At 63.9% G+C, this 57,671-nt stretch carries 49 protein-coding genes (2 of these 49 only partly in view); 20 read left to right on the forward strand and 29 right to left on the reverse strand.

Annotation, left to right across the window (positions count from 1 at the left end; genetic code table 11):
* The 3 genes in view from A6B35_RS28995 to cysG are tightly spaced (at most 36 nt apart) and all read right to left on the reverse strand, a layout consistent with a single transcriptional unit that may run on beyond the window.
* A protein-coding gene (locus A6B35_RS28995; RefSeq protein ID WP_006200413.1) for a nitrite/sulfite reductase crosses the window boundary here: on the reverse strand, nt 1-1,535 show its 5' portion. Its footprint begins 136 nt before the window's first position; the window shows 1,535 of its 1,671 coding nt (coding positions 1-1,535); its start codon is at nt 1,533-1,535; its stop codon lies beyond the left edge, outside the window.
* 36 nt (nt 1,536-1,571) lie between these two features.
* Nucleotides 1,572-1,874: a DUF2849 domain-containing protein gene (locus A6B35_RS29000; protein ID WP_006200414.1), complete on the reverse strand. Its 303-nt coding sequence runs from the start codon at nt 1,872-1,874 to the stop codon at nt 1,572-1,574.
* Nucleotides 1,871-3,319: a siroheme synthase CysG gene (gene cysG / locus A6B35_RS29005; protein WP_006200415.1), complete on the reverse strand. Its 1,449-nt coding sequence runs from the start codon at nt 3,317-3,319 to the stop codon at nt 1,871-1,873. The genes A6B35_RS29000 and cysG overlap by 4 nt, the downstream gene beginning before the upstream one ends.
* 408 nt (nt 3,320-3,727) lie before the next feature.
* Between cysG and A6B35_RS29010 the strand changes: the two genes are divergently transcribed.
* Nucleotides 3,728-4,177 carry a baeRF12 domain-containing protein gene (locus A6B35_RS29010; protein WP_006200416.1) on the forward strand — a complete coding sequence of 150 codons (450 nt, stop codon included), beginning with the start codon at nt 3,728-3,730 and terminating at the stop codon, nt 4,175-4,177.
* A 162-nt stretch (nt 4,178-4,339) separates the two neighbouring features.
* Nucleotides 4,340-6,118 (forward strand): cation:proton antiporter domain-containing protein, encoded by a 1,779-nt coding sequence (locus A6B35_RS29015; protein WP_006200417.1) that lies wholly within the window; start codon nt 4,340-4,342, stop codon nt 6,116-6,118.
* A 59-nt stretch (nt 6,119-6,177) separates the two neighbouring features.
* Here the strand turns inward: A6B35_RS29015 and A6B35_RS29020 are convergent, their stop codons facing one another.
* Nucleotides 6,178-6,984, reverse strand: coding sequence for an AraC family transcriptional regulator (locus A6B35_RS29020; protein WP_006200418.1), 807 nt, complete (start codon nt 6,982-6,984; stop codon nt 6,178-6,180).
* Between the two features lie 127 nt (nt 6,985-7,111).
* On the opposite strand from A6B35_RS29020, the gene A6B35_RS29025 reads away from it, so the two are divergent.
* The gene (locus A6B35_RS29025) at nt 7,112-8,032 is read left to right on the forward strand and encodes a zinc-binding dehydrogenase (RefSeq protein ID WP_006200419.1); all 921 of its coding nucleotides are present in this window, start codon (nt 7,112-7,114) and stop codon (nt 8,030-8,032) included.
* A 12-nt stretch (nt 8,033-8,044) separates the two neighbouring features.
* Here A6B35_RS29025 and A6B35_RS29030 read toward each other — a convergent pair whose 3' ends face one another.
* Together A6B35_RS29030 and A6B35_RS29035 are read right to left on the reverse strand one after the other, a co-directional pair.
* Entirely contained in the window at nt 8,045-8,797 is a 753-nt protein-coding gene (locus tag A6B35_RS29030) for an SDR family NAD(P)-dependent oxidoreductase (protein WP_006200420.1), read from the reverse strand.
* A 164-nt stretch (nt 8,798-8,961) separates the two neighbouring features.
* The gene (locus tag A6B35_RS29035) at nt 8,962-11,217 is read right to left on the reverse strand and encodes a transglycosylase domain-containing protein (protein WP_006200421.1); all 2,256 of its coding nucleotides are present in this window, start codon (nt 11,215-11,217) and stop codon (nt 8,962-8,964) included.
* 385 nt (nt 11,218-11,602) lie between these two features.
* Between A6B35_RS29035 and A6B35_RS29040 the strand changes: the two genes are divergently transcribed.
* Nucleotides 11,603-12,685 (forward strand): ADP-heptose--LPS heptosyltransferase, encoded by a 1,083-nt coding sequence (locus A6B35_RS29040; protein ID WP_006200422.1) that lies wholly within the window; start codon nt 11,603-11,605, stop codon nt 12,683-12,685.
* 211 nt (nt 12,686-12,896) lie between these two features.
* Here A6B35_RS29040 and A6B35_RS29045 read toward each other — a convergent pair whose 3' ends face one another.
* From A6B35_RS29045 to A6B35_RS29065, 6 genes are all read right to left on the reverse strand, one after another.
* Nucleotides 12,897-13,859, reverse strand: coding sequence for an NHL repeat-containing protein (locus A6B35_RS29045; protein ID WP_006200423.1), 963 nt, complete (start codon nt 13,857-13,859; stop codon nt 12,897-12,899).
* Nucleotides 13,860-14,039: 180 nt separating this feature from the next.
* A complete protein-coding gene (locus A6B35_RS34800; protein ID WP_006200424.1) occupies nt 14,040-14,186 on the reverse strand; it encodes a hypothetical protein in 147 nt (48 codons plus the stop codon).
* 24 nt (nt 14,187-14,210) lie between these two features.
* A complete protein-coding gene (locus A6B35_RS29050; RefSeq protein WP_006200425.1) occupies nt 14,211-14,465 on the reverse strand; it encodes a GlsB/YeaQ/YmgE family stress response membrane protein in 255 nt (84 codons plus the stop codon).
* Nucleotides 14,466-14,570: 105 nt separating this feature from the next.
* Nucleotides 14,571-14,774 (reverse strand): hypothetical protein, encoded by a 204-nt coding sequence (locus A6B35_RS29055; protein WP_006200426.1) that lies wholly within the window; start codon nt 14,772-14,774, stop codon nt 14,571-14,573.
* A gap of 72 nt (nt 14,775-14,846) precedes the next feature.
* Nucleotides 14,847-15,467, reverse strand: a complete 621-nt coding sequence (locus tag A6B35_RS29060) for a ribonuclease D (RefSeq protein ID WP_006200427.1) — start codon at nt 15,465-15,467, stop codon at nt 14,847-14,849.
* A 92-nt stretch (nt 15,468-15,559) separates the two neighbouring features.
* Nucleotides 15,560-16,945: a M20/M25/M40 family metallo-hydrolase gene (locus tag A6B35_RS29065; RefSeq protein ID WP_006200428.1), complete on the reverse strand. Its 1,386-nt coding sequence runs from the start codon at nt 16,943-16,945 to the stop codon at nt 15,560-15,562.
* Nucleotides 16,946-17,391: 446 nt separating this feature from the next.
* Here A6B35_RS29065 and polA point away from each other — a divergent pair, with 446 nt between their 5' ends.
* Nucleotides 17,392-20,349, forward strand: coding sequence for a DNA polymerase I (gene polA, locus A6B35_RS29070; protein ID WP_006200429.1), 2,958 nt, complete (start codon nt 17,392-17,394; stop codon nt 20,347-20,349).
* A 1-nt stretch (nt 20,350) separates the two neighbouring features.
* A complete protein-coding gene (locus A6B35_RS29075) occupies nt 20,351-20,980 on the forward strand; it encodes a LysE family translocator (protein ID WP_006200430.1) in 630 nt (209 codons plus the stop codon).
* On the opposite strand, the gene A6B35_RS29080 is transcribed toward A6B35_RS29075, so the two are convergent.
* The gene (locus A6B35_RS29080; RefSeq protein ID WP_006200431.1) at nt 20,977-21,381 is read right to left on the reverse strand and encodes a Fur family transcriptional regulator; all 405 of its coding nucleotides are present in this window, start codon (nt 21,379-21,381) and stop codon (nt 20,977-20,979) included. The genes A6B35_RS29075 and A6B35_RS29080 overlap by 4 nt on opposite strands.
* Before the next feature lie 274 nt (nt 21,382-21,655).
* Between A6B35_RS29080 and A6B35_RS29085 the strand changes: the two genes are divergently transcribed.
* From A6B35_RS29085 to amrB, 5 genes are all read left to right on the forward strand, one after another.
* Nucleotides 21,656-23,872, forward strand: coding sequence for a caspase family protein (locus A6B35_RS29085; RefSeq protein ID WP_006200433.1), 2,217 nt, complete (start codon nt 21,656-21,658; stop codon nt 23,870-23,872).
* Between the two features lie 115 nt (nt 23,873-23,987).
* On the forward strand, nt 23,988-24,359 hold the full coding sequence (locus A6B35_RS29090; RefSeq protein WP_040582137.1) for a hypothetical protein: 372 nt from the start codon (nt 23,988-23,990) through the stop codon (nt 24,357-24,359).
* Entirely contained in the window at nt 24,356-25,069 is a 714-nt protein-coding gene (locus A6B35_RS29095; RefSeq protein ID WP_006200435.1) for a DUF4760 domain-containing protein, read from the forward strand. Before A6B35_RS29090 ends, A6B35_RS29095 begins: the two co-directional genes overlap by 4 nt.
* 12 nt (nt 25,070-25,081) lie before the next feature.
* Complete coding sequence (locus tag A6B35_RS29100; RefSeq protein WP_006200436.1) at nt 25,082-28,108, forward strand: caspase family protein; 3,027 nt, start codon at nt 25,082-25,084, stop codon at nt 28,106-28,108.
* Entirely contained in the window at nt 28,105-29,790 is a 1,686-nt protein-coding gene (gene amrB, locus A6B35_RS29105) for an AmmeMemoRadiSam system protein B (RefSeq protein WP_006200437.1), read from the forward strand. Before A6B35_RS29100 ends, amrB begins: the two co-directional genes overlap by 4 nt.
* A 1-nt stretch (nt 29,791) precedes the next feature.
* On the opposite strand, the gene A6B35_RS29110 is transcribed toward amrB, so the two are convergent.
* Nucleotides 29,792-31,630, reverse strand: a complete 1,839-nt coding sequence (locus A6B35_RS29110) for an MORN repeat-containing protein (protein WP_006200438.1) — start codon at nt 31,628-31,630, stop codon at nt 29,792-29,794.
* A 166-nt stretch (nt 31,631-31,796) separates the two neighbouring features.
* Nucleotides 31,797-32,906 (reverse strand): trypsin-like serine peptidase, encoded by a 1,110-nt coding sequence (locus tag A6B35_RS29115; protein WP_006200439.1) that lies wholly within the window; start codon nt 32,904-32,906, stop codon nt 31,797-31,799.
* 389 nt (nt 32,907-33,295) lie between these two features.
* Between A6B35_RS29115 and A6B35_RS29120 the strand changes: the two genes are divergently transcribed.
* Nucleotides 33,296-34,381 carry a S1 family serine peptidase gene (locus A6B35_RS29120; RefSeq protein ID WP_006200440.1) on the forward strand — a complete coding sequence of 362 codons (1,086 nt, stop codon included), beginning with the start codon at nt 33,296-33,298 and terminating at the stop codon, nt 34,379-34,381.
* A 75-nt stretch (nt 34,382-34,456) separates the two neighbouring features.
* On the opposite strand, the gene mgrA is transcribed toward A6B35_RS29120, so the two are convergent.
* The 7 genes from mgrA to A6B35_RS29155 all read right to left on the reverse strand — a co-directional run bounded on the left by mgrA (nt 34,457) and on the right by A6B35_RS29155 (nt 41,959).
* A complete protein-coding gene (gene mgrA / locus A6B35_RS29125; RefSeq protein WP_040582139.1) occupies nt 34,457-35,503 on the reverse strand; it encodes an L-glyceraldehyde 3-phosphate reductase in 1,047 nt (348 codons plus the stop codon).
* A gap of 140 nt (nt 35,504-35,643) precedes the next feature.
* A complete protein-coding gene (locus A6B35_RS29130) occupies nt 35,644-36,786 on the reverse strand; it encodes a Gfo/Idh/MocA family protein (protein ID WP_006200442.1) in 1,143 nt (380 codons plus the stop codon).
* 11 nt (nt 36,787-36,797) lie between these two features.
* A complete protein-coding gene (locus tag A6B35_RS29135; RefSeq protein WP_006200443.1) occupies nt 36,798-37,544 on the reverse strand; it encodes a sugar phosphate isomerase/epimerase family protein in 747 nt (248 codons plus the stop codon).
* A 43-nt stretch (nt 37,545-37,587) separates the two neighbouring features.
* Nucleotides 37,588-38,682 (reverse strand): ABC transporter ATP-binding protein, encoded by a 1,095-nt coding sequence (locus tag A6B35_RS29140; RefSeq protein ID WP_040582130.1) that lies wholly within the window; start codon nt 38,680-38,682, stop codon nt 37,588-37,590.
* Between the two features lie 5 nt (nt 38,683-38,687).
* A complete protein-coding gene (locus tag A6B35_RS29145; protein ID WP_006200445.1) occupies nt 38,688-39,623 on the reverse strand; it encodes a carbohydrate ABC transporter permease in 936 nt (311 codons plus the stop codon).
* Complete coding sequence (locus A6B35_RS29150; RefSeq protein WP_006200446.1) at nt 39,620-40,510, reverse strand: carbohydrate ABC transporter permease; 891 nt, start codon at nt 40,508-40,510, stop codon at nt 39,620-39,622. Before A6B35_RS29150 ends, A6B35_RS29145 begins: the two co-directional genes overlap by 4 nt.
* A gap of 192 nt (nt 40,511-40,702) precedes the next feature.
* Complete coding sequence (locus A6B35_RS29155) at nt 40,703-41,959, reverse strand: ABC transporter substrate-binding protein (RefSeq protein ID WP_006200447.1); 1,257 nt, start codon at nt 41,957-41,959, stop codon at nt 40,703-40,705.
* 401 nt (nt 41,960-42,360) lie between these two features.
* Here A6B35_RS29155 and A6B35_RS29160 point away from each other — a divergent pair, with 401 nt between their 5' ends.
* Nucleotides 42,361-43,404, forward strand: coding sequence for a LacI family transcriptional regulator (locus A6B35_RS29160; RefSeq protein WP_006200448.1), 1,044 nt, complete (start codon nt 42,361-42,363; stop codon nt 43,402-43,404).
* A 128-nt stretch (nt 43,405-43,532) separates the two neighbouring features.
* Here the strand turns inward: A6B35_RS29160 and gndA are convergent, their stop codons facing one another.
* From gndA to A6B35_RS35780, 7 genes are all read right to left on the reverse strand, one after another.
* Nucleotides 43,533-44,960, reverse strand: coding sequence for an NADP-dependent phosphogluconate dehydrogenase (gndA, locus tag A6B35_RS29165; protein WP_006200449.1), 1,428 nt, complete (start codon nt 44,958-44,960; stop codon nt 43,533-43,535).
* A gap of 128 nt (nt 44,961-45,088) precedes the next feature.
* Nucleotides 45,089-46,729 carry a copper resistance CopC/CopD family protein gene (locus tag A6B35_RS29170; RefSeq protein WP_006200450.1) on the reverse strand — a complete coding sequence of 547 codons (1,641 nt, stop codon included), beginning with the start codon at nt 46,727-46,729 and terminating at the stop codon, nt 45,089-45,091.
* Between the two features lie 53 nt (nt 46,730-46,782).
* Nucleotides 46,783-47,298 (reverse strand): YcnI family copper-binding membrane protein, encoded by a 516-nt coding sequence (locus tag A6B35_RS29175; RefSeq protein ID WP_006200451.1) that lies wholly within the window; start codon nt 47,296-47,298, stop codon nt 46,783-46,785.
* 42 nt (nt 47,299-47,340) lie between these two features.
* Complete coding sequence (locus A6B35_RS29180) at nt 47,341-47,889, reverse strand: copper chaperone PCu(A)C (protein WP_006200452.1); 549 nt, start codon at nt 47,887-47,889, stop codon at nt 47,341-47,343.
* A gap of 98 nt (nt 47,890-47,987) precedes the next feature.
* A complete protein-coding gene (locus A6B35_RS29185; RefSeq protein WP_006200453.1) occupies nt 47,988-48,335 on the reverse strand; it encodes a DUF2946 family protein in 348 nt (115 codons plus the stop codon).
* Nucleotides 48,336-48,529: 194 nt separating this feature from the next.
* Nucleotides 48,530-49,447: a GntR family transcriptional regulator gene (locus A6B35_RS29190; protein WP_006200454.1), complete on the reverse strand. Its 918-nt coding sequence runs from the start codon at nt 49,445-49,447 to the stop codon at nt 48,530-48,532.
* A gap of 102 nt (nt 49,448-49,549) precedes the next feature.
* Complete coding sequence (locus A6B35_RS35780; protein WP_156788627.1) at nt 49,550-49,726, reverse strand: hypothetical protein; 177 nt, start codon at nt 49,724-49,726, stop codon at nt 49,550-49,552.
* On the opposite strand from A6B35_RS35780, the gene A6B35_RS29195 reads away from it, so the two are divergent.
* The 7 genes from A6B35_RS29195 to A6B35_RS29225 form a co-directional block, all read left to right on the forward strand.
* Nucleotides 49,707-51,212, forward strand: a complete 1,506-nt coding sequence (locus tag A6B35_RS29195) for a UxaA family hydrolase (protein WP_006200455.1) — start codon at nt 49,707-49,709, stop codon at nt 51,210-51,212. The genes A6B35_RS35780 and A6B35_RS29195 overlap by 20 nt on opposite strands.
* Before the next feature lie 60 nt (nt 51,213-51,272).
* A complete protein-coding gene (locus tag A6B35_RS29200) occupies nt 51,273-52,271 on the forward strand; it encodes an aldo/keto reductase (protein ID WP_006200456.1) in 999 nt (332 codons plus the stop codon).
* 331 nt (nt 52,272-52,602) lie between these two features.
* Nucleotides 52,603-53,598 carry an ABC transporter substrate-binding protein gene (locus tag A6B35_RS29205; protein ID WP_006200457.1) on the forward strand — a complete coding sequence of 332 codons (996 nt, stop codon included), beginning with the start codon at nt 52,603-52,605 and terminating at the stop codon, nt 53,596-53,598.
* Between the two features lie 124 nt (nt 53,599-53,722).
* On the forward strand, nt 53,723-55,276 hold the full coding sequence (locus A6B35_RS29210) for a sugar ABC transporter ATP-binding protein (RefSeq protein WP_006200458.1): 1,554 nt from the start codon (nt 53,723-53,725) through the stop codon (nt 55,274-55,276).
* Nucleotides 55,273-56,238 (forward strand): ABC transporter permease, encoded by a 966-nt coding sequence (locus tag A6B35_RS29215; RefSeq protein ID WP_006200459.1) that lies wholly within the window; start codon nt 55,273-55,275, stop codon nt 56,236-56,238. The genes A6B35_RS29210 and A6B35_RS29215 overlap by 4 nt, the downstream gene beginning before the upstream one ends.
* Nucleotides 56,239-56,304: 66 nt before the next feature.
* Nucleotides 56,305-57,321: a zinc-binding alcohol dehydrogenase family protein gene (locus A6B35_RS29220; RefSeq protein ID WP_006200460.1), complete on the forward strand. Its 1,017-nt coding sequence runs from the start codon at nt 56,305-56,307 to the stop codon at nt 57,319-57,321.
* Between the two features lie 4 nt (nt 57,322-57,325).
* Nucleotides 57,326-57,671 carry the start of an amidohydrolase family protein gene (locus A6B35_RS29225; RefSeq protein ID WP_006200461.1) on the forward strand. 482 nt of this gene lie beyond the right edge of the window, so only the first 346 of its 828 coding nucleotides appear in the window; it begins with the start codon at nt 57,326-57,328; its stop codon lies beyond the right edge, outside the window.

Consider the following 57,671-nt stretch of genomic DNA (forward strand, 5'->3'; position numbering starts at 1 on the left):
TCGGTGATCTCTTCCGACGAGAAGCCGCGGCCGATGATCTCGCCAACCGAGGTGTTCTCGTCGGCCGAGCCGCCGAGCGTGACCTGGTAGAGTTCGGCGCCCTTCTTCTCGACGCCGAGGATGCCGATGTGGCCGACATGGTGGTGGCCGCAGGCGTTGATGCAGCCGGAAATCTTCAGCTTCAGCTCGCCGATCTCGCGCTGCCGCTCGAGCGAGGCGAAGCGCTGCGATATCTCCTGCGCCACCGGAATGGAGCGCGCCGTGGCCAGCGCGCAATAGTCGAGGCCGGGGCACGAGATGATGTCGCTGATCAGGTTGGAGTTGGCCGTGGCCAGGCCGATGTCGACCAGCGCGTCATAGACAGCCTTGAGGTCGGCGCGCGCGACATGCGGCAGGATCAGGTTCTGCTCGTGGCTGACGCGCAATTCGTCGAAAGCGTATTTCTCGGCGATGTCGGCAACCGCTTCCATCTGGCTGTCGGAAGCGTCGCCCGGCACCTCGCCGATGCCCTTGAGCGAGATCGTCACCGCCGCATAGTCGGGATGGCGGTGGGTCACCACATTCTGGTCGAGCCATTCGGAGAAGCTTTTGGAATCGAGCCGTGCCAGCTTCACCGCCGCGTCGCCTTCCGGCCGCGCGGTCAGCCGGGGCGGAGCGAAATAGGCGTCGATGGCGCGGATGTCGGCTTCCGGCAGCTTCAGCTCGGCGTCCTTCAGTTCCTGCCATTCGGCCTCGATCTGGCGGGTGATCTCCTCGACCCCGGTCTCGTGGACGAGAATCTTGATGCGCGCCTTGTACTTGTTGTCGCGGCGGCCATAGAGGTTGTAAACGCGCAGGATCGCCGTGCAGTAGGACAGAAGATCGGCTTCCGGCAGGAAGTCGCGGATCTTCTTGGCGACCATCGGCGTGCGGCCCTGGCCGCCGCCGACATAGACGGCGAAGCCGAGTTCGCCGGCCGCGTTCTTCTTCAAATGCAAGCCGATGTCGTGCGTCTGGATAGCGGCGCGGTCGCGCTCCGCACCCGTCACCGCGATCTTGAACTTGCGCGGCAGGAACGAAAACTCCGGATGCACCGACGACCACTGACGCAGGATCTCCGCATAGGGGCGCGGATCGGCGACCTCGTCGGCGGCGGCACCGGCGAAATGATCGGCGGTGACGTTGCGTATGCAGTTGCCGCTGGTCTGGATGGCGTGCATCTCGACACTCGCGAGATCGGCCAGGATCGCCGGGATGTCCGACAGCGCCGGCCAGTTGAACTGGATGTTCTGCCGCGTCGTGAAATGGCCGTAGCCCTTGTCGTATTTGCGGGCGATATGGCCGAGCATGCGCAGCTGCTGGCTGTTCAGCGTGCCATAGGGCACCGCTATGCGCAGCATATAGGCGTGCAGCTGCAAATAGACACCGTTCATCAGCCTCAGCGGCCGGAACTGATCCTCGGTGATCTCGCCGGCAAGCCGCCGCTGCACCTGGTCGCTGAACTCGGCGACACGGGCCTGCACGAAATCTTGGTCGAACTCATCGTAACGGTACATGCTTCGTCTTTCAGGGCGCGTCCGCCCGCTTTCACATTATGCCCGGATCGTTTCCGGATGGGCCTGTTTGCCGAGGTCGCCACGGATGGTCGGGCCAGCGGCGCGGATCTTTTCGCGCAGCCGCACCGCTTCGACCACGCCGTCGACCACGGTGACGTCGATCAGATTGACGTCGACAACCTCATTGTTGGCGTAGGCCGCGGCACCGATCGCCTCCAGCCGGTCCTCGGCCGCCTTGTCATGGGCGAGGTCGGCATTGCCGATCGTCTCGGCCCAGCCGCCATCGGCGTACCAGACGGCGATGCCGTCGGTGAGCCTGTTTGCGGTCAGAACCTTCATTGCTCGACTCCTTCGGCGGCCGTGCTGGCAGCGCCCTCATGCCTGTGTGCCGCGAGCGGCTCGGAACGTTCAAAATTGGCGCCGGCGACCGCATCGCCGATGATGGTCATCACCGGGCCGGTCAGGTCGGCGCGCGCCTCCAGCGACGGCAAATCGGCCAGCGTGCCGTGGAAGCGCCGGCGATTGCCGAGACTGGCATTCTCGACCACGGCGACCGCCGTGTCCGGCGACAGGCCGGCTTCGATCAGGCGGCCGGCGACCTCGGCCGCGACCGAGCGGCCCATATAGACGGCGACCGTTGCGCCGGAGATGGCGAGCTTGGCCCAGTCCGGCAGCGAATTGCCCTTAAGATCGTGGCCGGTCGTGAACACCATCGACGAAGAGACGCCGCGCAGCGTCAGCGGCAGTTCGAAATCGGCGGCTGCGGCAAAGGCCGCGGTGACGCCGGGAACCACTTCATAGGCGATGCCGGCGTCGCGAAGTGCCGCCATCTCCTCGCCAGCCCGGCCGAACACCAAGGGGTCGCCCGACTTCAGCCGCACGACGCGCTTGCCGGCATGGCCGAGTTCGACCAGCAGCGCATTGATCTCGGTCTGGCTCTTCGAATGGCAGCCCTTGCGCTTGCCGACCGGCAGGCGCTCGGCGTCGCGGCGACCCATGGCGACAATCGCCTCCGGCACCAGCGCGTCATAGACGATGACGTCGGCTTCCATCAAAAACCGATGCGCCCGCAGCGTCAAAAGGTCTTCCGCGCCCGGCCCAGCGCCGACCAGCGCGATGTGGCCTGCGGCCGGCGCGTTGGAGACAAGCAGGTCGAGTGCTGCATCATGCGCCTGCGAGAGCTCTCCGGCCTCTACGGCGCGCGCCGGCGCGCCGGCAAAGAAATCGCTCCAGAAGCGGCGGCGGCCATTGCCCTTCGGCAGCCGCTCGGCAGCACCTCGGAACGAAGCGGCGAGCGTCGCCAGAGCACCGAGCGACGGCGACAGCATGCGGTCGATACGGCTGCGCAGGATCTGGGCCAGCACCGGGCCTGCCCCTTCGGTGCCGATGGCGATCGCCACCGGGGCGCGGTTGACCAGCGCAGGTGTAAAGAAATCGCAGAGCTCGGGCCGGTCGACCGCATTGACCGGAATGCCCAGCCGGCGTGCGTCCGCGGCGACGCGGCGGTCGAGCGCTTCCTCGCCGCTGGCGGCAAACACCAGGGTCGCGCCTTCCAGATGCGCGGCATCGTAGGCGGCATCGATGTGGACGGCGCCGGTAGCAGCGATGAAGTTCAGCAACTCGGCTTCGGCGGCATCGGTGATGATGCGCAGCACCGCGCTTGACTGGTCGAGCAGCCGGGCCTTGGCCAGTGCCTCCTCGCCGCCACCGACGATGGCCACGGCTTCGCCCTCGACCCGCATGAAAACGGGAAAGGCGTTGAGTTTGGCATTGGCCTCAGACATGACGACAAGGAATCCTGGAACAGTCTGCCAGTTTTACGCGGCGGCGCGAAAAACCAGAAGGAAAGCACTCGCGCATCCGGCGATGGCAGGCAATCGCTTTTTCGCAACTGCGAAGGGCAGGAGAAAATTATTCCACACCCAGGAGTCGGGTGGATTCAAGATGCTGTTGCAGGCCCCGATCTGCGGTCCTTTTAGTCGCTTGCGCTCGGCGCCGCAAAACAGTTTTTTCTAAATTCTACCAAATTAGTAGATTAATGCTGCAGGGCGTTGACTGCGGTCTTGGACCGGCGATGAGCCATCACTCGGAACGAATTTGGCGGAGCCGGCGTTTGCCATTCAAACCCCAGGCTGCAGGGCATCGGGCCATGCGGCCTCATCCGGGGTCGGTCAGGAAATGGAGGAGCCGATATGAGCGACATCAAGCTGAAGCATGGGCTGTGGGTTCTGGTCGCCGACGGTGAGAAGGCGCTGTTCCTGCGCAACCGGGGCGACACGCGATTCCCCGACCTGCAAGTGGTGCAGGAGATGGAGCAGGAGAATCCCGCCACCCGCGAACAAGGCAGCGACCGCCCGGGCCGCTACAATGACGGCCCCTCGGTCCATCGCAGTGCGGTTCAGGACACCGATTGGCATCGTATCGGCAAGGAGCGCTTCGCCGACGATATCGCCGAGCGGCTCTACGGGCTGGCGCATCGCGGCGCGTTCGAGGAGATTGTGCTGATCGCGCCGCCCCAAGTGCTGGGCGAGATGCGCCGGAAGCTGCACAAGGAAGTCGGCGGCAGGGTGCAGGCGGAAATTCCGAAGACGCTGACCAACCACACCATCTTCGAGATCGAGAGCCTGCTACAGGCCGCCTGACCCGCGCGCACTTCGGCCTCTATTCGCTCTTGTCCGCACTGCCGACCATTTCGCGGCAATGCGGGTTGCCTCGCGCCTATAACAGCCCCCATATTGCAAGAGGCGGCGGCTTCGGGCGGCGCCTATCCGACATCGTGATTTTCGAAAGGCGCTCCATAGACAATGCCGCATGACACGCCCCTTATCGCCACCATCGTCGCCGGTCTGGGGCTGGCTTTCGTCTTCGGCGCCCTCGCCAACCGTTTTCGCGTGCCGCCGCTGGTCGGCTACTTGATTGCCGGCGTGCTGGTCGGGCCGAACACGCCCGGCTTCGTCGCCGATGCCGGCCTCGCCAACGAGCTCGCCGAAATCGGCGTCATCCTCTTGATGTTCGGCGTCGGCCTGCATTTTTCGCTGAAGGACCTTTTGTCGGTCCGCGCCATCGCCATACCCGGCGCCGTCGTGCAGATCGGCTTTGCCACCGCGCTCGGCGCCGGCCTTGCCTGGCTGCTCGGCTGGTCGATGGGCGCCGGGCTGGTCTTCGGCCTGGCGCTTTCCGTCGCCTCCACCGTGGTGCTGCTGCGTGCTTTGCAGGAGCGGAGGCTGATCGAGACCGAGCGCGGCCGCATCGCTGTCGGCTGGCTGATCGTCGAGGACCTCGCCATGGTGCTCGCGCTGGTGTTGTTGCCGGCGCTGGCCGGCGTGCTCGGCGGCCAGCCGCAGGTGGACAACCACGCCAGCGGTCTGCTGGCGCTGCCCGCCAGCTACGGCATCTGGGGCGTCGTCGGCATCACCCTTGCCAAGGTCGCCGCCTTCGTCGTCGTCATGCTGGTGGTCGGTCGCCGGGTCATCCCCTGGATCCTGCACTATGTCGCTCATACCGGCTCACGCGAACTGTTCCGGCTGGCAGTGCTGGCCATAGCACTTGGCGTTGCCTTCGGGGCGGCAAAGCTGTTCGGCGTCTCGCTGGCGCTGGGCGCCTTCTTTGCCGGCATGATCATGAGCGAGTCGGAACTCAGCCACCGCGCGGCCGAGGAATCGCTGCCGCTGCGCGATGCTTTCTCGGTGCTGTTCTTCGTTTCGGTCGGCATGCTGTTCGACCCGTTCAGCCTGATGAGCAATGGTCTGCCGATCCTGGCCACGCTGGCCATCATCGTGCTTGGCAAATCGCTGGCGGCGTTCGTCATCGTCGTCGCCTTCGGCTATCCGATTGCCACCGCACTGATGATTTCGGCCAGCCTTGCGCAGATCGGCGAGTTCTCCTTCATCCTGGCCGAGCTCGGTGTCGGGCTGGGCCTGCTGCCCGAGCAGGGGCGCGACCTGATCCTGGCCGGCGCCATCCTGTCGATCGTGCTCAACCCGCTGATGTTCCTCGCCATCGACTGGATGAAGCCATGGCTGGAGGCGCGGGCCGCCAAGGCAGCGCCACCGGTCGAGGCAAAGCCGATCGGCCCGGCGACCGCACCCGGAGAAGTGGCGTCAGTCGCGCCGGAAAGGGAAGATGGGCCGCCGCCGAAGACAAAGCTCACCGGCCACGCCATCCTGATCGGCTACGGCCGCGTCGGCAGCCTCGTCGGCGCAGCGCTGAAAGATGCTGCCATGCCCTTCCTCGTCATCGAGGACGCCGACAAGACGCTGGCGAAGCTCAGGGCCGACGGAATCGAAACCGTCGCTGGCAATGCGGCCAACGCCGAAGTGTTTGCCGCCGCCAATCCGGAAGGCGCAAAGCGATTGATCCTCGCCATTCCCAATGCCTTCGAAGCGGGACAGGTCGTGCTGCGCGCCCGCGCCGCCAATCCCGGGATAAGCGTCATCGCCCGGGCCCATTCAGACGCCGAGGTCGAGCATCTCAAGGGGCTCGGCGCCGACACCGTCATCATGGGCGAGCGCGAGATCGCGCGTGGCATCGTGGAAGAGGTTCTGGGCCACAAGCCGGAAGCGGCTGACCCGTCCGCGGCCTGACCAAGCCAAGGCCGTCATGCGCTGTCAATGCAATCGTCTCGACTGCGTTCGCAATCGGATCAGGCGACGAATGCAGAGCCGCCGTTTTGCGCGACACTGCTGAGGTATCTTGCCGGCGGCATCCCAAGCGCCTTCTTGAACATGGTGATGAAGGCCGTGACGGAACCATAGCCGAGGTCGCCCGAAACCTGCTGCACGCTGGCACCGGAGGCCAGTTCTCGAATGGCGACGATCAAGTGCAATTGCTGGCGCCAGTGCCCGAAGCTCAGCCCTGTCTCCTTGACCACGAGGCGGGCGAGGCTGCTCTCGCTGAGCGCAACGCGGTTTGCCCATTCCGCCAGTGTGCTGCGATCGGCGGGATCATCCGCCAACGCCTCGGCGATCCGCCGCAGGCGCGGCTCAGCTGAGATCGGCAGGTGCAATTGCTGCACAGGCATAAGCGGCAGTTCGGCGAGCAGCATCCCCGCCAGGCGGTCGCCTCTTGGTTCGTCCGGCGCGCAATCCGACAGTTCGATGATGAGCTCGCGCAGCAGAGGCGAGATCGAGAGCGTGCAGCACCGGTCCGGCAGCTCGGCAGCTCCGGGCTCGATGTAGACGAAGAAAATCCGCGCATTGGCGGTCGCGATGTTACTGTGCTCCATCTTGCTGGGCACCCACACGCCACAATGCGGCGGCACCATCCAAAGGCCGCTCGGAACACGACAGGTGACGCCGCCTCCGAGCGCAAAGACGAGTTGCCCTTTGCGATGCCAGTGCTCGGGCACCTCGGCCTTGGTCTCGGTCACGTCTACGCGAACGGCGATCGCTGGCGTGAGCACGTCATCGACGTCGAAATCCAGCCAGGGCCAGCGGAGCGGCTGTCTCATACTTGACTGCTTTTAGCGATCATTTGGCTTTATATCTAAATTTTTCAACCCCAAAAGTCGATAGGCTCAGGCCGTTATCGTCGCAATCCCGATCGCGACCCCAACCGTCAATTCTCAAAGGTGGCCAATGCTTGCCCTTGCTATCTCTCCCGACAGCCCCAACAGGCTGAAGCTAGCCGAGATCGACGAGCCAAACCTTTGTCCGAATGAAGCATTGGTGGCGGTCCACGCAACCTCGTTGAACCGCGGCGAACTGCGCCTGCTCACCATACGTCCGGCCGGCTGGGTACCCGGCCAGGACATCGTTGGGGTTGTCGAACGGGCGGCGGCCGATGGCTCCGGGCCAGCCGTAGGCACAAGCGTTGCGGCTCTGGTCGACCAGGCCGGCTGGGCCGAACGTGTCGCCGTTCCAACCGACCGTCTCGCCGTCCTGCCGGATGACGTCAGTTTCGTTTCCGCGGCCACGCTTCCGGTCGCGGGCGCGACGGCGCTGAGGACTTTACGCCATGGCGGCGACCTCGCCGGTCAGCGGGTCCTCATCACTGGCGCAAGCGGTGCGGTCGGCCGTTTCCAGATCCAGATCGCCCGCGAGCAAGGCGCTTCGGTGACAGCGATCGCCACGTCTCGGCACCACGATGATCTTCGCCACCTGGGAGCCGACCAGGTTGTCGAAACAATCGAGCGGGCCGAGGGGCTGTTTTCGCTGATCACCGAGTCGGTCGGCGGGGAAAGCCTCGCACACGCGATCGAACGCGTCGCACCTGGCGGGATCATCGTCATGTTCGGTTCGAGCAGTGGCGAACTCACGCCGGTCGGCTTCCGCCAGTTCGTTCCGGGTCACGAGGGGGCGAGGCTGCAGACCTTCGCGTACTACACTTCCGGCTCGGGCATTGGCGCGGACATCGCCTCGCTGCTCGCTCTGGTGGCGGCTGGCCGGCTGGAACCCCGCGTGGCCTTGACCGTGCCGTGGACAGACATTGCCCAAGCCCTGGACGCACTGCGGCAGCGCAGCTTCAGCGGCAAGGCCGTTCTCACCATCGCCGGATGAGAGCCCGAAGCCTCAGACGTGCTGGCCACCGTTGATGTGGATTTCCGAGCCCGTCACGTAGGACGCCTGCTGCGAGCACAGGAAGAAGATGATGTCGGCGACCTCGGCCGTGGCGCCGAGCCTTCTCAGCGGAATGGTCTCGACGATCTTGTCGGTGCCCGGCGACAGGATCGCCGTGTCGATCTCGCCTGGCGCGATCGCGTTGACGCGGATGCCGTGCGGGCCGAAATCATGCGCCATCTCGCGCGTCAGCGAACCGAGCGCAGCCTTCGACGTCGCATAGGCTGTACCGGCGAAAGGATGAACGCGGGTGCCGGCGATCGAAGTGACGTTGACGATCGAACCTTTCGCCGATGCCAGCTCCTTGAACAGGCCTCTGGCCAGCATGATCGGCGCGAAGAAATTGACCTGGAACACGTCGCGCCAGACATGCATCGGCGTGTCGATCGAGTTCATACGGCTGTTGCCGTCGCTGAGCTTCGGCGAAATGCCGGCGTTGTTGACCAGCGCATTGAGGTGTCCGCCATGCGCCTCCAGCCGGTGACGGATTTCAGAGACGGCGATGCCGACATCCTCCTGGTCGGCGAGATCGACCTTGATGTGGTCCTCAGGCCCCGCCGGCCACGGACAGTCCTCGGCAAAAGCCTGGCGCGAGCAGGTGATGACGCGCCAGCCCTCGCGTGAAAAGCGCTTAACAGTGGCGTGACCGATGCCGCGGCTGGCGCCGGTCAGCACGATGGTCTTTCTGGTGTCGAGTTCAGCCATGTCGCGATCTCCAGCCGGACATTTAGCGGAACGCCGATGCCGTGGCGAGGGGCGAGTTGGCGCTTAGACCATGATCCCGAAAAGTGGAATCCGGTTTTCGGAAAAGATCATGGGCAAACAAAGGGGTAGATCCCCATCCCGATTCCATCGGGATGGATCGGGCTCTACCCCCCGGTGAGGATGTCGAGGATCGAGGTCTGCCGCTTCTTCGTCGGGCCGCCGACATTGCCGGGCGGCACGGGATGCCCGACCGAAGCGGTGGTCCCACCGTCGCCCGGCATATCGAAACCGTCGGCATCGACCGTTTGGGCGGGCCGTGCCGGGCGACCGGGCGTGGGCGCCTGGGCAGCAGGCTGGGACTGGCCGACCGAAGCCTGCGGCACCGGCGCCGGTCCGACATCGGCCGACGGTATGTCGTCCGGCACGATCGTGTCCGATGGCGTCGACTTCCAGGTTCCGGGCAATGGCCGCACCGGCACGCCTTCATGCGCCGCGACCATGAATTCGTGCCAGGCCTGCGCCGGCAGCGCGCCGCCGGTGACCTTCTTCATTGCGCTGCCGTCATCATTGCCGAACCACACGCCGGTGGTCAGGTTGGCGGTGTAGCCGACGAACCAGGCGTCGCGCGAATTCTGGCTGGTACCGGTCTTGCCGGCCGACGGCCAGGCGAAGGCTGCCTTCTTGGCGGTGCCGATCTCGACCGTGCCGGTCATCATCGAGTTCATCATGCCGACGATTTCTGGTTTGACGACGCGCGGCGCACCGCCGCCACTGGCGTCATAGAGCACCTTGCCCTCGGTCGTGGTGATGCGGCGGATAAAATGGATGTCCGGCTTGTAGCCGCCATTGGCGAAGGGAACATAGGCCGAGGTCAGCTCGAGCGGCGTCACTTCGGAAGTGCCAAGCGCGATCGAAGTGTTGGCTTGCAGCTCGGACTGGATGCCCATGCGGTGCGCCGCCTCGACCACCGCGTCGGGCCCGACCTCCATGGTCAGCTGTGCCGCGACCGAGTTCAGCGACTTCGCCAGTGCCATCGCCAGCGTCACCTTGCCGAAATACTTGCCGCCGTAATTGTCCGGCGTCCATTTGCCGATCTTGATCGGCGCATCGTTGCGCACGCTGTCCGGCGTGCGTCCGGCCTCAAGTGCAGCCATGTAGACGAACGGCTTGAAGGCAGAGCCGGGCTGCCGGCGTGCTTCGGAGGCGCGGTCGAACTGGCTGGTCGAATAGTCGTAGCCGCCGACCATGGCGCGCACGGCGCCGGAATCGTCGATCGACACCAGGGCGCCCTGGCTGACATTGAGCTTCTTGCCGCTCTCGTCGATCAGCCGCCGGATCGACTGTTCGGCGAGCTTCTGCAGCGTCAGGTCGACCGTGCTGTCGATGACGATGTCGCCGCGCACGTCGCCGATCAGGTCGGGCAATTCTTCCATGATGGTGTCGGCGACATAGTTTTCCGAGCCGGTCCAGTAGGACGGCGCACGCGTCGCCGGCGCACTCATCGCCGAGGTCAGCTCCTTGGCGCTGATCTTGCCTTCGTCGCGCATGGCGGCGAGCACCAGTTGCGCCCGGTCCTCGGCCGCCTTCGGGTCGCGCGCCGGCGACAGTCGCGACGGCGCTTTCAACAGGCCGGCCAGAAGCGCTGCCTCGGACAGAGTGACGTCGCGCGCACTCTTGCCGAAATAGCGCCGCGAAGCCGCCTCCACGCCATAGGCGCCGGAACCGAAATAGACCCGGTTGAGGTACATTTCGAGGATCTGGTCCTTGGTGTGCTTGTGCTCCAGCCACAACGCCAGCAGCACTTCCTGCACCTTGCGCTCGAGTGTGCGGTCCGGCGTCAGGAACAGGTTCTTGGCGAGCTGCTGGGTCAGCGTCGAGCCGCCTTGCGAGAAATGTCCGCCAAGCACGTTGGTGACCATGGCGCGCGACAGGCCGATCGGGTCGATGCCGAAATGCGAATAGAAACGGCGATCCTCGATGGCGATGACAGCCTCGGGAATATAGGGCGACATTTCGTGCAGGCCGACCGCCTCGCCGCCGCTCATGCCACGATTGGCGAGCAATTGTCCGTCGGCCGAGACGATCTTGATGTTGGGCGCGCGGTCGGGGATCGACCAGGTCGTGGCCGCCGGCATCTTCGCGCCATAATAGACGACGATACCGGCCGCCGCGATGCCGCCCCAGATGCAGAGCACGAAGCACCAGTAGACCAGGCGGCCAAGCACGCCGAACAGGCCGCGTCGGCTGCGGCCGCGTCCACGGCGCGATGATTTTGCCTTTGCGGTTTTGCGGCCAGCGGAGGTTCTGCGATTGCCCGGCACGACGCGGTCCTCCTCGCTCACCGAAAACCCGGCCGAGGCTTTTGCCTGTGACGGGCCCTCGAAGCTGGGTTCGATGCGACTGTCTCTGCGGTTCGCCATGCGCTGTGCTATTTGTCCCGTGCCTATGGCGCTCCGGTTGCAGAGTAGATGCGGCGATTTAAGGGCGCGTTAAAGCGGCGGATTCGCAGCCCGTTGAATTGCCTTGGAAATTTCGAAACGCGCTGCTGCCCGTTGTCGCCGCCGTTACCGATGCTTTCCCGCGCGAAACAGGTTCTTTCATGCCTAGATAAGCCTTTCGCCCTGGTTTGCGCGGCGCGGTCAAATCCTGATCGAGGTTATTCCTTGGGGTTTCCCTTGGCCGCGCAATGTGAACTCGCGCGGGAAAAAGTATTCGCTGCATAGCTGGCCTGTGGCTCGGTCACTGCTTGCCTTCGGCATCATCTTGCATTAGCGCGAAGATTTTCGGGGGCTTGGCGCTGCGAACATGAAGATTTCAGAAAAGCCAGTAGTCCTGGTGCTGACGCGCAATGAAAAGCTTGGGGACGCGATTTTGCGGGTTCCAGTCTACCGCGCGCTGAGGCTGGCTTTGCCCACTCATCGGATCGTCTGCGCATCTGATTTGGACACGGTGTGGCGCACAACATTGGCCCCCGTTCGACCCGAGCTTATCGATGAAATTCTGGTCGATCAGCGCCTGTCCAGCATTTCGCAGATACGTGCGCTGATGCGCCGACTTGGCACGGTGGACCTCGTGTTGGATCTTCGCTCAAGCAAGGAAACACCCCGGAGCTATGTTGCAGCGGCAGGACTGCCTGCGCGCTACATTGCCAATTCGGTAGGCTTCGCTCTGCGACGCAATATTGCCGGCTTTTTCGAGCCCCGCCCCCCTACCAACGCCCTGCGATGGCATCGAATGGTCGAACTGGCCACTGACCGCCTTTTGCCTTTCGACGCCAAATTGCCCGTGTTCGAAAAGGCACGCGACGAGGCTTTGCGTCTCATTCCATCGGGCGAGCGCTTCATAGGCCTGTCTCCCGGCCCGACCATGAACAAATTCTGGCATCGGCAGAAATGGACGGACCTCGCCAAACACATTGCCAGCGATGGCATCCTTCCTGTTTTCCTGCTCGGGCCTCAAGAAACCGAGCAGCGCAACTGGATTGAAAAGGACGGCGTGTCGAAGGTTGTCGATGTCGGTTCGGTCCAGGATTCGGCGTTGCTTCCTTGGCTGTTCCACGCCCTCGCCGATCGTGCGATCTGCATTGTTGCCGCGGAGAGCGGGCTTGGACATCTGGTGGCCACTCGGCAAGGTGCACTGCTTACATTGGCAGGCCCGTCGAAAGCCCGCCTCTGGCGCCCGCTCACCCCGCATCATTGGGTAGTGGAAGCGCGCGAGTTCGGGTCGAGGAAAACCGAGGATATACCTCTTGATGTCGTGGTTGCTCGCCTCCAGGAGATAGTCCGGTGGGCGTCGAACTCGGCGCCAGGCTCAACCCCTCATGACCAACCGAAAGTTGGCGTTGCTGGTATTCAGGCTGTCGGGGCGGTACCTGTCCCGATCATTTAACCCATCGAGCAATTCCAGGAAAACTGTGAAACGGTTTTCCGTCCGGAATTGCTTCAAGAACAAAGGGATAGCGCGGTGCGGCATTTCCGTGAAACGATGAGCCGCTCTAATGCATGTCGCCCAAAAGTGTGCAGCGGTTTTGGGATAACGACATGCATAAAAAACAAGAACCTAAAGCGCCTCGCATGAGGCCGTTCAGGCGCGACGCGCTTTAGGCGCGCGTCAACTCCGGCTCGAGCCGCCGCACGTTCTGCCCGACGATCGACGCCAGCGAATAAAACGCCAGCGTCTGCTCTTCGCAGGTCAACGCCACGACATTGTTCGAGCGGTCGATGTCGAGACCCTTCGGACCGCCTTCCTCGTCGCTGTTCCTGCCGCGCAGGAAGGTCTCGTCGTCGAGGACGACAAGCGAGCGCGACGGTGTGCGGCGTCCGCTCCAGCCGCCCTCTCTGTCATAGACGTGCAGCCTTGGACTGCCGGCGTCGGCGACAAGAACATGCCGGTCGTCAGCGGTGAAGCGCAGGCCGTGCGGGTAGTTGGCGTTCTCGAGAATCCCGGCCGGCTCGGTGTCGGGTCCGAGCGGTCCCGACAGGCTGTAGACTTTCACATCCCTGGTGCCATGGCTGCTGATGGCGACCCACTGGCCGTCATGGCTGAGCGCGATGCCGTCGGGAATATCGAGGCCCCGTTTCAGCAGCACCTGGTTCCTCAGCGCGCGATATCCCAGCCGCCGGTCGACGACATGACGGGTGACCTGGTGCGTATAGTTGTTGCAGACCAGCAGGCTGGTCCGGCTGGGTGACTCCCGCCTGACCGCGATCGAACCGGGCGTCCTCAACTTGCAGAACAGCCCGCTCTTGATCTGGCGGCGCGGCGAGATTTCAAGGCTTCTGCCGGCAGGCTCTCCCGAAGGCAGCGAAAATATGCCAACCCGCCCGTCGCGATTGGCGACAGCCAGGGTCCGATCGTCGATGAAATCGAGGCCGTGAACCTCGCCGATGCAGTCGGATGTCAGTTCCATGTAATCGTGGATCGTGACCTCGGGTCCAGCGGGGGCTGGCTCGACCTCGATCCGCAGGATCAGGCAGCGCTTTCGCCCAAAGCCGGCGACGGCCAAGAGCCGGTTGTCGGGCGAAAAGCGTACATCTTCCGTGCGCCCGATTGCCGAAAGCACGGCTCGGACAGCATCGCTGGCCCTGAAGTCGATCCGGGGTATCACCTGAGGCCTGACCTGAAGAGAGGAAGAATTGGAAGCTGCCCGCTGCCCCGCCTTGGCTTGAGACGCGGTCATAGAACCTTGTCCGCGCCTGTCCGGTCAAGCGGTGGGCCAACTGGAGGCGTCAATCCGGCGTGATCAATTCTGCTGGATCGAAATGCCCTTGTCGTCGATCTTCAGCTCCACGCCCTTCGGCTTGGCCTGCTCGCGATAGACATAGACGCCAAGGGCGATGACGACCACGACGAGCGCGCCGATGATCAAATAGAGCATGTTCTGTTTCATGGCGCGCCCTTTTGCTGTCGTGCGTCAGGCTCGTTTCAAGACCTTGACCACCAGCAACAGGATGATGGCGCCGATCGTGGCATTGATGATGGCGGCGAGAATGCCGCCGCCAATGGCAAAGCCAAGTCTTGGGAAAAGCCAGCCGGCGATGAAGGCGCCGATAATGCCGACGATGATGTTGCCAACCAGGCCGAAGCCGAAGCCTGAGACGACGAGGCCGGCGAGCCAGCCGGCGATGGCGCCAATGATGATGAAGATGATAAGGCTTTCGATACCCATTAATTCCTCCGAGCAAAGGGCGACGGCGGAGCGAAAGCCCCGAATCGGCCTCGATATCAACGACTTCAGGCTATGCGAAAGCAGCCGGCCCCGCCAGCGGCAGCGTCAGTCGTCGTCACTCTCCTCGAAGGTGGGCCGCCAGCTCGTCGGTTCGACCCGCTTTTGCGTATCACTGTCGATATAGGTCCACCAGGCACCGTCGCGATACTGCGCGATGGATTCGTTGATCACGCTGTTGGCGTCTTTCCAGTAGACGGTAACCCTGGAACCGTCCGTCGGCGCGGTCGATATAGGCTTGCGGTCTGCCATGTCTTCCCTCTTCGAGGTCATCCCTCTTTGAGCCGAAGGAACGCGGCCAGCGGCGCCCGGGTTCCGAAGCCATCAGCTATGGGCGAAGATGTCCTCTTCGGCCCAGCCCATCAGGTCGAGCTTGGCACGCGTCGGCAGGAAGCGGAAGCAGGCATCGGCCTCCCTCGTCCTGTTCTCGCGCGCCAGCCGGGCAGCCAGCACATCGCGCAGCCGGTGCAGATAGAGCACGTCGGAGGCGGCGTATTCGAGCTGTTCCGGCGACAGCGTCTCGGCTGCCCAGTCCGACGACTGCTGCGCCTTCGACAGGCCGATGCCGAGCAGCTCGTTGCAGATGTCCTTCAGCCCATGCCGGTCGGTATAGGTGCGGGTCAGCCGCGAGGCGATCTTGGTGCAGAACACCGGCTCCGGCATGACACCAAAGGCATTGTAGAGCACGGCGAGATCGAAGCGGCCGAAATGGAACAGCTTGGTGATGCCCCTGTTCCTGAGCAGGCTGACGAGGTTCGGCGCCTTCTTCTGGCCGGGCGCGATCTGGATGACGTCGGCCGAGCCGTCGCCGGGCGAAATCTGCACCACGCAGAGCCGGTCGCGATGCGGGTTCAGCCCGAGCGTCTCGGTGTCGATGGCCACCGCCCCGACATTGTAGTGCGAAAGGTCGGGCAGGTCATTTTTGTGGAAGCGTATGTCGCTCATGGTCTTCTCCGGATCGCGGCGTGCATCGTCCTCGCCGCGATCCGCAGAAAAATCAACAGAAAGTTGAATTCACGCCATGCGTGTTTCCCGCGTCAGCGCGTCAGCGCGTCGAGAATGCGGGCCCAGGAGCGCTGGCCTTTATGGAAGGAAGTGAGCTCGTATTTCTCGTTGGGCGAATGGATGCGGTCGTCGTCGAGGCCGAAGCCGACCAGCAGCGACTCGATGCCGAGATAGGTCTGGAAATCGCCGACCACCGGGATCGAGCCGCCGCTGCCCGTCGTCACCGCCTGTTTCGCCCATTCGTCGGACAGCGCGTCCTTGGCCTTGGCCAGGAACGGCGAGTCATAGGAGAGCTGGATCGCCGGCGAGCCGCCATGCGGATGGAATTCGACCGAGCAATCGGCCGGAATGCGTTCCTTGACGAAAGCCTGGAAAGCAGCGCGGATCTTCTTCGGGTCCTGCTTGTGCACCAGGCGGAACGACACCTTTGCCGAAGCTTCAGCGGCGATCACCGTCTTGAAGCCTTTTCCCGTATAGCCGCCAATGATGCCGTTGAACTCGGCCGTCGGCCGCGCCCAGGTCAGCTCGAGCACCGAACGGCCCTTTTCGCCTGACGGGATCGACAGGCCGACCGGGCTGAGGAAAGTCTCCGCCGTCTCGCCGAGCGTCTCCCAGGACTTCAATACCTGCGAGGGCGTCTGCTCGACGCCGTCGTAGAAGCCCGGAATGGTGATGTGGCCTTCCTTGTCGTGGATGTCGGCCAGGATATTCGCGAGGATGCGGATCGGATTGGCGGCAGCACCGCCATAGAGGCCCGAATGCAGGTCGCGGTCGGCAGCTTTGACGGTAACCTCTTCGCCCACCATGCCGCGCAGCGAAACGCAGATGGAAGGCGTCTCGCGATCCCACATGCCGGTGTCGCAGACCAGCGCGAAGTCGGTCTTGAGTTCGGCCTTGTTGGCGTCGAGGAACGGCTTCAGCGACGGCGAGCCGGATTCCTCCTCGCCCTCGAACAGGATGGTGATGCGGCAAGGCAGGCTGCCATGCACCTGCTTCCAGGCGCGGCAGGCCTCGACGAAGGTCATCAACTGGCCCTTGTCGTCGGCCGAGCCGCGGCCGGTGATCACCTTGTGGCCGGGCGCAATCTCCTTCACCGCCGGCGCGAACGGATCGTTCTCCCAAAGCTCGATCGGATCGACCGGCTGCACGTCGTAATGGCCGTAGAACAGCACATGCGGCGCCCCTGCCGGTCCTTCATGATGCGCCACCACCATCGGATGTCCAGGCGTGTCGCGCACGCTGGCGTCGAAGCCGATGAGCTTGAGCTCGGCCACCAGCCATTCCGCCGCCTTGCGGCAGTCGGCGGCGTAACTTGGGTCGGTGGAGATCGACTTGATGCTGAGCAGGCCGAACAGCCGCTCCAGGCTCCGGTCGAGATTGCTGTCGAGACGGTCAAGGACGGGAGAAATTCTGGACATTCTTGGGCCTTTCGATTTTGCGCCGACCCTAAAGCGACGAGCCGAAAACGAAAAGCCGGGAACGTTGGACCAGCGCCTTTGCCGTTGAAAATGCCAAGATGGACGACAAAAGCCGGAAGGCAAAAAAGAGCCGCCGTGGTGGAGGGGGAACCACGGCGGCCTTTTACTCGAAACGTTGCGGCAGCCCGGAGAGGGGGGATAGGCTGCCGCAGGTGTCCGGGATAGGCGGGGGACGGGCCTTGCTCCGGACTTCGGCGAAAACTGCCGATGACGTGTATTTGGGTCCTTGAACGTGGCGATTCAAGGGCACCAAAATTACACTTTTGTAACATACTTGTGAGCGCCCGGCCCATCAGTGCCGGGTTCTGTCAGGGTATTGCCGGAACCGTTGACAGAAGCCGCCTTTGGCATGGACCGCGCAGCCGCGCCGCGCTATCCCTGCCGGCATGAAAAAAGGCGATCATCTCTTCCTTATCGACGGCTCCGGCTACATTTTTCGCGCCTATCACGCGCTGCCGCCGCTGACCCGCAAATCGGACGGTCTGCCGGTCGGCGCCGTTTCCGGCTTCTGCAACATGCTGTGGAAGCTGATGCAGGACGCCCGCAACACCGATGTCGGTGTGGTGCCGACGCATTTCGCCGTCATCTTCGACTATTCGTCAAAAACCTTCCGCAATGAGCTCTACCCTGAATACAAGGCCAACCGCTCGGCCCCGCCCGAAGACCTGATCCCGCAATTCGGCCTCATCCGCCAGGCGACCAAGGCCTTCAACCTGCCTTGCATCGAGATGGAAGGTTTTGAGGCCGACGACCTCATCGCCACCTATTGCAAGCTTGCCTGTGAGGCCGGCGGCGACACCACGATCATCTCCTCCGACAAGGATCTGATGCAGCTGGTTGGCGACACGGTCGGCATGTACGACCCGATGAAGGACCGCCAGATCGGCATTCCCGAGGTGATCGAGAAATGGGGCGTGCCGCCGGAAAAGATGATCGATCTGCAGGCCTTGACCGGCGACTCTGTCGACAACGTGCCGGGCGTGCCCGGCATCGGACCGAAGACGGCCGCGCAATTGCTGGAACAGTTCGGCAACCTCGACGGGCTGCTCGAGCGCGCCGGCGAGATCAAGCAGGACAAAAGGCGGGAATCCATCATCGCCAACGCCGACAAGGCGCGCATTTCGCGCCAGCTGGTGACGCTGAAGAACGACGTGCCGGTGGCCGAAGGGCTCGACGATTTCGTGCTGCATGCGCCCGACGGGCCGAAGCTGATCGGCTTCCTCAAGACGATGGAATTCACCTCGCTGACCCGCCGCGTGGCTGAAGCGACCGGCACCGAGGCCGGCGATGTCCAGGCCGTCGCCGTCACCGTCGAGCGCGCCGATACCGCGCATGGTCCCGATGTCGGCGCCGGCGCACCGGCAACTGCCCCAAGCGCGGCCAGCACCGCGACGAACGAAGCCGGGGCTGCTGCAGCTAAGGCGGAAGCGGCCAAGGCAGGCGATACCCCTTCCCTGCTTGCCGCCCTTCGCCTCGAATCGGCTTCTGCCGCGAAGATCGACGCCGGGGCCTATGTCACGATCCGCGATATCGCGACACTGAAGGCCTGGCTGGCTGAGGCGAGAGAGACCGGCATCGTCGCCTTCGACACCGAGACGACCTCGTCCGACCCGATGCTCGCCGATCTCATCGGTTTTTCGATGGCAATTGCACCTGGCCGCGCCGCCTATGTGCCGCTCGCCCACAAGAGCGGAGCCGGCGACCTGCTCGGCGGCGGAATGCTGGATAACCAGGTCCCCATCCGCGAGGCGCTGGCGCTGCTGAAACCCCTGCTTGAGGACCGATCGGTCCTCAAGATCGTGCAGGACGTGAAATACGACATCGTCGTCATGAGCCGCCATGGCGTCGACGTCGCGCCCTTCGACGACACCATGCTGATTTCCTACGTGCTCGACGCCGGCACCGGCCACCACACTCTGTCGGCTCTTTCCGACAAATGGCTCGGCCACGCAACGACCCCGCTCAAGGATCTCGCAGGTTCCGGAAGAAGCTCGGTCGGCTTCGAGCAGGTCGACATAGACAGGGCGACGGCCTACGCCGCCGGCCACGCCGATGTCGCGTTTCGGCTGTGGCAGGTGCTGAAGCCTCGGCTCGCCGCCAAGGGGCTGGTTTCGGTGTATGAACGGCTGGAGCGGCCGCTGGTGCCGGTGCTGGCCAGGATGGAACAGCGCGGCATCTCGGTCGACCGCCAGATCCTGTCGCGGCTCTCCGGTGAGCTGGCGCAGGGTGCGGCACGACTGGAGGAGGAAATCTACGGCCTCGTCGGCGAGCGCATCAACATCGGTTCGCCGAAACAGCTGGGCGACATATTGTTCGGACGCATGGGGCTGCCCGGCGGCTCGAAGACCAAGACCGGCCAATGGTCGACCTCGGCGCAATTGCTGGAAGACCTCGCCGCCGAAGGCCACGAATTGCCGCGCAAGATCGTCGACTGGCGCCAGCTCACCAAGCTGAAGTCGACCTACACCGACGCGTTGCCCGGCTTCATCCATCCCGATACAAGGCGCGTGCACACCTCCTACGCGCTCGCCGCGACGACCACAGGCCGGCTGTCCTCCTCCGACCCCAATCTGCAGAACATACCGGTGCGCACCGCCGAGGGGCGCAAGATCAGGACCGCCTTCATCGCCGACAAGGGCCACAAGCTGGTCTCGGCCGACTACAGCCAGATCGAGCTGCGCGTGCTTGCCCATGTCGCCGAGATCCCGCAACTGACGCAGGCCTTCGCCGACGGCGCCGACATCCACGCCATCACCGCCTCGGAAATGTTCAATGTGCCGGTGGAAGGCATGCCTTCGGAAGTGCGCCGCCGCGCCAAGGCGATCAATTTCGGCATCATCTACGGCATTTCGGCCTTTGGTTTGGCCAACCAGCTGTCGATCCCGCGCGAGGAAGCCGGCGCCTACATCAAGAAGTATTTCGAGCGCTTCCCCGGCATCCGCGACTACATCGAGGCGACCAAGGCCTATGCCCGCGAACATGGTTTCGTCGAAACCATCTTCGGCCGCCGCATCCATTACCCGGAGATCCGATCGTCGAATCCTTCGATCCGCGCCTTCAACGAGCGCGCCTCGATCAATGCCAGGTTGCAGGGCACCGCCGCCGATATCATCCGCCGCGCCATGGTGCATATGGACGAGGCGGTGGAGAAGGCAGGGCTTTCCGCCCGCATGCTGCTGCAGGTGCATGACGAACTGATCTTCGAGACGGTGGAGGCGGAAGTCGAGGCGACGATCCCGGTCGTGCGCCGGGTGATGGAGAACGCGCCGATGCCGGCGGTCTCGATGTCGGTGCCGCTGCATGTCGATGCGCGGGCCGCCAACAACTGGGACGAGGCGCATTAAGGTGAGCGGCGTCCTGCCGCTTTCGACGGGCACGTTCCTTTCCTTTGCGCTCGCATGCCTGCTGATCGAATTGACGCCCGGACCGAACATGACCTATTTGGCGCTGGTTTCCGCCAGCGACGGTCGGCGCGCCGGCTTCGCTACGGTCGCGGGCATTGCCTTGGGCCTTGCCGTCATCGGCGGGATTGCCGCTTTCGGCGTCGCCGAACTGATCCAGGCGTCCCGGTTCCTCTATGAAGGGCTTCGCTGGGCTGGAGTGTTGTTCCTGCTCTACCTTGCCTGGGAAGGCTGGACCGCCGGGACAGACGTGGCTTCAGCTGGCGGCGGCGCGAATGGTCGATATTTCACCCGCGGTCTCGTCACCAACCTTCTCAATCCCAAGGCAGCGATCTTCTATGTCGCCGTGCTACCGACCTTCGTCGACGCCGGGCGGCCGATCCTCGCCCAGACTGTCCTGCTCACCACGGTCTATGTGGCTATCGCGACTGGAATACATGGAATGATTGTTGTGCTGGCGGGATCGCTGGAGCCGTTCCTCAACGCCCCCCGGCGGGAGCGTTTCAGCCGACGGCTGCTTTCCGCCCTGCTGGCGCTGGTAGCATTCTGGTTCGCTTGGTCGACTGCCCGCTAAGCCGCTTCGGCCAAGCACTTGGCACACGTCCCACGGAACTCGATTACCGCCTTCTTGGCGGCGAAGCCGGTCGAGCGCACCCATTCGTCGAGCCGATGGTCGACATCGTGGTCGGACATTTCGGTCACCTGGCCGCATGTGTCGCAGATAGCGAAAGCGGTCATCGAATGGCTGTGGTCGTGCGGCTCGGCGCAGGCGACGAAGGAGTTGAGGCTTTCCAGCCTGTGCACGAAACCGGACTTCACCAGCGTGTCGAGCGCCCGGTAGACCTGCAGCGGCGCGCGAAAACCGCGCTCGCGAAGCTGGTCGAGCAGCGTATAGGCGCTGAGCGGCCCGCTGGCGGCCTCGAGTTTTTCGAGCACGCACAGCTGGTTCTTCGTCAGCACATCCCTTGCCGCCATGGTCCTGCTTCCAATCATTCCTTGCCGCTCGCACGTCATTTCCGCATGCGGGCGGTCTCAATTCCACTGAGATAGCGACGAATCGGCCTTTTTGCCACTGTTTCCGTCATCTCCATCAAGGCCATGACTGCCGGATCGCCCGATTGCACGAGATGGTCCAGGCCGCTGCACTCGCAATCGCCGGTTGACTGCCCCGGCAGCATTCAAAATACTGACAAGATCCTCGACGAGGATTGCCGCGCTTGGAAATACGATCGGGCTTGGGGAAGCATTGATGATCAGCTTGACACGCAGGACGCTGCTTGTCGGCGCGTCCGCGCTGACACTTGCCGGTACGCTGTCGTTCCGCACCCTTGCCGCCGGACGCACCTACCATGCGCTGCTGGTCGCTTGCACCGACTATCCAAACCTGCCGAAGAAGCACTGGCTGATCGGGCCGAAGAACGATGCCGGCCTGGTGCGCGACTATCTGTTGAAGAACACGCTCGCTCCGGTGAAGTTCGCCCCGGAAAACATCACGCTGCTGGGCAAGGATGTCGACGGCGCCAACGGCCTGCCGACGCATGCGGCGATCAAGGCGGCACTTGCCGACCTTGCCGCCAGGGTGCAGCGCGACGATTTTGTCTACCTGCATCTGTCCGGCCATGGCGCGCAGCAGCCCGAGGCGAAGAAGGGCAACGAGACCGACGGCCTCGACGAGATCTTCCTTCCCGTCGACATAGACAAATGGGTCAACCGCGATGCCGGCGTGCCCAATGCGCTGATCGACAACGAGATCGGCACGGCACTCGACGCCATCCGCGACAAGGGCGCCTTCGTCTGGGTGGTCTTCGATTGCTGCCATTCCGGCACGGCTACCCGGGCCGCTGAGGTCGATGACGAGCTGGAACGCAAGGTCGAGTTCGCCGATCTGGTCGGCGGCAGCGAGGCCGACAGGACGGCAGCCGTGAAGCTCTATGACGACATCACGGCGACGGCCTCGCGCGGTCTCGACGAGAACGGCCAGCGCAAACCCGCCTTCAACCTGAAGCCGACCGGCGGCGAGCCGGTCACCAAGGGCAAGCTGGTCGCCTTCTATGCCGCGCAAACCGTCGAGACGACGCCGGAGATGCCGCTGCCCAAGGGCACCGCGGATGCACCGCGCTTTGGGCTGTTCACCTTCACCATCCTGTCCAAGCTGGCGGAGAACCCCAACGTCACCTACCGCCAGCTCGGCCAGGCCGTGCTGCAGCAATATTCGGCCGACAGCCGCACCCGGCCGACACCGCTGTTCGAAGGCGAGCTCGACGCCCGCGTCTTCGGCACCGACAAGACTGACGCCGTCATGCAATGGCCTCTGGTCGTCAAGGACGATCAGGCGACGATTGGCGCCGGGCTGCTGCAGCGCCTTACTCCCGGCAGCAAGCTCGCCATCTTGCCTTCGGCGCTGTCGCAGCTTTCCGACGCGCTCGGCTATGTCGAGGTGCAATCGGCCAAGAACCTGGAGAGCCGCATCAAGCCGGTCGAGTTCGACGGCAAGCCGGCGCTGAAGCTGGCCGACATCCCCGCCAACGCCTATGCGCGCCTCGCTGAACTCGCCGTCGACTACAGATTGGTGGTGGCGCGACCGGCAGCGATCGCGGGCCTCGACAAGGAGACCGCGCTGGTCAATGCGGTTCTGGACGAACTGGCGGCCCGGGACAAATCGGGCTTCCATGTAGAGCTGGTCGAGCCCGGCAAGAGCGCCGATCTGAGGCTCGCCGTGCTACGCGAGAACGCCATCGCCGGGGCTGCGGCCGATGCCAGCGACAAGCCGGCTCTGTGGTTCCTGCCGGCTTCCGGCGACGTGACGCTGACGGATGGCGGCAGGCCGCCACTAATCATCATCCATCCCGACGAGCAGGCAAAGCTGGCTGAGGCGACGGCAAAGAACCTGACGACGATCTTCCGCGCCACCGGGCTGTCGCGGCTGGCGGCCGCTTCCGACTACCGGCCGGAAGAAGTCAGCGTCGAATTCCAGATCAGGCGCCGCGACGGCGACGCGCTGGAACCTCTGCAGGCCTCGACGGTGCCGCGTGTCTCACCCGGCGACGAGGTGCATATCAAGGCCAGGAACGATTCCGACAAATATGTCGACATCAACGTGCTATATGTTGGCAGCGACTATTCGATCACCCATATCGTCGCCGAGCGGCTGGCGCCCGCCAACGGCTCGCCCGACGCCGGGCTGAAGGAAGGCCTGCTTGCCTTCACCGACACCAGCTTCGGCATGGAGCGGATGATCGCGGTGCTGACCGAAGCGCCGCCGCAGAGCGAGAAGGAGGATCTGGCCTTCCTGGCGCAGGACGGCGTTCCTTCGGCGACGCGCGCGGTCGGCGGGTCGGGCTTCTCCGACATGCTGGCCGACATCGGCACGGCGCCGGCGACACGCTCGGTAATGAAACTTGGCGACAAGAGCGGACCGAAGGGCGCGGTGATGATCTTCCCGATGGAGACGGTGCCGCACACTTGACCGGTAGCCGCTGCAAGAGTCTTGCCGGCATCGTTGCCTGGCCTCTTGCCGTCGGCCTGGTATGTGAACATTCTGGCGCGGCCGGACGAGAAGGATGAGGACGTTCGTGAATATCATGATGCTTTCCTGGCGTGGCGCCGTAGCCGGGCTTTTCCTAGCCGGACTGTTGCTTGGCCACGCCTCGGCGGACGAGGCCTGCGGCCTTTGTGCCAAGCAGATCGTCACCAATTCCGAGCTGGCAGGCTGCTTTCTCGACCAGTACGACCAGTTCGCCAAGACAAGCAGCGAAGCCATCGTCGTCGATCTCTCGAATTGCGGCTCGCGCGGCGTGGTCGAGGCCCTGCCGTCGCCCAACAAGGCGCCCGCCGAGCCGGACGTGCAGTTCCTGATTTCGCGCCTGCAGCTCGACTGCCTGAAGGAGAAGCTCGAGGCGCCGGGCATCGTGCTCGACCCGTCGGCCACCATCGACCTGGACAGCTGCCGATGAAAAAGCCGGGGGGCAAGACGATACAACAGATGGCACCGGCACCGGTGCCGGCAGCAGCCGGGAAGGCGGCCACGCTGCCGGAGACGACGGAGGGTTTCCCCTGGCCGAGCAGTCACGAGATCAAGAAGGAGGCGAACCCCTTCACCGATCGCGACTGGCGCATGCTGGTCTATGCCTGGTCCGGATTGCTGGTGCGCCTCGCGATCATCTTCACGCTGATGTTCTCGATCTACCAGTTCCTGGCCAACCAGGACCAGAAACGCGTCGAGCAGACGATGGCGCTCGTCGAGCTTTGGGAGACCAAGGATTACCAGCAGGCGCAGCGCGCGCTGAAGGACCGCCTGGCGGCGCTCAACGCCAAATACGACAAGCTGCTCAGCGCCAATCCGACGCCGACCGAGGAACAGGTGTTCAGGCAGCGCATCGGCATCGAGGCGATGACTGCGGAAGGCGGCGACATGCCGCTGGCCGACTTCAGCGATCACTTCGACCGCGTCGTCTATTTCCTCAACCGCCTGTCCTTCTGCGTCGAAGGCAAGCTCTGTTCGCAAAAAGTGGCCGACGCCTATTTCCGCGACTATGCCGTTTCCTTCTGGAGTTACTTTGCCGGCTATGTAGACAAGCAGCGCAAGGCCGGCTCCTCAACCTTCGCCTTGCCGATCGAGACCTATGTGCGCCTTGGGCAGCCGCCCTCGGCTCCAGCTCAATAGAAGCAGGACATCATGGCGGGCCGCTCATTGCTCCTGCGTGGCCTCCGCTGGTTGACCGTCACCGGCGCCCTGGTCATGGCATCTGTCGTGCGGGCAGAGGAGGCGCTGGATTTCCATCTCGACCTCAACACCGGCGGGCATAGCGCGCAAGTCAACGACCTTGCCTTCACACCGGACGGCCAGAAGCTGGTCTCGGCCTCGAACGACAAGACCATTCGCGTCTGGGACTGGCAGAGCGGGGTGACGCTGCGCATCATCCGCGGCTATCTCGGCCAGGGCAGTGACGGCAAGGTGTTCGCGGTCGCGGTTTCACCCGACGGCAAGACGATCGCCGCCGCCGGGTATTTCGGCGCCAGCCTCGGCGACAAACCACCTTACGGCGACATCAGGCTGTTCGATGTACCGACCGGCAAGATGAAGGCCGTGCTGAAGGCCGCGGACTATGCGATCTACGACATCGCCTTCTCACCGGATGGCGGTACGCTCGCCGCCGGCGGCGCTGATGGGGTCGTCTATCTGTGGCGGCTGGACGACAAGTCCGCGACCGGCTGGACGCTGGGCGACAAGCTCGACGCCGATTCCTGGCATATCGACAAGCTCGCCTTCGCCGCCTCGGGAACGCGCATTGCCGCGGTCACTACGGACAACGGCATCCGACTCTGGGATGTGGCGAAGGCCGAAGAGGTCGCCCTTTCCAGCGAGGCCGAGCCGCTCAGGGAAACAAGCGTCACCGCGCTTGCCGTGTCGCTGGATGGCAAATTGTTCGCCACCGGCGGGAAGGATGGGCTGGTCCAGCTCTGGCAGGCAAGCGACGGCAAGTTTGTCCGCGCCATGCCGAAGCAGGATTTCCAGATCGGCGCGCTGACCTTCGCTTCGGGATCGCTTCTGGTCGCGTCCTGCGGCTATCGCTGCGCCGACAGGCATCGCACGCTCATCTGGAATGCCGAGACCGGCGTCGAGGTGCTCCAGTACAGCGGGCACGACGGCACCGTCTTTGCCAGCACGGCCTATGCCGACGGCTCGCTGGTGGCGACAGCTGGCGGCAGCCGCAACGCTATCCAGGTCTGGAACCCGATGACCGGTGAGCACAAGGTGCTGCTGCAAGGCGTCGGCAAGCCGGTTATGGCGGTCGGCATCGATACTGCCAACGGCGTTGTTGCCTGGGGTAATGCCAATCCCTGCCCCGAGCGCGTCTCCTGTCCGGAACTCAATGGCAGGCTCGACGAATCGCTGGCGCTGCCGACAGCGGAGCGCTTCTTCGACGACCCGCAAGCGCTGACGGATCCGGGAACCTATACCCGCGCGGCTTTGACCGATGGCCAATGGTCGCTGCGCACCGCACCGGGCGGCAAGGACGATTTGGAAAATGCCGTGCTGGAGATCGCCAATGCCGGCAAGATTGTGCGCACGATCGAGAACGACGCCACCAACGGCTTTGTCCATTCGGCCTATACCCTGATCGACAACGGGCTTGGCCTGATCACCGGCGGCAATGACGGCACGCTGCTCGAATACAAGACCGCCACCGCGCGTGTGTCAGGCGAATTCACCGGGCATGCCGGCGAGATCAACGCCATGGCTGTCTCGGAGGACGCTGGCCTGCTGGTCACCGGCAGCGCCGACCAGACCTTGCGCCTATGGAACCTGAAGACGCACAGGCTGATCGTCTCGATGTTCTTTGCCGGCTCCGAGTGGATCGTCTGGATGCCGCAGGGCTACTACTATTCGTCCGGCGACGGCGACAGGCTGATCGGCTGGCAGGTCAACCAGGGTCGCGACCATGAAGGCCGCTTCATCAGCGCCGGTCAGTTGAAGAAATATCTCTGGAGCCCGGAGATGGTGCGCCGCGCTATCATCTTGCGCAGCGCCGAGCAGGCGGTCGAGGAGATGCGGCCGGGCGTCGACCGCGAGCTGGAAAAGCTGCTGCGGCGCAAGCCACCAGAATTCGGCATCCGTCTCGCCGCCGACCAGGGCAATGTCCGCGACGGCTACGTCGCCGTCGAGATCACCGGCGCCAGCGAGGCAGGCGCCGAAATCGCCGGTTTCTCGATCCTGTCGAACAGCCGCAATGTCGGCGACGTCACCACGCGCTCGGTCGATGGCGGCAAGAGCACCATTGTCGAGGTGCCGGTCGAGGATGGCGAGAACACCATCCGCATCACCGGCACCAATGAATTCGGCTATCTGACCGAGCGCAGTGTGACAGCGCTGGCCAGGAAGGCCGAGAAGAAAGCGAACAAGGGCAAGCTCTATGTCGCCGTCATCGGCGTCGACAAATATCCCTTCCTCACGGACGCCTGTGCCGGCCGCGCCTGCGACCTGCGCTACCCCGTCGACGATGCGACGGAATTCCTCAAGGTGATCGCGCAGAAATCCGCGCCGCTGTTCTCGTCCATGGAAACGCTGGTGATGGTCAACCGCGAAGCTCTGGACGAAGCACCCGGCAGCACCGAAGGCGTATACCAGGTCGCCAGCGCCGACCAGATTCTGGAACCCGACGCCGACACAATCGACGACCAGCTCGCCGACTTCCTCGACAGACCCGGCGAGAACGACACCACCATCGTCTTTGTCGCCGGCCACGGCATCAACATCGACGAGGACTACTATTTCATCCCCACCGACGGCCGCAAACAGGACGCCGAGCGCTGGAAGCGCTCCTCGCTCGTCGACTGGGCGGACATCCAGAAATCGGTCGAACGGGCCAAGGGCATGCGCTTCATGCTGCTCGACACCTGCCACGCCGCCAACGCCTTTAACCCGCGCCTGGAAAAGGACGCGCAGGACGCGCGTATCGTCGTCTTCTCGGCCACCGCCGCCAACAACACCGCCGCCGAACTGCCCGAGCTCGGCCATGGCGTCTTCACCTATTCGATACTCGCAGGCCTGCGCGGCCAGGCCAGAACCTCCGACAGCGGCGTGACGCTGTTCGGCCTCGCCGACTTCGTATCCCGCGAGGTCGTGCGGCTGACTGCGTCGCGGCAGAAGCCGTTTTACTATGTCGGCGGCGTGGAGAACATCGTGCTGGCCGGGCCATGAGTATGCGCCTGCTGGCGATTGCTGCCCTGTTGCTAACCGCGGTCGGCGCTGCACGTGCGCAGCCCGTGCCCTGCCCACCCGACGAGACAAACTTCCCGTCCTTCTACGACGACGCAACCCTGTTCCGCGATGCCATCGCCAAGGCCGCCGATGTCGAACCTTCGAACCAGCGGCTGACCGGCATCACCGTGCCGCATCATCTGCTGGCCGCCGATCTCGTCGCGCTCGGTTTTCACGCCGCATCCGGCTTTCGCTACAAGCGCATCGTCATCCTGTCGCCGGACCATTTCCACAAGACGCGCAAGCTGTTCGCCACGACGACACGCGGCTTCGACACCATGCTTGGACCAGTGGCAATCGATTCCGAGGCGACCCAGCGGCTAGAGGCGAATGGCGACATGGTCGAGGAGTCCTGCCTGTTCGCCAAAGAGCATGGGGTGATGGCCATGCTGCCCTTCCTGCGTCACTATTTCCCCGAGGCGAAAATTGTACCGGTGGCGATGTCGGTCAAGGCGCGCCGTGCCGACTGGGACAAGCTCGCGGAAGCGCTCAAGACGATCGTCGACGACAACACGCTGATCGTCGAGTCGACCGACTTTTCGCACTATCTGCCGCAGCACGACGCCCGCCGCTTCGACCAGCAGACGCTGAATGTCTTGGCTGCCGGATCGCTCGACGGTATCGCGGCGCTGCGCCAGCCAGATCACGCCGACTCGGTCGGCGCGCTCTATGTCCAGACCAAGCTGCAACGTGCGTTGTTCGGCGCGGCGCCACTGGTCGTCGCCAACGAGAATTCGCAGGAAACGACGACCGACTATGTCGACCGTACCACCAGCTACATTGTCGCCCTATTTGGCACCTTCGGACCCGGCTTCAACAATCCGGCCCGGACAAGGGACAGGATCTATTATTTTGCCGGCGATGTGAATTTCGGCCGCGCCATGAAGAAGGTGCTGCTGCGCGACGGCATCGCCGACCGCATTGTCGACAACGTGCTCGCCTTGACCGGATCGCGGCCGCTGATCGTCAACCTCGAAGGCGTGATGTTGCCCAACGTGCCGGAAGCCATCGACGACATGACGCTGGCTATGCCCGCCGATCTCGCGGTCAGCATGCTGAAGCGGCTGCACGTTGCCGGCGTCAGCCTCGCCAACAACCATGCCTATGATCTCGGACCGTCGGGCTATGCCGAGACGGTTCGCGCGCTCACTGCCGCCGGCATCCCCCATTTCGGCCAGGGCGAGGCGCTGGCGCTGGCCGATCTCGACCTTATCGGCCTGACCGACATCGACACCAACGGCTCGAAGAACATCGACCTTCTGACCCCAGCCCTGCTCGACCGCCTGGTCAGCACGAACGCCAGCCGTCCGCTGGTCGCCTTCGTCCACTGGGGCCGCGAATACAAGACTGAGCCGTCCGCGCGCGAGGAATTGCTCGCCGACCAGATGCGGCTGAGAGGCGTCTCGGCCATCGTCGGCGGCCACCCGCATGTATCGAGCGAGGCCATCGTGCCGCTTGCCGGAGGCGACGTCGCCGAGGTCTATTCGCTCGGTAATTTCCTGTTCGACCAGAAGGCCGAGCGGTCGTCGGGTTCGATGCTGGAACTGCGTGTCTTCGGACAGGGCACGATCTTTCCCAGGCTCATTCCGCTGCCGAACTATTTTGAAATGGGGCGGAAATGACTCAACACCCCTGCATATCGGCAGGCAGGTAGCAGGCCGCCGGCGCGGTCCTGGTTTCGAACAGCGATTCCTTCGGCCGGAAATAGAAGAACGTCACCGGCTTGCTCTCGCGCGTCGAGCCGTCGGCGAAGTGCGCTGCAATGCTGAACCTGTGGATCGACGACATCGCCGACCACATCTTCAGCCGCGCCGTATAGGAACTCAGCTTCTTGTTGCCCCGCATCGGCATGGCAATGGTGTAGTCGTGCTTGCCGATCGGAAATTCGACGTTCTGGTAGCGCATGGCTTCCGGCGAACCGCCGCCGCCGTCGCCACATTCCGCCATCGATTCGGGAACTTCGAACACGGCCATGGTCATGGACGTGCGAAACGCCTCGCTCTGCTGGACGACGTTGCCCTGATCGTCCGTCCAGGAATAGTCGAACTTGCCGATCGCGTTCAGCGTCATCGCCTGGTTGAACGTGCCGAGGTAGTCCAGCGCCTCGCCGAACCTGATCTTGTTGGTGAGCTGGGCGCGGCAGACATTGAGACCATCCACCGACGCGCATGGGAACCGTCCCGTCTCAAGGCTGGCGGTGTCGACACCGGCCTCGCCAAGGACGCTCTTGATCGACACATCGGCGCCGTCGGCGAAATCACCGATGTCCTTGGTGAACACGCGGCTGGGCTCACCGGTCGGGTTGTACTCTTCGTCGATCCTGGTGAACTGGATCGACATCTTCATGCCCTTCACGTCGCCCCAGCCATTGTTGATGATCGAGAAATCCGGCCGGAAGCCGACGCAGCCAAAATGCTCGCTGATCGACAGCATCGGTTTACGGTAGGCCTCGCTGGCGGCGACCTTCATTTCGAGACTGTCGAGCTTGACCTTGGACTGGTCGGTCGTCTTGAGATCGACCTCGGCAAAGGCCGGCGCCTGCTCCCAGTCCATGCCCTCGTAGACATTGCCGGTACGGATCTGCCCGGTGCCGTTCCAGGCGTCGTTGTACTCATCCGAGACTGGGTAGATCGCGATGTCTTCGTCGCGCACCAGATGCTGGTACTGCATGTCGGCCTGCTGGGTCATGCGCTGGTCGACGGCGACGCCGATTTCGACCTTGTCGGCGGCACCACCGCCGGCCTGCGCCTTGAGCAGCCCGCCCAACCTGGCGTCGGCCAGCACGTCGGGGCGTGCGCCGCCGGACTCCTTGCCCATGACCCAGTCGGAGTCATAGACGGTACCGCCCGGCAGCCGCGTGCGGCCCTTGCCGTTCTTCAGCCCGTCGACAAACAAGCCGGCAAAGATTTCGCCTGTGCTCGACAGCAGGCGTCCCTGGCCGTTCGGCACGCCGGCGGCGAGCGCGCCCTCGTAGCGGTTGCCGTCGGCATCGACATGGATACCCTGGCCGTCGAGCTTGCCGGCAACCCAGTGGCCCTCGAACACTTCGCCGGAGCGCAGTTCCAGCCGGCCCTGCCCGTCCGGTCGGCCATTGCTGACCTCGCCAAAATAGCTCGAATAGATGGTCTTGGGGTCGTAGCTCGCCGAGCCGCGCACCCGCCAGGTCAGCCTGCCCCTGCCGTTGACGGTGCCGTCGTCGGCGATCGTCCGATCGGGCGACTGCCCGGCCGCAGGCTCCCAGACGAAGTCGAGGTTCCTTTCCGGATTGAAATCCCAGACCCGCACGCTCCTGCGCAGCACCGAACGCGTGTCGCTCTGGTAGAGGATTTGCACCCGTTCCGCCCAGGCGCCGGCCTGCGGCGCACCGGCGCTATCGGCAAAGACCGCCGAGCCCGTCAGCGCGGCCAGCATCGAAGCGGCCACGATCGCCCTGATCCCGAAGATCGTCCTTGCCCGCGCCATATCCCCAACCCCTTGGATGATACCGAGCGTAATCGGCGACGCAAGCCGACGCAAGTAAGCAGCCTTAGCCAGCCATGGTCCGGTCATAAAAAACCGGCGGAGGGATCGCTCCCATCGCCGGTCTTCTGATGGATCTCGCCGGTGTTTCGCGGCAGACCGTAGAGGCTTATTTGTACAGGCTGTTGATCCATTGCACGTTGGCGGCGTTCAGGCGCACGGCGGTGTTCGCATCCGGGCTTTCGGCCACGTTCACGCCGGTGATGACACGCTGCTTTGCGCCGCTGTCATAGGCATAGACCGAGCTTCCGCTCGACCCCGGAAACGTGTCGCAATCATACTGGAAATACTCGGTACCGATGTTTTCGGCGTGCACTTCGCAGCTTGCTTTCCACATTGTGCCCATCGGCTTGTCGCCGGGATAGCCGACGATATTGGCGGTGAAGTCGCCAAGATCGTCATAATTGGCATAGCCCAGCCAGCCGAGATTGGTGCCGACATCCTGCTTCAGCGTGACGATGCCGAGATCCCACGGGATCACCGAACCGTAATAGCCCTGATAGTTGTCGATGTAACCCTGGAGAATATAGGCGCTCTCATAGGCGAAGGCGCCGAACGGCGCATCGTCGGCGGTGCTGCCGTTGAGGCCCGGCACGAAAAGATACTCGTCGAGCCAGCCGCCATCCTCGTGGCTGTAGAGGCAGTGCGCCCCGGTGAGCACCGTGCGCGGACCGATCAGGGTCGCCGAGCAACTGCCGAAACTGCCGGTCTTCGGCGACTTCGCTTCGAGATAGCCGATAGCCGAGAACGGATAGGTCTTGGTGTTCTTGACCTGCTCACGATCGTCCGGGCCGAAGACCTGACGGCCGGCCTCGCCTTCCGGCAAGCCAGGATCCGCGGTATTTTGGGGACCCGGCGTCGCGTCGGATTTCTGCCCGTCGGCCGGCGCATTCAGTTCCTTGATGACCAGGTCCCGCAGCGCCTCGTTCGCATCGATCTTGATGTCCTTGCCGTCGGCGGAACGTCCGACGATGCCATAGGATTTGACCGCAATTGCCTCGTCGGCGAGCGGCGCGGCGCGACTGGCCTCGTCCTCGGTCAGTTTCGGCGTAGCGATCGGCTTGGCCCGGCCCGGCTTGTAGTCGCCCGAAGTTGCATCGCGCATGCTTTCGCCGTTGCCTTCATTCGCCGAACCGGGATCGGCGGCCAAGGCGGGCATCGCCCACATTGCTGTGGAAAGCAATGCGGACGCAATGATGGTGTTTGTCAGTTTTGTCACGGTAAGACTCTCCCAAAAGTCAGCAAGGACTGGATCAAGATAGAGCAATATTGTCGAGATCGTGGTGGCGCCAAAACCGAGCTTCGGCAGCGCACACCAGACTATTGCCCCGTGCGGTCAATTGAGGCCCCCGCCAAAATCACCGCTTCGATATACTGCCTAAAATATTCCAACATTGGCAACGACAAATCGCTTCCACGTAGCCCGTGGGGGGCTATAGGGTTTGAGCGGGCTTTGCTCCGGGCACGACTAGCAGACGCGGCATTCGGCTTTATGACCGGTCACGCGCCGATCTGGATTGGCGCACGACCGATCGTCGAACCGGTTCCCCGGCGGCGGATCATGTACCCGGCCGGCCCGTTCGGGAACGCACGTCTCAGGAGGTCCAGTTGAACATCATCCATCGCGTCAGGCCGCTCGCCGCAACATTGCTGGCCGGCATGGCAATGCTTGCGACGGTCAATGCCATTCATGCGGCCGACGCAACCGCCCGGCCGGAAGCTGCGGTTTCGCCGATGAAGCGCGTGGCGGAAGCCCGGGCCAAGGCCAAGGCCGAGAACCCCGACGGCGCCGATCGCGTCTATGGCGGCAAGGAGGCCGAGAAAGGCGCCTACCCGTTCCAGGTGGCGCTGCTGACCACCGACAGGCTCGACGATAGCCCGGCCTCGCAGCCGGACGCGCAATTTTGCGGCGGCAGCCTGATCGCCCCGCAATGGGTTCTGACGGCGGCGCATTGCCTGGTCGACAACGGCCAGCCGATCTCGGCAAGCGCGATCACCGTGCTGACCGGAGCCACCGAACTCAGCGAAGGCAAGCGCCACAAGGCGGCGGAAGTCATCGTCAACGAAGGCTATAGCGAGCAGACGATGGACAGTGACATCGGCCTGATCCGGCTGGCCGAGCCGGCCGACGCGCCGACCATCAAACTCGCGCGCGAGGCAACGCCCGAGTCCGGCAAGACCACGGTCATCGGCTGGGGCAAGATGCAGGACGGAACGTTCCCGACGGCGCTGATGGTGGCCGACCTCGATCTCGAGCCGAACACGACCTGCAACACCGGCATCAAGGACATCTATGCGCGCGACCTGAAAGCGGCGCTCAGCGATCTCGCCCGCCGCATGCGCTATTCGGCGAGGGGCATCGACGCGGCCGCAAATGCCATTGCCGCCGACATGTCCGATCCTTTGACCGGCAACATGATCTGCGCCGGCACCGCCAGCGGCGAACGCGACGCCTGCAACGGCGACAGCGGCGGCCCGCTGTTCATGACCGGCGCCGACGGTCCGGTCCAGGTCGGCGTCGTCTCCTGGGGCGAAGGTCCGGCGGACGGCACCACTGCCTGCGGCCACAAGAACGCCTACGGCATCTACACGCGGCTGGCCAACTACACGGGCTGGATCGAGGAAAAGATGAATGGCCCCGCGGCGGCCCCTGCTGCGCCCAAGCCTGGTGCCGGCACTGCGAAGAAGCCCTGAGAACAAGCGCATATGAAGACGGCGGGAATGTTCCCGCCGTTTTTATATTTAGCTGGCTTTGTATTCCGGCGCTTGCTACTTCCTCGGCGGGCCCTTGCGCTCCGCCGAAGCCGCCCACAGATTGATGTCGGCCTCGCGCGCATAGGTATCGATTTCCGCGAGTTCCGCGTCACTGAAGTCGAGCGCCTTCAAGGCGCCGACGCAATCCTCGACCTGTTCCGGCCGGCTGGCGCCGATCAGCGCCGAGGTCACCCGGCCCCTGCGCAGCACCCAGGCCAGCGCCATCTGCGCCAGCGTCTGGCCGCGGCGGCCGGCAATCGCGTTCAGCGCCTGGATGTTGGCGACGCTCTTGTCGTTGATGAAAGCGGGCCGCAGCGACTTGCCCTGGCTAGCCCGGCTGCCGTCAGGGATGCCTCCGAGGTACTTATCGGTCAGCATGCCTTGCGCCAGCGGCGAGAACACGATCGAGCCGACACCAAGCCCTTCCAGCGTGTCGAGCAGCCCGTCCTCCTCGACCCAGCGGTTGAGCATCGAATAACTCGGCTGATGGATGAGGCAGGGCGTGCCGAGCTGCTTCAATATGTCGGCCGCCTCGCGCGTGCGCTGCGAATTGTAGGACGAGATGCCAGCGTACAGCGCCTTGCCCGAGCGCACCGCATGGTCGAGCGCGCCCATCGTCTCCTCCAGCGGCGTATCGGGGTCGAAACGATGCGAATAGAAGATATCGACATAGTCGAGCCCCGTCCGCTTCAGGCTCTGGTCGAGGCTGGCCAGCACATATTTGCGGCCACCCCATTCGCCGTAGGGACCTGCCCACATCTCGTAGCCGGCCTTGGTCGAGATGATCATCTCGTCGCGATAGGCGGCAAAGTCGGTGCGCAGGATTTCACCGAAGGCGGTCTCCGCCGAGCCGGGCGGCGGACCGTAATTGTTGGCGAGGTCGAAATGCGTGATGCCCAGGTCGAATGCGCGGCGCACGATGGCCTGCTTGGTCTTGTGCGGCGTGTCGTTACCGAAATTGTGCCACAGCCCGAGCGAGATGGCCGGCAGCTTCAGGCCGGACCGCCCACAGCGGTTGTAGATCATTTTCTCATAGCGGTTTTCGGCGGCGACATAGGGCATGGGGAATATCCTCGATATCTGAAACGGACCGGGCACGGCCATCGCATGCGCGATGAGCAGGCCCCGCACCCCACCCTTTAACCTCTCCCCGGGAGAAGGGGGAGAGGGGCAAAGTCAAAATTATCGATAATCGCTGCGGCCTACTTCTTCTTGGCCATCAGTTCCTTCGCCTCCTTGACGCCGAGAGCCGCCGGCCGCTCGCAGGTGGTCTGCATGGCGACGAACTTGCCGGTTTCGCCCGAGCGCAATATGCCGGTCATCACGTCGACGGCATGCAGCGCCAGCTCCATCGAGCAGCGGTGCGGCCGACCTTCGGCAATTGCGATCGCCATGTCGGCAAGGCCGGCGGTGCGATAGTTGGCCATCATGCCCTGTCCGTGCATTTCATTGGGAACGCCGAACGGATGCTTCCATTTCGGCAGTTTCTTGACCGGCTTGGCCGCTTCGGTGAGACGCACGTCGCCGCCGAAGAAGTTCGGATCCGGCACGAACACCGTGCCCGCCTCGCCATAGAGTTCCATCGGCGCGTGGCCATGGCTCCAGACGTCCCAGCTGGTGTTGAGCGTGATGACGGCGCCATTCTCGAACTCCAGCAGGCCATGGATGGTCGTCGGCGTGTTGACCGGGATTTTTTCGCCCGCGCGCGGCTTCGACGAAATCGTCCGCTCCGTCGCGGGGATCGAAGCGAACGCCGCCACCTGCTTCACCGGCCCGATCAGCTGGATCAGATTGGTGATGTAGTAGGGTCCGATATCGAGCACCGGACCGGCGCCCGGCTGGAAAAAGAAGTCCGGATTGGGATGCCAGTGCTCCATGCCGTGGCCCATCACATGGCAGGTGCCGCTGGTGATCTTGCCGAGCGCGCCGGTGTCGATCAGGTTGCGCACCAGCTGGTGCGCGCCGCCGAGGAAAGTGTCGGGTGCCGAGCCGATGCGCAGCCCCTTCTTCTCCGCCCGGCTCTTCAGGTCGAGCCCTTCCTTGATCGACAGCACGAACGGCTTTTCCGAATAGACGTGCTTGCCCGCGTCGAGGATCTGCTTCGACACCGCGTAATGCACCGCCGGAATGGTGAGGTTGACGATGATGTCGATGTCGTCGGCTTTGAGCAGATCTTCGACGGTCTCGGCGCGCAGCTTGAACTCCTTCGCCCGCGCCTTCGCCGCGTCCATATTGATGTCGGCGCAAGCACGCATCTCGATGCCGCGAAACAGCGGCGCCAGCGAGAAATATGCCTTCGAGATGTTGCCGCAGCCGATGACGCCGATACCCAGTTTCTTTGCCATGATGATTGTTCCTAGTAAGCCTTGACGGATGCGAGTGAACGGCGGGCGAAGCGTTCGATGTCGTTGGGGTTGTCCTGTTCCATGACGTAGTACTTGGCGACGCTCTTGGCGCGCAAGGCCTTGATCAGCCCGGCCCAGTCGATGGTGCCGTGGCCGACATCCGACCAGCCGTCCTCGTCCAGCCCCTCGCCTGGCTTGGCCATGTCCTTGACATGGATGGCGCTGATGCGCTTGCCGTGCTTTTCGATCCAGGGCAGCGGATCGACGCCGCCGCGCACCACCCAGGCGACGTCCATCTCCCAGCCGATGTCGGGCGCCGAGGTCAGGATATGGTCCTGCGGCACCGAGCCGTCGGCAAGCGTCTTGAATTCAAAATCATGATTATGCCAGGCAAAGCCGTAGCCGGCCTTTTGCGCCGTCTCGCCAACCTTGGCCAGCCGCTCGCCGAAGCCGCGCCAGCCGGCGGCATCGGCCGGCCTCTGCTCGGCGAGCAGATAGGGACAGATGACCAGCGTGATGCCGAGCGCATCGGCTGTTCTGCGCACGCCGTCGAAATCGTTCTCCAGCGCGTCGATCGAGAAATGCCCGGTCGGCATCGAAAGCCCGTTCTTGTCGAGCTCGGCGCGGAAGGCCTTGGGATCGTCATAGACGCCGCCGAACCCTTCAACTTGCTTGTAGCCGAGTTCGCCGAGCGTCTTCAGCACGCCCTCCCAAGGCTGGAAATTGCGGGCGCTGTAAAGTTGGAATGACCAGTTCATCGTCTTGTCCGTTTTCTCTTGGGGGATGGATCTTGGGAGAAGTCTAAAGGCGGTTGCCGGTTTGGGCGTCGAAGAGCGAGGCCCGCATCGGATCGAAACCGATGCTGACCGTGTCCGCATTGTTCGGCGTGCGCTCCGAGGTCACCCTGACGGTGAAGTTCTGCTTGCCAAGCTTCAGCCAGACCAGCGTATCGGAGCCCATCGGCTCGACGACCTCGACATTTGCCGTCGTCGTGAACGGCCAGCCTGCGCCGCTGTTGAAGGCGACATGCTCGGGGCGCATGCCGAACACGGCCGGCCCCGGCGTCGGTTCCTTCTCGAAGGCGTAGGTCGCGAGCGGGATGCGCACGTCCTCGAAGGCGAACTGCCAGTCGCTGCCCACCTTCTCCAGCCTGCCATCGATGAAGTTCATCGCCGGCGAGCCGAGAAAGCCGGCGACGAAGCGATTGACCGGGCGGTTGTAGATGGTCTGCGGCGCGTCGAGCTGCTGGATGACGCCGCCCTTCATCACCGCGATGCGGTCGGCCAGCGTCATCGCCTCGATCTGGTCGTGGGTGACGTAGATCATGGTGTTCTGCAGCTTGCGATGCAGCAGCTTGATCTCGACGCGCAGTTCCGCTCGCAACTTGGCGTCGAGGTTGGAAAGCGGCTCGTCGAACAGGAAGACGTCGACGTCACGCACCAGCGCCCGTCCGATCGCCACGCGCTGGCGCTGGCCGCCCGAGAGCGCCGAAGGCTTGCGCTGCAAAAGCGGCTCGATCTGCAGGATCTCGGCGGCACGCGCGATGCGCTTGTCGATCTCCTCCTTGGGCAGACCGGCGACGCGCAGGCCAAAGGACAGATTCCGCTCCACCGTCATTTGCGGATAGAGCGCATAGGATTGGAACACCATGCCGATGCCGCGGTCCTTGGGCTCCTCCCAGGTGACGTTCTTGCCCTTGATGAAGATGCGGCCTTCGGAAATGTCGAGCAAGCCGGCGATGCAGTTGAGCAAGGTCGACTTGCCGCAGCCCGACGGCCCGAGCAGCACGATGAACTCGCCCTCGGCGACATCGAGATTGAGCGTGTGCAGCACCGAGATGGCGCCGAAACTCAGCGACAGATCCTGGATCGAAACGCTGGTACCGTTCTGCGCCATATCCACTAGCCTTTCACCGCGCCGGCGGCGATGCCGCGCACGAACCATCTTCCGGAGACGAAGTAGATAATCAGGGGTACCGCAGCCGTCAGAATGGTGGCCGCCATGTTGACATTGTACTCCCTCACGCCGGTCGTGGTGTTGACGATGTTGTTGAGCTGCACCGTCATCGGCCAGTTGGGCCGCCCTGCAAACACGATGCCGAACAGGAAGTCGTTCCAGATACCGGTAACCTGCAGGATGACGGCAACGACCGTGATCGGCACTGACATCGGCAGCATGATGTGGAAAAAGATGCGCCAGAAACCCGCGCCGTCGACACGCGCTGCCTTGAACAGCTCGACCGGTATTGCCGCGTAGAAATTGCGGAACAGCAGCGTCAGGATGGGCATTCCGAAGATCGTGTGCACGATGATGATGCCAGGCAGGGATGCGAACAGCCCGACCGAGCTCAGTCCGATGATCAATGGATAGATCACCACCTGGTAGGGTACGAAGGCGCCAAACACGAGCAACCCGAAGAGCAAATTGGCGCCCCTGTACGGCCAGAAGGTCAGCGCGTAGCCGTTGACCGACGCGCAGATGATCGAGATGACCACGCTGGGCAAGGTGATCTTCACCGAATTGTAAAACCCTGGACTGAGGCCGTTGCAGTCGCGACCGGTGCAGGCATGGAGCCAGGCGTCGGCCCAGGGCTGGAAGGTCGGCTCGCCTGGAAGGTTGAAAAGATGTCCAAGCCTGATCTCCGGCATCCCCTTCAGCGATGTGACGATCATGATGTAGACCGGGATGAGGAAGAAGAGAGCCGCGACGACCAGGAAAGCATAAAGGCCGATGCGGCCGGCCGATATCCGACGCGGTTTCGGCCCGAAGGGCCCCGCGCCGGCCTGATCCTGTCCTTCCTGGACAGGCTGAATTGCGGTGATCTGGCCGGCGGTCATGCGCTCGCTTCCCGATTTCGCCGCCACAGCAGAATGCCGCCGAAAGCCAGCACGACCAGGACCGGCAGCAGCATCATCGTTGCCGCGGCCATACCCTGGCCGACGTTCTGGCGGACTGTGATGAGCTGGATGACGTAGACTGCCGGCATCGACGTGGCGATGCCGGGACCGCCGCCGGTCATGGCGATAACCAGGTCGTAGACGCGCACCACGCTTACGCACTGGAGAACGAAGGCGGTGGCGAAGGCACCCTTCATCATTGGCGCCACGATGGACATGTGCGTGCGCCACGTGGGGATGCCGTCGACCCTCGCCGCTTTCCAGATCTCCTCGTCAACGCCGCGCAGGCCGGCAAGCAGGATCGCCATCGTCACGCCCGAACCCTGCCAGATGCCCGCCACGACCAGCGCGTACAGCGCCGTGTCGGCATCGACCAGCGGGGCGAAGCTGAAGCTCGACCAGCCCAAATTGCGGAGCGCCGCCTGCAGGCCGAGGTTGGGGTCGAGCACCCATTGCCACACAAGTCCGGTGACGATCAGCGACATGGCGAAAGGATACAGGAAGATCGAGCGGAACAGGTCCTCCTGGCGGATGCGCTGATCCATGAAAACGGCAAGCAGGTAACCGAACACCATGTTGCAGGTGATGGACATCAGGCCGAAGAACCAGATGTTGTTGACCGAGACGAGCCAGCGGCTATCGGCCCAAAGGCGCCTGTATTGCGCCAGGCCGACGAAATCATAGGTGGGAAACAGCTTCGAACTGGTGAAAGACCATAGCACCGAGAAGCCGATGCCGATCACGAACACGCCGACGGCGACGAGGATCATCGGTATCGTCCCGATGACGGCGGGCAGGTGAAATCTGCGCCTCCAGCTTTTCTGCATCGTCCGTCTTTCTCCGCTTCCACCGACACTCTGGGGCAGTCTGCCGACGTGAAAGTCAGCGTTTGTCCGAACGACCGGGCTCCGAACCGCCGCGACTTCTGCGATTGTCAGCCCGTCGCCGAGAAAAGGCTCGGGTCGGGACGCGACAGAGGCGCCGCCGCAAGGGCGGCGCCTCTGGGTGCTGATCGGTTCCTAGTCGGAGTTACCGATGATGGTAGAAAACTTCGCAGTAGCGTCGTCAGCGGTCATGGAGTCGTCCGCGAAATATTGCGAGACGAGCTCATTGATCTGCTGATTGGTGTTCTCGGTGATGAAGCGGTTCGTGGCAGTGACGATGTTGGACGGGTTTTCCACCGCTTTCAGGGACTTCTGCATGCACGGGTCGGCCGTCGACATGTCGACATCGCCGCGCACGGGCATGGAACCCTTGGCGTTGTTGAAGGCGACCTGAACCTCCGGGCTGATGAGGAGCGCTGCAAGACGCTTCTGCGCTGCTTCGACGTCCGGATTGTCCTGCTTGAAGAAGACGATGATGTCGCCGTCGGTGCTGATCACCGGCTTGTCCTCGTTCAGGCCGATCATGCAGCCGAAATCCTTGACGCCGGTCATGCCGGCGGCTGCGAATTCGCCGCGAGCCCAGTCGCCCATCACCTGCAGTCCGGCCTTGCCGGTGATCACGAGGTTGGTGGTGTCGTTCCAGTTGCGGTTGGCATAGCCGTTGTCGGTGAACTGCTTCAGGGTCCGCAACTGGGTGAAGACGCCTTTCATCTCGGGGCCGCCGGCAATTTCGGCGCTCTTCTTGGTGTACATCTCGTCACGTTTGGCGACGCCGAGAGCCTCGGTGACCATGTCCTGGAACAGCAACTGGATCTGCCAGCCGTTTCCGTCGCCGCCGATGGCGAAGGGAATGAGACCCGCCTCCTTGATCTTCGGCGCGGCCGCAATGAAATCGGCCAGGCTCTTCGGCTCCGGCACGCCCGCTTTCTCGAAGACCGGCTTGGAGTACCAGGCCCAGTAATTCGAATGGATGTTGACCGGAACGCACCACCAGTGACCGTCGACGAGGCAGGCGCTGCCGATCGCCTTCGGGCGAATGACCTCATCCCACTTGCCGGCGGTCGCGACGTCCGTGAGGTCGAGCAGCTTGCCGCCCGAAATCAGTTCCTCGTACTGCCGGCCGGGATTGAACTGAGCCGCACCGGGCGGATCGCCGCCGAGCACGCGCTGCATGACGGTCGAGCGGGCGGTTTCGCCGAGTGCGACGGCGCTGTCCACCCACTTGTCGCCGTGGCCGTCATTGTCAAAGGCCTTTGCAAACTGCGAGACCGCCGCCGACTCGCCCTTCGACGTCCACCAGTGAATCACTTCCAGATCGGCCGCGGCCGCCGGACCGGCGAACTGCAGCGCCGCCGTCGCCGCCAGCGCGGCAGTCAAGAGTTTATATCGCATTTCGGTTCCTCCCAGAATCTGAAACGTTACAGATTTTCGATACGGCAATTGTGTGACGTGCGCAACCCCTCGCGCAAAAGCCATCCGGATATTTTTTCGAGCTGCGAACAAAATCCTTCCGCCAACACCACATTGTGCACCGCAGCACGCAAAGTTGCACCGCAAACCAAGGAAGGCTGGCAAAGAATTCGCCTGAAGGGCCTTCTCCGCTGAATTCCAATGGTTTTCTGTGCCGGCAGCACAGCAGACCTAAGCTGGCCTGCCACGACCGCGCACGTGTCGCTCGTGACAATCTGTAACGTTTCAGTGTATTGAGGTTTCGCCAGGTGGAAGTCGCGCTATCGCGGCCCGGCGATTGCCGGTCTGCCCGGCAACTGCTATGCGCCTGACGGGCGGGTCGAATGGACAGAGATCAGACAGACAAGGACGACGAGGCGTCGGCGCACGAGCGCCCGACGCTGAAGACGCTTGCCTTCATGACCGGGCTTGGCGTCACCACCGTGTCGCGGGCGCTCAAGGACGCACCCGAGATCGGTGCCGAGACCAGGCGTCGCGTCCAGCTCGTCGCCAGGCAGATCGGCTACCGGCCGAACCGCGCCGGGGTGCGTCTCAGAACCGGCAAGACCAATGTCATCAGCCTCGTGCTCAACACCGAGCGCGAGATCATGAGTTTTGTCTCGGATATCATCTACGGCGTCTCGGAAGTCATCGCCGACACGCCCTACCACCTGATTGTCACGCCCTACTCGCGCTCACAGGATCCGCTGGATCCGATCCGCTATCTGGTGGAGACCGGCTCCGCCGACGGCGTCATCATTTCGCGCACGCAGCCCAACGATCCGAGGGCCCGCTACATGCTGGAGCGCGGCATCCCCTTTGCCACGCATGGCCGCACCGACATGGGGCTGATCCACCCCTACCACGACTTCGACAATTACGCCTTCGCGGCCGAGGCGGTGCGTCATCTGGCCGGCATCGGCCGCCGCAGGCTCGCTCTTCTGACGCCGCCCGTCGGCCTGACCTATCACGGCCACACGGTGAACGGTTTTGCCGATGCACTGAGCGAGGTCGGCGCCAGCGAGGTGCCGTTCAACACCGTTTCGATCGATCATTCGATCGAGCAGATCAGGATGCGCACCGCGCAGCTGATGCGCCGCGACGACAGGCCGGACGGCTTCGTCAGCAGCGCCGCGGCCGCGACACTGGCCGTCGTCGCCGGCATCGAGGACGCCGGCCTGAAACTAGGTCGCGACGTCGATGTCGTGTCGAAACAGTCGTCGGACCTGCTGCATCTGTTCCGGCGCGAATTGCTGGTCGTCAACGAGAACTTCCGCTTGGCCGGCTCCGAGCTTGCCCGCTCGGTGCTCGGCTTGATCGGCGGCGCCGCCCCCGGTTCCTTGCAGAGCATGAGCCTGCCTGGTGAGGTTGTGGCCTATCGTGGTTGAGCGACCTGAGAGTCAGGTCAGGCCGAGTCGAAAATGGTGGCTTCCGAGAACCGGAGCGGAGCGTACTTAAGGTACGTGAGCACCGGAAGCGCAGGAAGCCGCCATTTGCAGGCCGGCCTCACCTGACTTTAGCCGGCAGCGCCGCTGCCCCACGGGCCATGGAAGGCGCCCTGCTCGCCGATGCGCTCGAAGCCATGCGCGCCGAAGAAGTCGCGCTGCGCCTGGATCAGGTTCGAGGTGCCGCGGCCTTGGCGGTAGCTGTCGAAATAGGCGAGCGCCGAAGACAGCGCCGGCACTGGCGCGCCAGCCTCGGATGCTCGCGCAACAATGCGCCTGAGCGACGGATGCGCCTCCTGCATCATGGCGATGAAGGCCGGCGCCATCAAAAGGTTGGTGGAAGCGCCGCCGGAGCCGAAAGCCTCCGCCATCGTATCCAGCATTTGCGAGCGGATGATGCAGCCGGCCCGCCAGATCTTGGCGATGGTCGGCATCGGCAGGTTCCAGTTGAACTCTTTCGAGGCGCCGCTCATCACCGCGAAGCCTTGCGCATAGGCGGCGATCTTTCCGGCGAACAGCGCCAGTTCAAGGTCCTTGAGAAGCGCGGCCTTGTCGCCGGAAATCTTCGTCACGCCGGCATTGCCATAGGCTTTTTCCGCCGCCTGCCGCTCGTCCTTGATCGACGACAGCACGCGCGCCGCCACCGCAGCCTCGATTGCGGTGGCCGGAATGCCGAGTTGCTGCGCTTCGATCACCGACCATTTGCCGGTGCCCTTCTGGCCGGCGCGGTCGAGGATGATGTCGACCACCGGCTTGCCGGTCTTCGGATCGTTGGCGGCCAGCACCTTGGCGGTGATTTCGATCAAATAGGAGTTGAGCCGGCCCTTGTTCCAGTCGGCGAAGACAGTGCCGATCTCCTTCGGCCCCATGCCGAGGCCGTCGCGCAATATGCCGTAGATCTCGGCGATCATCTGCATGTCGGCATACTCGATGCCATTGTGGATGGTCTTGACGAAATGGCCGGCGCCGTCGGTGCCGAGCCAGGCGGCACAGGGTTCGTCCTTGAACTTGGCGGAAATTGCGACCAGCACCTTTTTGACGCGCTTCCAGCTCTCCTCGGTGCCGCCGACCATGATCGATGGCCCGTGCCGTGCGCCCTCCTCGCCACCGGACACACCCATGCCGATGAAGGTGAGGCCGGAGCCGTTGAGCTCGGAGAAGCGCCGCATCGTGTCGCGGAAATTGGCGTTGCCGGCATCGATGACGATGTCGTTGTCGGACAGCACGCCGCGCAGTGCCGCGATCTGTTCGTCGACCGGCTTGCCGGCCAGCACCATGATGATGATCGGCCGCGGCGGCCGGATCGCGGCGGCCAGCTCCTCCAGACTGTAACAGGGCACCACCATGTCCTTCAGCGCGCCGGCACTCTCGACAAAGGCGTCGGTGCGCGCCGCGGTGCGGTTGTAGACCGCGATGCGGTGCCCATGCTCGGCGATGTTGAGCGCCAGGTTGGAGCCCATCGTGCCAAGGCCGATCAGGCCGATTTCGGCTTTTTCCATCGTTTCTTCCCTGCTTTCGGATCTTTTGTTGAGGCCGCGATTTTGGGGGGATGCCCCTATTCCCGTGATGAATGACGGGCCTTCGCGGCGGCGTCAACCGCCTCGCCGAATTGTGTCCACCAGACCGCTTAGTCCGCTCTGATATCGATCAGCGCTTCGATCTTCACCATCTCGAAGTCCGAAACGAGGATGTCGAGCCGCGCTGTCCATCGACCGGGGACGGGAATGACGAGATCATCGACACGCCAGCTGCCGTCGCCCGGCTTGGTCGCCGGCCGCTTGATCGGTTCGATGCCGGAATCGGGCTTCGACAGCACCAGCGTCACCTGCTTGGCGTCGAGCGGGCCGAAATCGCCGGTCATGATCACCATCGAGGCGATGACCGGCCCGGCATGGCCGGGCGTGATGCTAAGGTCTGCCATCGCGTTCAGCGTGTGGATATGCACCGACGCCGGCTGCGCGGCGGCGATCGCCAGCGCGCGCGGCGGCGGCGTGAAACGCCAGCCGGCGGCGACGGCGAAGATGGCGAGCACGATCAGCACTTCGGCGCCGATCGAGCGGACCAGCCGTCGCTGCACCTCGGTCGCGCCGGCTTCGGCGGGCGCGGTGAGCGTCCAGCGGTTGACGGTGGCGAGCGTGAACAGAAAGAGCAGCAACACCAGCTTGACCAGCAAAAGCCGGCCATAGCCGGTGTTGACCAGCGCCGCGGGCGTCTGCACCTGGATGACGGCAAGTACGATGCCGGCGGCGGCGAGCACGGCAACGACCGGCAGGATCGCGCGGGAAAATCGCCGCAGGAACGGCCCGGCCTCTCCCGATTGCCGCCGCACCGCAAGGCCGAGCGGCGCCAGCGCGCCGGCCCAGAAGGCGATGCCAACGCCGTGCAGGAACACCATCGGCCGCGTCAGCCATTGCGGTTCGGCGGCACTGGCATGGCCGCTGGCGGCGAGCGCGGCACCGACGCCGGCCAGCCCGGCAAGAGCGAACGGTTTTGCGCCGATGCGCGGCCCGGCCAGCGACAGCAGGGCGAGCCCCAGCGCCATCAGGCCGATCAGCACCGTCCAGCCGAAGCTGGTGCCGAATGCCGTGCGCCAGACCACCGGCTGCGCCAGCCCGGCGAGCGGCGCGCCGAGCGCGTCCAGCCCCTGCAAGCCGAGCGAAACCGGCGCGGCGACCAGGCCGGCGAGGAGCGCGGCGATGACGAAGCGCCGGCCGCACCGCTCGCTCTCGGCCAGCCAGGCAAGCGCGAAGGCACCACCGACGCCGAGAAACAGGCCAATGGAGAGAAAAACCTTGCCCAGCCAGATCGCCGAGCGCAAATCCCAGTCGACCGGCTCGGCCGCCACTGGCGGAGTGCTCGGCGCGCCGATGGAAAATAGCACCGAACCGCCGACCGGATGGCCGTCGGTGGAAATCACCCGCCAACTCAGCACATGCGTGCCGGACTTCAGCTTCTGTGGATTGTCGATGGTGACGGTCTGGTCACTGAGGCGAAAGGAGGTCAGCGCGACCGAAGTGCCGTCGGGCCGCACAAGGGTGAGCACGAGCGGCGACACCGGCTCGCTGAAGGTCAGCGAAAATTGCCCCGGGCCTTGCGCCAGCACCGCGCCGTCAACCGGATCCGTTTTGATCAGCGCCGCATGCGCGAACGCACGGCCCGGCAGGCCGAGAACCGCGAGCAGCGCGAAGACGGCCAGAAGCCCAATGACAAGCCGGCCGGCACGCTTGTCGGATATGCACATCGTCCTGCCGAAGTATGCCGCGTTCATGTAACCGCCAGGAAGACGGCGGCGCGCTCTTTCGAACGCGCCGCCCGAACAGATCATTTTTTCGGCAGCAGCTTGAGGCCGGGCGCCGGGTTTTCCAGCGCGTCCTCGTCCTGCCCGGCCGCCGGAATCTCGATCCAGCGTTCGGCAGCCCCCTCGCACTCCTGCACCACCGGGAAATACAGCGTCTCGCCGGCCGGCAGGTCCGCCGCCAGCGTGCCGCGGAAGACGAACTCGTCGTAGAACTCGTCCGGCAAGCTGCCGCCACTCCAGTCGACTTCCTTGACGCCTGACGTCACCGCCTCGCCATAGAGCTGGTAGGATTTTTCGTACCTGCCTTTCTTGGTCTGCAGCGTCCAGCCAGGCTTGGGCATCGGCTTGACCGAAATCGCCCCTTCCGGGATCTGCACCCGCACGGCGGTCGTCGCCTTGCCCTCGCAGCCATGCGGGACGCGCAGGACTGCCTTGTAGGTCGAACCGACGGGCGCTTCCTGGGTTTCAAGCGTGATGTGGGCGAAGGCAGCACTTGTCCCGATGAAAAACGCCCCGGCGGACAAAAGATATTTGTTCATGATGGTCTCTCTGATTCTCAAAATTTGCGGAAACTGGTCGGCTCAATTGGCGTGATCGTCCATGCCACCCGTTTCGCCCATGCCTTCGACGGCGAACTCGACGGTGACGCTGCCGGCCTTCTCGAAGGTCAGCGTGGCGGAGAACTTCTCGCCTTGCTTGGGCTGGCGCTTCAGGCCCATGAACATCAGATGATAGGCGCCGGGCTTCAGCGCGACCTTGCCGCCGGCAGGGATTTCGAGGCCGGCGCTGACCGGCCGCATGGTCATGACGCCGTCCTTGACGCCCATCTCATGCAGTTCGGCCTTGTCCGACACATCGGAAACAATCGACAACAGCCGGTCCGGCGCGCTGCCTTTGTTGGTGACGGTGAAATAGCCGCCCGCCACCTCGGCGCCGGCAGGCGTTGCCCGCGACCAGGGATGTTCGATCTCGAGATCACCGACCTTGAATTCATGCGCGAAGGCCGACTGGGCGCCGACGAACAGCAAGGCGAGAGCGAAGACAAGGATACCGAGGCGTTGCTCGGGCAGGAGGGTGTTTCTATGGCCGGGCGCCCGCGCAAGCGAGGCGGCACGGAAAAACTGAGACATGATGGCTCCATGGATACGATATCGCGCCGTTGGCCGGTCGCGATCAGTTCAGCGTTGGATGAGTGCTCCCGCGAAAGGTTCCGCGAGGCCGCGCTGGCTCAGGACGCCGGTGGCGCACGCGGATTCGATGGAGAGCGATCACGGGCGAAATCGAGATGCCTGAAGGCCGGCAGCACGAAGGCGACGGCCTCGAAGGAGAGACTTGTGGCCAATGCGCCGGCATCGGGCGGCGGCGCATGAGCCGCGGAAGCCATGCTGCAGCCGAGCATGCAGCAGGCCGGCATATGCTGCGGATCGCCGCCGGAAGGCTGGGCAGCACCCTCATGGGTACAGATGACGTTGCCGAAGGCGTCGAGCAGCGCAGCATCCTGCGCCGTGGCGAAAGCGAACGCGCCTAGCGTCGTCTGGATGAGCAGCAGATAGGCCGCTACAAGCGCGGCCGGCATGCTCCATCGTCTCCGCCGGATGTTCAAGGACCCGCCTCTTTGATCAGCAACGGCAGATACCTAGCACGCGGCCGACCGGGCGAAAATCGTCAAATCATTGCTGCGGCAACGCGGCGCGACCAATGCATGTCGCCCAAAACTGTGCAGGGGTTTTGGGACAACGACATGCAGAGAAGCGCGTCGCATCGATCCGGTCAGGCACGGCGCGCATCAGGCACGTTGCGGCTGCCGGCCTCGGGGATGGAGGTCAAGAGCGTGTTGCGCGCCGACTTCAGATGCTTGCGGCAGGCGGCATCGACCTTGCCGAGATCGCGCGATTTGAGCGCCGCGATATAGACCAGATGCTCGGCGACAGCGACTTCGTTGCGCTCGCGCTCCTGCGCCTTGTTCCACTGGTAGTGGTAGTGGAAGATCATGGCGATGACGTCATAGAAATCGACGATGAAGCGGTTGTGCGAGGCGCGGTGGATCAGCCGGTGGAAGCGCTCGTCCAGCTCGGAAAACTCGTTGAAGCGGGAGGCGATCTCGCGCGCCAGCAGACGATGCTCGTCCTCCAGCCGGTCGAGATCGGCCCAGACCGGGCTTTCTTCCGGCAAGGCGGCAAACGCTGCCGCCGAGCGCAGTTCGAACATCTCGCGGATTTCGGTCAGTTCGAGCGCGAAGGCTCGCGTAAAACCCTTCAGCACCCAGTGGCTGTTGCGCCGCTTCTCGATCAGGCCGAAGCGGGAAAAGCGGATCAGGAACTCGCGCACGCTGGTGGTGCCGACGCCGATCTCGCGCGCCAGCTCGAGCTCGTTGATCTGCATGCCGGCTTCCGCGCCGCCGGCGAGCAGCCTCCGCATGAAGGAGCGCTCGATGATCTCGGCCAGCGTGTCGGTTTCTTCCTCGGGAAAGAAATCGTCCGGCCGCGGCGTGCGCAGAACCGTCTTGCTGCGCTTGTTCCAGGCGATCAGCCCGGTCTCTTCCATGCGCGCCAGGATGCTGCGCACCGTCGTGCGGCTGACGCCGAGCAGCGTGCCGAGCTCCGGCTCCGATGGCAGGCTCTTCGTTTCATCGAGCAGCCGCAAACAGCGGTTGTAGGCGTCCTTGTAGACGTTGTTGCTCTTCGACATCCCCTGCCCCGTTGCGCGCCGGCGCTTGTTGTGGCCGGCTTGAAGCGCGCTATGACAGATGTTCCTAGCGCATGCCCAGGAAAAGCGGAATCGCTTTCCGTGTCAGGCGCGGCTCCCTATCCTCCATGCATCCACCGGGCGCACGACCTTTCGAAAAAACAATTGACGTAAAAATGTTTTTTCACGATAAAAGACATTATCTGCAAACAGGCTGATGTCAATCCGCCAGCGCATCCCAGGAACCCCCAGGAAACTGTCCGTGAACGCCGCAAACAGCATTCTTCTTTCCCCGGCCGACAATGTCGCGGTCGCCAACGGCCGCATCGAGATCGGCACGGTGCTGCCGGGCGGCGCCGTTGCCGCCGCGCTGATCGAGCCCGGCCACAAGGTGGCGATCAAGCCGATAGCGGCCGGCGAGGCTGTGGTAAAGTATGCCCAGGCGATTGGCCGCGCCACGCAGGACATCGCGGCGGGTGAACATGTCCATTCGCACAATCTGGTCTTCGAGTCTGGCCGCCTGCCCGTGGTGCCGCCGAGCGAGGCCGAGCACGCCACCGAGGCCGACCGCGCCCGCACTTTCATGGGCTACCGCCGTGCCGACGGCCGCGCCGGGACGCGCAACTTCATCGGCATCGTCGCAAGCGTCAATTGCTCGGCCACCGTCTGCCACGCCATCGCCGACCAGGCCAACCGCGAGCTGCTGCCGAAATATCCGGGGATCGACGGCTTCGTGCCGATCGTCCACGGCCAGGGCTGCGGCATGAGCGGCACCGGCGACGGCATGATGGTTCTGCACCGCACGCTGGCCGGCTATGCCCGCCATCCGAATTTCGGCGGCGTGCTGATGGTGGGCCTGGGCTGCGAGGTCAACCAGCTTACCCTTTACGGCCAGAAGGGCGTCGCGGCCGGCAAACGCCATTTCAACATCCAGGAGGCAGGCGGCTCGCGCAAATCGGTCGAGAAGGCGATGGGCGTGCTGGCCGAGATCGCCGAGGAGGTCGGTAAGCTGAAGCGTGAGCCGATCCCGGTCAGCGAGATCGTCGTCGGCCTGCAATGCGGCGGCTCCGACGGCATGTCCGGCATCACCGCCAATCCGGCGCTGGGTGCTGCCGTAGACATCCTCGCCGACGTCGGCGGCATCGGCATCCTGTCCGAGACGACGGAAATCTATGGCGCCGAGCATCTGCTCGCCTATCGTGCGGCGAGCCCGGAAATCGCCGCCAGGCTCGACGGTTATATCAAATGGTGGGAGGATCATGTCGCCAAGCATGGCGCCTCGATCGACAACAACCCTTCGCCCGGCAACAAGCGCGGCGGCCTGACCACCATCCTGGAGAAATCGCTGGGCGCCGTCGCCAAGGGCGGCCAGACGCCGCTCAACGGTGTCTTCGGTTATGCAGAAAAGGTCACCGGACACGGCCTGGTGTTCATGGATACGCCCGGCTACGACCCGGTCTCGGCCACCGGCCAGGTGGCGGGCGGCGCCAATGTCATCGTCTTCACCACCGGCCGCGGCTCCTGCTTCGGCTGCCGGCCGACGCCGTCGATCAAGGTCGCCAGCAACTCGACCATGTATCACACCATGGAAGAGGACATGGACGTCAACTGCGGCGTCATCGCTTCGGGTGAGAAGACCATCGCCGGCATGGGTCGCGAGATCTTCGAACTGATCGTCGAGACGGCTTCGGGCCGCAAGACCAAGAGCGAGGCGTTCGGCTACGGCGACAACGAGTTCGTGCCCTGGCATCTCGGAGCGACGCTGTAGACCAGCCACGACCAACCAGACATGTTTAACCGGCCAGCGGCCGGAAGGGGAGGCTTTGCAATGAACAAGCGCCGCATCGGCACAACTGCGCTCGACGTCACCGAGATAAGCTTCGGCGGCGCGGCGATCGGCGGGCTCTACCGGGCCTGTTCGCGCGATGTGGCGATGGAAACGCTGCAGACCGCCTGGGACGCCGGCCTGCGCTATTTCGATACCGCGCCCTTCTACGGCTTCGGCCTGTCGGAACGCCGCTTCGGCGACTTCCTGCGCTATAAGCCGCGCGACTCCTATGTGCTTTCGACCAAGGTCGGCCGGCTGTTCCACCCCGTGCCGCAGGATCAGGTGCCCGATCACTCCTATGTCGATCCGCTGCCCTTCGCGCTCGACTACGATTATTCCTATGACGGCATCATGCGCTCGGTGGAATTCTCCTATGCCCGGCTCGGCCTAAACAGGATGGACATCCTGTTTGTCCACGACATCGGCACCTACACGCACGGCGTCGAGAAGACGAAGCTGCATTTTCGCCAGCTGATGGATGGCGGGCTGAAGGCGCTCGACGAGCTTAAGACATCAGGCACGATTTCCGCCTATGGCCTCGGTGTCAATGAAGTGCAGATCTGCCTCGACGTGCTCAACCGTGCGCCGCTCGACTGCATCCTGCTCGCCAGCCGCTACTCGCTGCTCGACCGCAGCGCCGAAGCCGAATTGCTGCCGCTTTGCCGGCAACGGCAGACCTCGCTGATCATCGGCGGCGTGTTCAACTCGGGCATTCTGGCAACCGGCCCGGTGCAGGGCGCGCATTTCGACTACCAGCCGGCCGGCAAGGACATTCTCGAACGCGTCGATGCGATGGAGAAGATCGCCGCCGAGGGCGGCTACCCGCTCGCGGCGGCGGCCTTCCAGTTCCCGTTGCATGAGCCGGTTGTCGCGTCCGTGCTGACCGGCACGGCCAAGCCGGCCAATCTGACGCGCAATCTGGAACTGCTCGAAACTCCTGTGCCGCCAGCAGAGTTCGCCAGATACGATCCCTATACGGTGGTGCAGGCGCTAGGCTGAGGCAACGAGCCTATTGTCCGGCCAAGGTCCCATGAACGGCTTCACGATCGCGAGAGAATGAATATTCCATCTTGACATAACGATGGAATTAATATTCCATCTCGATCAGAGAGGATCGGAAGCATCCGAACGTGGCAAAGAGGATCGGCGAAAGGAGGCTTGCCTCCTGTCGAGGCCACTCGGAGACGATACGAAACACCGCTTGCGTCGGCCGGATCGATGCACTATCAAAAAGCGGCAAATGTTTTTTATTGATAAAGTTCTGTTTGGGCCGCGCCTATCCGAATGGAGCTTCCGTAACCTTCACCGGGCGATCTAGGGAGGAACCCTCATGAAATTCGTGACCAGCATTCTCAACCGCCGCTCACTTGTGGCACTCGCGGCCGCCTCGATGCTTGCAGGCGCCATGCACTCGGCGCCGGCTTCGGCGGCGGACGTGACCATCCCGATCATCGTCAAGGACACAACCTCCTTCTACTGGCAGATCGTGCTGGCCGGCGCCCGCAAGGCCGGCAAGGACCTCGGCGTCAATGTGCCGGAACTCGGCGCTCAGGCCGAAACCGACGTCAACGGCCAGATCTCGATCCTCGAGAACGCCGTCGCCGGCAACCCGGCCGCCGTCGTCATCGCGCCGACTGAAGCCAAGGCGCTCGGCAAGCCGATCGATGAAGCCGCATCCAAGGTCAAGGTCATCGGCATCGACTCCGGCGCCGACTCCAAGGCCTTCACCTCGTTCCTGACCACCGACAACGTCCAGGGCGGCCGCGTCGCCGCTGACGGTCTCGCCGCGGCCATCGGCGAGGCCAATGGCGGCAAGGTCGAGGGCAAGGTTGCGCTCATCACCGCGCTTCCCGGCGCCGGCTCGCTCGAGCAGCGCGCACAGGGCTTCAAGGAACAGCTCAAGGCGAAATATCCGGGCCTCGAACTGATCGCCGACAAATATGCCGACGGCCAGGCCACGACCGGCCTCAACATCGCGACCGACCTGATCACCGCCAACCCTGACCTGAAGGGCATCTTTGCCTCCAACCTGATCATGGCGCAGGGCGTCGGCCAGGCGATCGCCGAGAACAACCTTGCCGGCAAGGTCGGCCTGATCGGTTTCGACAGCGACGAGAAGCTGATCAAGTTCCTCAATGACGGCGTCATTTCCGGCCTCGTCGTCCAGGACCCGTACCGGATGGGCTATGACGGCATCAAGACCGCGCTCGCCGCCTCGAAGAACGAGAAGGTTGAAGCCAATGTCGACACCGGCGCCAACCTGGTCACCAAGGCCAACATGAAAGAGCCGAAGATCGACGCGCTGCTCAATCCGAAGCTCGACTGAGCATCAGCATAGGCTCATAGTTTCCGGGGCCTCGCTGCCCCGGAAACACACTGCATGGCCTGGAAATCGGCCGGCGAGACCTACTCTACGTGCCCAATCGCAGGACCAATCTGGGAGGATTGTCATGACGTCCACGGCGCAGGAACTGCACCCGGCCCCGACTCTAGAGCCCGGCAGGACGATCCTCGAACTCAAGGGGCTGGAGAAGCGATACCCCGGCACCCACGCGCTGAAGCCGGTGAACCTCGCCTTCAAGTCCGGCGAGATTCACGCCATCGTCGGTGAGAACGGCGCCGGCAAGTCCACTTTGATCAAGCTTCTGACCGGCGTCATGCCGCGCACCTCCGGCGACGTCATCTGGGAGGGCAAGCCCGAAGCGCTAGCGACCCCGCACGAGGCGATGGCGCTCGGCATCAATGCCGTCCACCAGGAGGTCGTGCTCTGCCGCCACCTGACGGTCGCCGCCAACATGTTCCTCGGCGAGGAGAACTCGCGCTATGGCATCCTGCAGCAGCGCGCCATGGTCAAGGATGCGCAGAAGATCATCGACGATCTCGGCTTCGACCTGCCGGCGCATGTCGTGCTCGGCGACCTCACCATCGGCCAGCAGCAGCTGATCGCCGCCGCCCGCGCGACCGTGCGCGGCACCAAATTCCTCATCTTCGACGAGCCGACCGCCTATCTCACCCGCAAGGAGGCCGACCAGCTGTTCAAGCTGATCCGCCGGCTGAAGGGCGAAGGCGTCACCATCATCTACATCAGCCATCGCATGGAAGAGGTGTTCGAGCTCGCCGACCGCGTCTCGGTGCTGCGCGACGGCACGCTGGTCGGCACCAGGAACATTGCCGAGACCAACGACGCCGAGCTGGTCAAGATGATGATCAACCGCTCGATCGAGCAGGTTTACCACAAGGAGCATTTTACGCCGGGCGCGATGATCGTCGAAGCCAAGAACCTGTCCGGCAAGGGCTTCGAGAACGTTTCGCTCTCGGTGCGCGCCGGCGAGATCGTCGGCCTTTATGGCCTGATCGGCGCCGGTCGCAGCGAGTTCGTCACCACGCTTTACGGCCGCCACCGCAAATCGGCCGGCCAGATCCTGTGGGAAGGCAAGCCGGTCCAGGTCAATTCCGAGCACGACGCGATCAGGCTTGGCATGGCGCTGGCCCCGGAAAGCCGCCGCGACCAGGGCCTGTGCCTCAATCTGCCGGTCGGCCTCAATCTCAATTTGCCGATCTACAAGCGCATCTCCAGCAACATGCTGATCTCGGGCGCAAAGGAGAAGGCCGAGGCCGATCGCCAGATCGCCGGCCTCAGGATCAAGACGCCGACGCGCAGCGCGCTCGCCTCCAGCCTGTCCGGCGGCAACCAGCAGAAGATCGTCATCGGCAAATGGCTGGCGCACGGCGCCAAGCTGTTCATCTTCGACGAGCCGACGGTCGGCGTCGATGTCGGCACCAAGGCCGAGATCTACCGCCTGTTCGGTGCGCTGCTGTCCAAGGGCGCCGGCATCATCCTGATCTCGTCCTATTTGCCGGAGGTCTATGAGCTGGCCGACACGCTGCACGTGTTCCGGCGCGGCAAGCTGGTGGCCACGCACGGGTTCCGTACCGCCAATCACGAGGACATTCTCACGCAGGCGCTCGCCGAGAAACAAGAAAAACTGGGAGGACAGAAATGAGCACCGAGGCCATTGCCGCCGAAAAACCGAAGCGCAACTACAACGCCTTGTTCGGGCTGACGCTGCTGGCGCTGCTGGTTCTGTTGTGGGTCATCCTGTCGGTGGCGACGCAAAGCTTCGCCTCGGGCAACAACATTTCGAACCTGCTCCGCCAGGGCTCGATGATCGCCATCCTGGCGGTCGGCCAGACCTTCGTCATCATCACCGGCGGCATCGACCTCTCCGTCGGCGCGGTCGTCGGCTTCGCCACCGTCATCGCCGCCATGCTGATCAATGCCGGTGTGCCGGTCTTCCTCGCCATCCTGATCACGCTTCTGGTCGGCGTTGCCATCGGCCTGTTCCACGGCTTCGGCATCGTCAAGATGGGCCTGCCGCCCTTCATCATCACATTGGCGACGCTAACCTCGCTGCGCGGCATCGGCCTGCTGATGACCAACGGCAACTCGATCTCGATCAACAACGATGCCTTCCAGGAGTTCTCGCGCAGCTCCTTTGTCGGCGTCCCCAATCTGTTCTGGATGGTGATCCTGGTCGGCATTCCCGCCTACATCTTCCTGCATCACAGCCGCTGGGGCCGCTATCTGTTCTCGGTCGGCTCCAATGCCGAGGCCTCGCGCCTGTCGGGCGTCAATGTCCAGCGCACCATCTACATGGCCTACACGCTGTCCGGCCTGTGCGCCGCCTTCGTCGGCGTGCTGCTGGCCTCGCGCATCGGCATCGGCAACCCGACCCAGGCCGAGGGCTGGGAACTGCAGGCGATCGCCTCCTCGGTGATCGGCGGCACCTCGTTGTTCGGCGCCGTCGGCTCCGTGCACGGACCGCTGCTCGGCGCCTTCATCCTCGCCACCATCAACAACGGCGCCAATCTCTTGAACGTCAACGCCTTCTGGCAGCGCATCATCACCGGCGTGCTGATCATCGTCATCGTCTATTTCGACGGCCTGCGCCGCCGCGGCAAGTAAATTCCTCCCAGGAGCCGCCGGCCCCGCGAAAGCGAGGGCCGGCGGTATCGTGAATTGGATTGAAGCATGAAAGCAGTCGTTTGCCGCTCGCCCGGTGATCTTGTCCTGGAGGTCCGCCCGGCGCCCGGCGCGCCGCCGCCGGGATGGGCATTGGTGGCCGTCAGCCATGTCGGCATCTGCGGCACCGACTATCATATCTTCGAAGGCAAGCACCCGTTCCTCGCCTACCCGCGCATCATGGGCCACGAGGTCTCTGGCACGGTCGTCGACAAGGGCGACGGCGTCACGCTCAACGTTGGCGAAGCCGTCATCATCAATCCCTATCTCGCCTGCGGCAAATGCATCGCCTGCCGGCACGGCAAGCCGAATTGCTGCGTCAAGATCGAAGTGCTCGGTGTCCATCGCGACGGCGCCATGTGCGAACAGATCCTGGTACCGGCGCAAAACCTCTATCCGGCAAACGGCCTGTCGCTGGCCGATGCCGCCGCCATCGAATTCCTGGCTATCGGCGCGCACGCCGTACGTCGCGCGCGCGCTGATCCAGGCGCCCGCACGCTGGTCATCGGCGCCGGGCCGATCGGGCTCGGCACGGCGCTGTTTGCCCGCATCGCCGGGCTCGATGTGAGCCTGCTCGATATGAGCAGCGAGAGGCTTGGCTTCGCCGAGAGCGAGCTCGGCTTCGCGACGCTCGACGGCTCCCGCGCCACTGCGGCCGATCTGGTTCGCGGCGCGACCGGCGGCGAGGGTTTCGACGTTGTCTTCGACGCCACCGGCAACACGCAGTCGGTGCAGTCGGCCTTCGCCCATGTCGCGCATGGCGGAACCCTGGTCCTGGTCAGTGTCGTCAAGGACGACATCGTCTTTTCCGATCCGGAGTTCCACAAGCGCGAGATGACGCTGATCGGCAGCCGCAACGCGCTTGGCGCCGATTTCGACCATGTCGCCGCCTCGATTCGCAACGGCGCGGTGCCGCTGGCAAAACTCGTCACCCATCGCACGACCCTTGCCGCTACCCCTCTTGACCTCGCTCGTTGGGCGCATGAGAAATCCGGGCTGATCAAGGCCGTCATCGAGGTCGGATGAGCAGATGCGGATAGATGCGCACCAGCATTACTGGCAGATCGCCCGCGGCGACTATTTCTGGATGGGGCCGAATGTCGCGCCGATCGTTCGCGATGTCTTTCCGGCCGATCTGAAGCCGCATCTCAGCGCCGCCGGCATCGAACGCACCGTCGTGGTGCAAGCAGCGGCAACGGTCGCCGAGACCGAATTCATGCTCGACCTTGCCGAGACCGAGCCGAGCATCGCCGCGGTGGTCGGCTGGGTCGATCTCGGCGCCGACGACGTCGAGGCGACGTTGCGGCGGCTGGCGACACGGCCAAAATTCCGCGGCATCCGGCCGATGCTGCAGGACATCGAGGACACGTTCGACA

The sequence above is a fragment of the Mesorhizobium amorphae CCNWGS0123 genome (genome assembly GCF_001686985.1).
Classification (GTDB): domain Bacteria; phylum Pseudomonadota; class Alphaproteobacteria; order Rhizobiales; family Rhizobiaceae; genus Mesorhizobium; species Mesorhizobium amorphae.

Excerpts from the sequence above, each read along its gene's own strand:
- A6B35_RS29050 (WP_006200425.1), bottom strand. The coding sequence starts at position 14,465 with ATGGGTATCGAAAGCCTTATCATCTTCATCATCATTGGCGCCATCGCC.
- A6B35_RS29100 (WP_006200436.1), top strand. The coding sequence starts at position 25,082 with ATGGCGGGCCGCTCATTGCTCCTGCGTGGCCTCCGCTGGTTGACCGTC.
- cysG (WP_006200415.1), bottom strand. The coding sequence starts at position 3,319 with ATGTCTGAGGCCAATGCCAAACTCAACGCCTTTCCCGTTTTCATGCGG.
- A6B35_RS29210 (WP_006200458.1), top strand. The coding sequence starts at position 53,723 with ATGACGTCCACGGCGCAGGAACTGCACCCGGCCCCGACTCTAGAGCCC.
- A6B35_RS29080 (WP_006200431.1), bottom strand. The coding sequence starts at position 21,381 with ATGGCGGCAAGGGATGTGCTGACGAAGAACCAGCTGTGCGTGCTCGAA.
- mgrA (WP_040582139.1), bottom strand. The coding sequence starts at position 35,503 with ATGCCCTATGTCGCCGCCGAAAACCGCTATGAGAAAATGATCTACAAC.
- A6B35_RS29035 (WP_006200421.1), bottom strand. The coding sequence starts at position 11,217 with ATGGCGAACCGCAGAGACAGTCGCATCGAACCCAGCTTCGAGGGCCCG.
- A6B35_RS29110 (WP_006200438.1), bottom strand. The coding sequence starts at position 31,630 with ATGGCGCGGGCAAGGACGATCTTCGGGATCAGGGCGATCGTGGCCGCT.
- A6B35_RS29215 (WP_006200459.1), top strand. The coding sequence starts at position 55,273 with ATGAGCACCGAGGCCATTGCCGCCGAAAAACCGAAGCGCAACTACAAC.
- A6B35_RS29170 (WP_006200450.1), bottom strand. The coding sequence starts at position 46,729 with ATGAACGCGGCATACTTCGGCAGGACGATGTGCATATCCGACAAGCGT.
- A6B35_RS29015 (WP_006200417.1), top strand. The coding sequence starts at position 4,340 with ATGCCGCATGACACGCCCCTTATCGCCACCATCGTCGCCGGTCTGGGG.
- gndA (WP_006200449.1), bottom strand. The coding sequence starts at position 44,960 with ATGGAAAAAGCCGAAATCGGCCTGATCGGCCTTGGCACGATGGGCTCC.
- A6B35_RS29065 (WP_006200428.1), bottom strand. The coding sequence starts at position 16,945 with ATGTCCAGAATTTCTCCCGTCCTTGACCGTCTCGACAGCAATCTCGAC.
- A6B35_RS29085 (WP_006200433.1), top strand. The coding sequence starts at position 21,656 with ATGATCAGCTTGACACGCAGGACGCTGCTTGTCGGCGCGTCCGCGCTG.
- A6B35_RS29020 (WP_006200418.1), bottom strand. The coding sequence starts at position 6,984 with ATGAGACAGCCGCTCCGCTGGCCCTGGCTGGATTTCGACGTCGATGAC.
- A6B35_RS34800 (WP_006200424.1), bottom strand. The coding sequence starts at position 14,186 with ATGAAACAGAACATGCTCTATTTGATCATCGGCGCGCTCGTCGTGGTC.
- A6B35_RS29130 (WP_006200442.1), bottom strand. The coding sequence starts at position 36,786 with ATGGCAAAGAAACTGGGTATCGGCGTCATCGGCTGCGGCAACATCTCG.
- A6B35_RS29095 (WP_006200435.1), top strand. The coding sequence starts at position 24,356 with ATGAAAAAGCCGGGGGGCAAGACGATACAACAGATGGCACCGGCACCG.
- A6B35_RS29150 (WP_006200446.1), bottom strand. The coding sequence starts at position 40,510 with ATGCAGAAAAGCTGGAGGCGCAGATTTCACCTGCCCGCCGTCATCGGG.
- A6B35_RS29025 (WP_006200419.1), top strand. The coding sequence starts at position 7,112 with ATGCTTGCCCTTGCTATCTCTCCCGACAGCCCCAACAGGCTGAAGCTA.
- A6B35_RS35780 (WP_156788627.1), bottom strand. The coding sequence starts at position 49,726 with ATGCTGTTTGCGGCGTTCACGGACAGTTTCCTGGGGGTTCCTGGGATG.
- A6B35_RS29200 (WP_006200456.1), top strand. The coding sequence starts at position 51,273 with ATGAACAAGCGCCGCATCGGCACAACTGCGCTCGACGTCACCGAGATA.
- A6B35_RS29190 (WP_006200454.1), bottom strand. The coding sequence starts at position 49,447 with ATGTCGAAGAGCAACAACGTCTACAAGGACGCCTACAACCGCTGTTTG.
- A6B35_RS29030 (WP_006200420.1), bottom strand. The coding sequence starts at position 8,797 with ATGGCTGAACTCGACACCAGAAAGACCATCGTGCTGACCGGCGCCAGC.
- A6B35_RS29060 (WP_006200427.1), bottom strand. The coding sequence starts at position 15,467 with ATGAGCGACATACGCTTCCACAAAAATGACCTGCCCGACCTTTCGCAC.
- amrB (WP_006200437.1), top strand. The coding sequence starts at position 28,105 with ATGAGTATGCGCCTGCTGGCGATTGCTGCCCTGTTGCTAACCGCGGTC.
- A6B35_RS29145 (WP_006200445.1), bottom strand. The coding sequence starts at position 39,623 with ATGACCGCCGGCCAGATCACCGCAATTCAGCCTGTCCAGGAAGGACAG.
- A6B35_RS29175 (WP_006200451.1), bottom strand. The coding sequence starts at position 47,298 with ATGAACAAATATCTTTTGTCCGCCGGGGCGTTTTTCATCGGGACAAGT.
- A6B35_RS29000 (WP_006200414.1), bottom strand. The coding sequence starts at position 1,874 with ATGAAGGTTCTGACCGCAAACAGGCTCACCGACGGCATCGCCGTCTGG.
- A6B35_RS29040 (WP_006200422.1), top strand. The coding sequence starts at position 11,603 with ATGAAGATTTCAGAAAAGCCAGTAGTCCTGGTGCTGACGCGCAATGAA.
- A6B35_RS29010 (WP_006200416.1), top strand. The coding sequence starts at position 3,728 with ATGAGCGACATCAAGCTGAAGCATGGGCTGTGGGTTCTGGTCGCCGAC.
- A6B35_RS29090 (WP_040582137.1), top strand. The coding sequence starts at position 23,988 with ATGATGCTTTCCTGGCGTGGCGCCGTAGCCGGGCTTTTCCTAGCCGGA.
- A6B35_RS29055 (WP_006200426.1), bottom strand. The coding sequence starts at position 14,774 with ATGGCAGACCGCAAGCCTATATCGACCGCGCCGACGGACGGTTCCAGG.
- polA (WP_006200429.1), top strand. The coding sequence starts at position 17,392 with ATGAAAAAAGGCGATCATCTCTTCCTTATCGACGGCTCCGGCTACATT.
- A6B35_RS29220 (WP_006200460.1), top strand. The coding sequence starts at position 56,305 with ATGAAAGCAGTCGTTTGCCGCTCGCCCGGTGATCTTGTCCTGGAGGTC.
- A6B35_RS29135 (WP_006200443.1), bottom strand. The coding sequence starts at position 37,544 with ATGAACTGGTCATTCCAACTTTACAGCGCCCGCAATTTCCAGCCTTGG.
- A6B35_RS29205 (WP_006200457.1), top strand. The coding sequence starts at position 52,603 with ATGAAATTCGTGACCAGCATTCTCAACCGCCGCTCACTTGTGGCACTC.
- A6B35_RS29140 (WP_040582130.1), bottom strand. The coding sequence starts at position 38,682 with ATGGCGCAGAACGGTACCAGCGTTTCGATCCAGGATCTGTCGCTGAGT.
- A6B35_RS29155 (WP_006200447.1), bottom strand. The coding sequence starts at position 41,959 with ATGCGATATAAACTCTTGACTGCCGCGCTGGCGGCGACGGCGGCGCTG.
- A6B35_RS29185 (WP_006200453.1), bottom strand. The coding sequence starts at position 48,335 with ATGCCGGCCGCGCTTGTAGCGGCCTATCTGCTGCTCATCCAGACGACG.
- A6B35_RS29180 (WP_006200452.1), bottom strand. The coding sequence starts at position 47,889 with ATGTCTCAGTTTTTCCGTGCCGCCTCGCTTGCGCGGGCGCCCGGCCAT.
- A6B35_RS29160 (WP_006200448.1), top strand. The coding sequence starts at position 42,361 with ATGGACAGAGATCAGACAGACAAGGACGACGAGGCGTCGGCGCACGAG.